The organism is Yersinia sp. Marseille-Q3913, assembly GCF_963892745.1.
Taxonomy (GTDB): Bacteria; Pseudomonadota; Gammaproteobacteria; order Enterobacterales; family Enterobacteriaceae; genus Yersinia; species Yersinia bercovieri.
Map to the genome: position 1 here is coordinate 57,672 of NZ_CAWQAF010000008.1, position 40,826 is coordinate 98,497.

The following is a 40,826-nucleotide window of genomic DNA, read 5'->3' on the forward strand; positions in this document are numbered from 1 at the left end:
ACCCTTGCAGCACACGGGCAAATGTCAGGGTTAATAGCGAGTCTGACAGCGCGCAAAATAGCGAAGTGACACTGAAGACCAATAAGCCGGCCTGATATACCCGACGATAACCAATGATGTCGCCCAGAGAGGCCATCGACAGTAGTGAAATCGTGATGGCTAACTGGTAAGCATTGACTACCCAGATAGATGTTGCCGGGCTGGCGCTGAGATCTCGGGCGATAGTCGGCAATGCCACGTTAGCGATAGTGCCATCCAGTACCGCGATGGTAATACCCAGGGCGATAACCAATATTGCGGCATAGCGCTGAGGAACGGGTAAGCCATCGGCGACAGGTTGGGTCATAGGTATTTATCTATAAAATAGTCAGATGTGAAGTATTCACATGCTAACGAGTATTGCTGATGAATGCATCTCTGTAAGTGGCGCTAATTGTAAATATCAATGCGATATCTCAGGGAGTGTGGCAAATTAACAGCCTGATAACACCAGTAATTTGTGGCAATCAGTAAAAACAGAACTGCGATCACGGAAAAATGAAACATCGTTTCTATAATGTGAGATAGTATTAGCCGAACAGGTTAGCCTGCGGGCAAAATTTTAATTCTCTGACGATTTAAGGACTTTCCGGATGGCCAAAGGTAAACAGATCCCCCTGACATTTCATACTTATCAGGACGCCTCTACCGGTGCACAAGTAACACGTCTGACTCCACCTGATGTCACTTGCCACCGTAACTATTTCTATCAAAAATGTTTCACCCGTGATGGCAGTAAGTTGTTGTTCGGCGGCGCTTTTGATGGTCCGTGGAACTACTACTTGCTGGATCTAAACACGCAGGTGGCAACCCAGCTGACAGAAGGGCGTGGCGACAATACCTTTGGTGGTTTCCTGTCGCCAGAAGATGATGCGCTCTTTTATGTTAAAGAGGGGCGCAACCTGATGCGCGTCTCTCTTGATACTCTGGAAGAGAGTGTGGTCTATCAGGTGCCGGAAGAGTGGGTGGGCTACGGCACTTGGGTGGCTAACTCTGATTGCACGAAATTAGTGGGCATTGAAATTAAGCGGGAAGACTGGCAGCCACTGACCGACTGGAAGAAATTCCACGAATTCTATTTCACTAAACCTTGCTGTCGCTTGATGCGTGTTGATTTGCAAACGGGCGAATCTGCCGTGATTCTTCAGGAAAATCAGTGGTTAGGCCATCCAATTTATCGTCCTTATGATGATAACACCGTGGCGTTTTGCCACGAAGGGCCGCACGACCTGGTTGACGCCCGCATGTGGCTAATCAATGAAGATGGCAGCAACATGCGGAAAGTGAAAACTCACGCGGAAGGCGAAAGCTGTACTCACGAATTCTGGGTGCCAGATGGTTCCGCTTTGGTGTATGTCTCTTACCTGAAAAGCAGTCCCGACCGCTTTATCTACAGCGCAGACCCAGAGACGCTGGAAAACCGCCAATTGACTAAGATGCCAGCGTGCTCTCATTTGATGAGTAACTATGACGGCTCATTGCTGGTCGGTGATGGCTCTGATGCGCCAGTTGATGTGCAAGATGACAGCGGGTATAAGATTGAAAACGATCCTTTCTTGTATGTTTTCAATCTGAAAAATGGCACTCAACATCGTGTTGCTCGCCATGACACCTCATGGAAGGTGTTTGAGGGCGATCGCCAGGTCACACATCCACACCCCTCCTTTACCCCTGATGATAAACAAATTCTGTTTACCTCCGATGTGCACGGCAAACCGGCCTTATATTTGGTCACTTTGCCTGAATCCGTCTGGCAATAGCTGAATTATGCGCTAGCCTCTTTCATGGAAGGAGGCTAATTTGCTGTCTGCAATGCTTTTATCCGATTATTCACATTGGTTTATTGCACAGTCTCGTGACTTCCCTTTATAATAAAACCACTGTTCTATTTTTTTTAAAACATATTGTTTTATGAAACACAGAAAACTGAGTAGGGTAACCAAAAAATGGCTATTGCAGATCTAGATAAACAGCCCGACTCTGTTTCGTCGGTTCTGAAGGTTTTCGGCATCTTACAAGCCTTGGGTGAGGAGCGGGAAATTGGTATTACCGAACTTTCTCAGCGTGTAATGATGCCTAAGAGCACAGTTTACCGCTTCCTTCAGACCATGAAGTCCCTGGGGTATGTGGCACAGGAAGGCGAATCAGAGAAGTACTCCCTCACACTGAAGTTGTTTGAGTTGGGGGCTAAAGCGCTACAAAATGTTGATTTGATTCGTAGCGCTGATATACAAATGCGTGAGTTATCCAATGAAACGCGCGAAACCATTCACTTGGGCGCATTGGATGAAGACAGCATTGTTTATATTCATAAAATTGATTCTATGTACAACCTGCGGATGCACTCCCGCATTGGTCGCCGTAACCCACTGCACAGTACCGCCATTGGTAAAGTGCTTTTGGCGTGGCGTGACCGTGGTGAAGTAGAAGAGATCTTATCGCATATCGAATTCACCCGCAGTACTAAATATACGCTGGATAGCGCGGCTGCACTGCTGCCGGTGTTAGATCAGGTGCGTGAGCAGGGCTTTGGTGAAGATATCGAAGAACAAGAAGAGGGTCTGCGTTGTATCGCTGTTCCTGTTTTTGACCGTTTTGGCGTTGTTATTGCGGGGTTAAGTATTTCATACCCAACGTTGCGTTTCTCTGAAGAGAACAAGAGTGAGATCGTTAAATCACTGCATCGTGCCGCACGCAATATTTCAGAACAGATGGGTTATCGCGAATACCCTTTCTGAGTAAATCGATAAGCAGGGTAAATACTGTATAATTATTGGATATTTTTAATCAGCTGTTAATTATAACTATTTATTTCTTTCTTGCATAGCGAACGGCTCCTCTGATCAGGAGCCTTTTTTTTGCTTACTAACTATTGTTTAAATATACCGTTTACTGTTTATTTAATTCTCTTGGGTCACTATGACCATGCTTAATCATATTAGGGAGAGAGATGATGAGGACGCTATTAAGCATAAGAGCAGTAGTAAGTGTAGGGTTGTTACTACTGTTGGCGGGTTGTAGTAGCACACAAAGTAATAAGCCGCACAAATTGATCGACCGTGGTGAATATAAGATAGATACCAATAATCCCTCTGTAGCACAAAATGATCGGGTGCGCTTTTTAGTACTTCACTATACCGCCACAGATGATGCAGAGTCATTGAGATTACTGACGCAGGGAAATGTCAGCGCGCATTATTTGGTGAAGACACATCCTGATACCGTCGGGGGGAAACCTGTTGTTCTGCAACTGGTTCCGGAGGAACAAAGAGCCTGGCATGCAGGTGTCAGTGATTGGCAAGGGCGCAATAATCTCAATGATAGCTCGATAGGTATCGAAATCGTCAATAAGGGCTTCACTGAGAAGATGTTGGGCCGTACCTGGTACCCTTACAATGAATCACAGATTAAATTGATTGAGCGCCTGACCAAAGATATTGTCGAACGTTATCATATTGATCCAACGGATGTTGTCGCCCACAGTGATATTGCTCCCCTCAGAAAGTCTGACCCTGGCCCCCTATTCCCCTGGAAGCGGCTGGCAGAACAAGGCATTGGTGCCTGGCCAGATGACGCGACAGTCACCAAGTATATTAATGGGCGAGAAATATACGACATAGCATCAGTCGCCATTATTCAACAGGCACTGGCCCGCTATGGTTACAAAATCCCACAGAGCGGCACATTGGATGATGAAACCCGTCAGGTTATCACGGCATTCCAAATGCATTTCAGAGCGCAGGATTTCAGCGGTATACCGGATGTAGAAACAGAAGCCATTGCCTTGGCACTGATCGAGAAGTATCGCTCTTAATATCAATCTGCAAAAAAGCCAGTCACATAATGACTGGCTCAGACTGATGACAAACCTTGATGACTCGATCTAAAACGGTGAGGGCAGGTGGAGGAGTAAAGCGTCCGCGCCAGGGAGGGCGCGGCTCGAGCCTCCAGGGACGGATTGACGGCGTCTTTACGATCTACCTGTTCTCTCCGCCACTGGCACTTTGTCAATAACCTCAAAAGCCAGTCACATAATGACTGGCTTTAGTTAATTATAACCGCGTTTATTGATGGGCTAAATCGCCATCATCCTCACTGTTCAAAATATCTTTATTTGTTTGCGTCATCAATTGGCTGGTAATAGTACCAGCAGTCATTGAACCACTGACGTTCAATGCGGTACGGCCCATATCAATCAATGGTTCTACCGAGATCAGTAAGGCAACCAATGTGACCGGTAAGCCCAATGCAGGCAGCACAATCAGTGCGGCGAAGGTTGCGCCACCACCAACACCGGCAACACCGGCAGAGCTGATGGTCACGATCCCGACCAGTGTGGCAATCCATACTGGGTCCAGCGGGTTAATGCCGACGGTGGGTGCAACCATCACGGCCAGCATGGCCGGGTAGAGGCCGGCACAGCCATTTTGACCAATGGTTGCACCAAAGGATGCGGAGAAGCTGGCGATGGACTCAGGGATACCCAGACGGCGAGTTTGTGCTTCCACATTCAATGGGATACTGGCGGCGCTTGAACGGCTGGTAAAGGAAAATGTCAGTACCGGCCAGACTTTACGGAAGAATTTCAGCGGATTGATGCCGGTGAAAGAGAGCAGCAGGCCGTGGACCACAAACATAATCGCCAGCCCCAGATAGGAGGCAACAACAAAGCTACCCAGCTTAATAATGTCTTGGATGTTCGAACCCGCCACCACTTTGGTCATTAATGCTAATACGCCGTAGGGGGTCAGTTTCATGACCAGACGCACCAGTTTCATCACCCAGGCTTGCAGTGTATCGATAGCCACCATCACGCGTTGGCCTTTCGCCACATCGTCTTTCATCAGTTGCAGTGATGCAATACCGAGGAAGGTGGCGAAAATAACTACACTGATGATTGAAGTTGGGCTAGCGCCAGTCAAATCAGCAAATGGGTTTTTCGGAATAAAGGAGAGGATCAACTGTGGTACGGTCAAGTCGGTCACTTTACCCAAATAGTTGCTTTCGATGGCACTCAAACGCGCAGTCTCTTGTGTGCCTTGAATTAAGCCATCGGCTGTTAAGCCAAACAGATTGGTGACGAACACCCCAACGAGCGCAGCAATCAGTGTCGTGAAGAGCAAGGTGCCGATGGTCAGGATACTGATTTTGCCCAGTGAAGCGGCATTATGTAGTTTAGCCACGGCACTCAAAATTGAGGCAAATACCAATGGCATAACAATCATTTGCAGTAATTGTACATAGCCATTACCGACAATGTTAAACCAGGTGATGGACTCTTTAAGTACTGGGTTATCTGCGCCGTAGATCCATTGTAAGCCGAGGCCAAACAGCACACCCAGTGCCAAACCAACCAAGACTTTCTTGGCCAGACTCCATTGTTTGTGGCGGGTTTGTGCCAATAGTAATAGCAGTGCTACAAATACCAGCACGTTAATCACAAGCGGTAGGTTCATCCCCAAATCTCCAGATTATTATTTTGAATACTGGCGACGTATTCTATTTCTACTTTTCTATAGGATCGCGCCAGGCACAATCAATTGTGCAATTAGCTGCATATGGTAGCAGCCCGATAAAGGCTCACTTATATCCAAAAAGAATTTTATATAAGTTTTTACCCTGATTTGTATGGAATATATTCAGATTGATTATTTTTCGCACATCAAAGTGTGATCACAATCGAAAATTTTTCAATTGCTCCATATAGGATAGCAGCGGAATAGTGGTGTCAGTTTGCCAATAGACGGAAAAACAAACTAATAGAACACATAACACTCGTTCTAATTGATTGCCTTTTTGCGGGCGTAATAGCGGAATACAAAATCGCCAACGGCAAGGCCATAGCAGCGGCACGCCAGCAGGGGTGATCATATCGGCCAGCAGATGGCTGAAATAGCCAATAATCATGGCGTGGAATGCATCCGCAGGAATAATCCAATCGCGTGAAATATCCATTTGGAATAGGGCAATACCGCCGATCACGGCCAGCAGGCTATGGGTAAATCCGCGATGACCAAATGCACGGGCAATGGGGGTTGAGATCCACTTTAGCCGCTGGCCAAGGATTGACTTGGGGTGGTCAATATCGGGCAGCAGGGAAGTTAGCAGGGCGCCCGGTATAATGTGCCACCAATCGCCATGTGCCAGTTCCGGTGTGAGACCGACTTTTTTGGCAAAAATAGCGCAGGCGACAGAAAAAATAAGGTGTCCTTCCCCTGTCATACTTGAATTCCGAATCTGTAGCTGTTGATTTATCCAGTATATGAGATTTATCCTGATATGAATAGCCGTGACGCTGTAACTAAATGTCTCATTTTTCTGTTTGAAGGAGGGGAGTTTAGCCTAGGTATTGAGGAGTGGGATATTGGGCGATGGACTCGAATAAGGGAATCTAAGTAAAAAAAGGGAAAAGCGACCGGGAGTCACTTTTCCCCAAAGTAATACGGGTATGGGCATAATTAACAAATAATGATGAGGGTACTCATAACGATATAACTATTTACACGATCAATTAGAAGCTGTACTGCACACCGACACGATAGCGAGTTTGGCGCTCATCAGTGGTTTTGCTGCCCGCTACGTTGCCGATAGCAACATATGGCTTCCAGTTTTTATCCCATTTGTAAGCAACTTTCAGATCATGACTCCATTCGTCTTTGTTTTTGTTGGACAGAATTTCGTCTTCAGATTTCTTGTAGTTCAATTCATACTCAGCAGAGTAGTTTTTCAAGAAATTGTAAGCAAACAGCATGGTGAACTCATGGCCTTTCTCATCGGATTTGGTCTGAGAAGGTTGGTTACGCTTGTAATATGGGCGATAACGCAGTGATGTTGAGAAGTCATCAGTGAAGCCCACTTTACCGCGCAGATAAGGGCGGTAGTTGTTTGAGTCAGATGATGACTCTAATGAGAAACCAGGCTCAAGTGAAAACGTTTTATTGAACGCATAAACATAGCTGGCAACCACTTCGGTGCCGTTACTGACTTGCTCATTGAAAGGTTTATTTGGCGTAGTATCAGAGCTGTGCTGGCCCCATTTCCCTTCCAAAGAGAGACCAAAACCATTGGCAAAGCGGTTGGAGAGCAGTAAACGGTCTTTATGATCAGATTTACTGGTGTCTTTCATTTCATGCCGATAGTCAATTGTTGTAGCAACAGAACTAAAACTGATAACAGATGCCACTGCTAGAGTAATTAATTTAAATTTCATTTTTTTATATAATCCCAGGGTTATGGTTATTTAAAACAACAATCATTAACAATTTTATAAAATTCAACATACGACTGGAAAACAATTCCACAATCAAAGAAACGATGTTTCACTTATTGTGGATATACATTCTATTTATATTTGTAATTAATTGTGTGATCCAGATCTTTGTTGGCGATTAATTTTTTAATCAGGTATTAATTTGTGATGGTGATCTAATTGGCTATTATTTTTATGATTTATAAAACAAAACAACCCCGCCAAATTAATGGCAGGGCTTAATAATAACTTAAGTTAAATAAGTTTAATGATTATCTCATTGCACGTTTTAGAATGCGGTCACCTTGCTTATTAAAGTATTCTGCAGATTCTTCAACTGACTTTTGGCCGTAATCGATATATTGAATTGCGTCACGGAACAGAGAAACGATCTGCGGGTCATCAAAGTACGGTGACGTTTTCATTTCATGTGGCAATTCCAGCGCCATATTTAAGCCGGCAACTGATGGATCTTCATCTTTAATCACACCACTGGCACGCAGTTGAGTCACTGCTGCTGCACTCAGTGGTACACCACGTTCCAGACCCATGGCATCAATACCTTCTTTGCTGTTTAGCAAGAAGTTAATCAAGATGGCACTCTCTTCTGGATGTTTAGTGGATTTACCAATTGAAAGCATCTGAGCTGGTTTAAAGAACAGCCCCGCATCTTTCGCATCTGGCAACATTGGATAAGGGCCAAGTATCAATTTTGCTGGTTTGGTCAGGTTATCAGAATATTTAGTGATGGTGGAGTTCCACATATAAGTGCCACCCCATTCACCATTAATCCATGGCTTCATTTCGTACATATTACTCTTGCCGAATGATGCATAGTATTTAGTGGATGGCATGACATGGCTATCAACCATTTTCTTATACATAGTAAAGAACTCAACCCACTGTTCTGGTGTATAAGCAAATTTCTTATTGGCTTCGTCGATCGTTGGTGTGTTGTATTTTTGTGTCATATAAGAGCGAATTAATGCCAGAGTATCCTGGTGCTCTAATACGACAGGGTAGTATTGCTCACCCAATTTTTCCTGGAATACTTTACCGGCGTTAAGTAATTCATCCCACGTTTTTGGATACACTAAACCCGATTTAGCCCATGTCGCGTCATTGAAATAGAAAATACGGGCAGTAACTGAAATTGGAATACCATTCAATTTGCCATTAACAGTGGTTTGTTGCAGCTCTTTTGGATCAAACTGAGTCAAATCTAACTGTTTAGATACTTTATTCAAATCAAAGAAGCCAGTGCCATCTTTGGAGAAGATAGGCAGCCAGTTCCAGTTAGTTTGCATAACATCGGGTTCAGTCCCACCGGCGATTTGGGTAGTCAGACGGGAAAGATGGCCATCCCAACCGGTGTATTCAGCTTTAACATTAATATTCGGGTGCTGTTTGTGGAACTCTTCCAGAGCTTTAAGCGTCATCTGATGACGACCATTGCCCCCCCACCATGACATACGCAGGTTAACTTCATCCTGTGCAAAAGCCTGATGTGATAATAAAGCCAGAGTGGATGCTATTAGCGTGTGTAGGATCGCTTTTTTCATTGGGTACTGCTCCTGTTAAAGAGAGATATTTTTTTCTGTTTTTGCATCAAAGATATGGCATTTATCCATATCAAACTGGAAGTACACGGTGCGATGCAGGCCATTTTCAATAATTGGCCGTGCTTCATCAGACGGTAGGCGACAAGTCAATTCAAAGTCGTCAACCTTGATGTACATAAAGAATTCATGACCCATGTTCTCCATACGAACCAATTCACCTTGCGAATGGTTATTGGCCATCGGTTGTGTTGACATGCGAATAAATTCTGGGCGGACACCAAAGAACACTTTTTCACCGGCAAAGGCGGCGACTTTAGCTTGTTGCTTCTCATTAAGTACCAAGGTGTATTGGCCGACGGTCAGACCAATTTGGCCCTCTTTTTCTACCAGGGTGCTCGGTTTGATATTCATTTCCGGCGCGCCGATAAAACCGGCAACAAACATATTGGTTGGGAAGTGGTAAAGATTATCTGGGGTATCAACTTGCATGATATGGCCCAGTTTCATGACACAGATCCGATCGCCCATGGTCATGGCTTCAGTCTGGTCATGGGTCACATAAACAGTGGTTGCTGCTTTCCCGCTTTTTTTCAATTGCTTATGTAAATCTGAGATGCGGATACGCATGGAAGCACGCAGTTTGGCATCCAGGTTTGATAAGGGTTCATCAAACAAGAACACATCCGGTTTTTTCACGATCGCACGGCCTACTGCCACACGCTGCGCTTGACCACCAGACAACTGACGTGGCAGGCGATCCAACAAATCTTCCAGCTCCAGAATTTTTGCCGCTTCTGCAACTTGTGCTTCGATTTGGTCTTTTGGCAGTTTACTCAGCTTCAGACCAAAGGCCAGGTTCTCTTTTACCGTCATATGCGGATATAGCGCATAGTTCTGGAACACCATAGCGATACCGCGTGATTTAGGTGCCAGATTATTGACGACCCGATCACCAATTCGAACTTCGCCATCACTGATGGTTTCCAGACCTGCCAACATGCGCAGGGTGGTGGATTTAGCACAGCCTGATGGACCAACAATCACCATAAACTCGCCATCATGGATCTTCAGATCAATGCCATGAACCGCGCGGAAACCGTTGGAGTAAACTTTGCCTAATTTATTGAAAATGACTTCAGCCATGATAAATCCTCTATTAACCTTTAATTCCGCTGCTGGTTACGCCTTGCACGAAGTAGCGTTGAGCCAGGAAGAAAACAATGATGGACGGCAGAATGGAGATGCTTGCCATTGCCAGAATTTCGTTCCACGGTGCGCCTTCGGTGACGTCAATTGACATCTTCAGAGCCAGCGCTATCGGGTACTTATCGACGCTGTAGACATAAATCAGTGGGCCGATAAAGTCGTTCATTGACCACATAAACTGGAACAGTGCGACAGAGATAATGGCCGGTTTCAAAATTGGCACCACCACATACCACAGCACCTGTAGGGAGTTACAACCGTCGATTTGTGCGGCTTCTTCCATATCACGCGGTACACCACGCAGGAATTGAATCAACATGAAGACGAAGAACCCTTGCGTGGCGAAGGCTGTCGGTAAATAAAGTGGCAAGTAGCTATTTAACATGCCCATTTCACGGAACATGATGTATTGCGGGATCAATAACACAGTACTTGGCAGCAACATGGTGGTAATTAATGTTGCGAACCAGAACTTCTTCCATGGGATCTCGAAGCGAGCAAAACCATATGCCACGATAGTGGAAGAGATAATGGTCAAAATGACTTTCGGGATAACAAACTTAAAGGTGTTAAGCATGTAATGACCGAAGTTATATTCAGTACCGGTTTTCCAGCCATTAACAAAACCATCGCGGGTTGGGTGTTCTGGCCATAATCCTAATGTGGTGAAGATCTCATTATTAGGCTTAAATGCAGCAGAGAACATCCACAGCAGTGGATAAAGCATCATCAGGCCGACAATAATCAAAATGATATAGCGGAAAGCTGCACTGACTTTTGCTTTACGTAGCGTACGGTTAATTTCCGCATCAGCAAGTTCCTGCGCCAGAGCTAATTTTTTCTGGTTGGAAGTGTGTTGTACGTCAGTCATTTTTTCCTCCTTTATCGGCGGAGTAGAAGACCCAATATTTAGATGATTTAAATGCAATTGAGGCGAAGAGGGCGACTACCAGGAATAATATCCAGGCCAGCGCAGCACCGTATCCCATATCAAAGTATTTAAACGCGGTATCATAGATATAGAGCGAGAATAAATAGGTGTAGTGGGTCGGTCCGCCGTCAGTAATAACGTACGGCGCAGTAAACTCTTGGAATGCCTGCGTGGTTTGCATAATAAAGTTAAAGAAAATAACCGGCGTGATCAGTGGCACGGTCACTTTCATAAACATTTGCCATTTAGAGGCACCATCAATCATGGCGGCTTCATACTGTGATTGCGGCACGTTCTGCAATGCGGCCAGGAAGATAACCATGGCAGAACCGAACTGCCAAACACGCAGTAATGTGACGGATGTCAGCGCCAGCGCTGGTTCTCCCAACCAGTTGATGGCGTCAAATCCGAGCACACCGATAAAACTGTTTAACAGGCCATCGATGGCAAAGAGAGCACGCCATAACACGGCAATTGCAACGCTGCTGCCGAGGATAGATGGAATATAGAAAGCAGTACGGAACAGGCCGATACCACGTAATTTAAAGTTCAGTACAAAAGCGATCCCCAGGGCAAATGCCAGTTTTAAAGGAATAGTCAGAAATACATAAGCGAATGTTACGCCCATGGATTTCCAGAATAAATCATCTTCAAGCAGCATATGACGATAATTCTCGATCCCGTTAAATACGGGAGGGTTCATTAAGTCATACTCAGTAAAACTGAGAAAGAAAGATGATACAAAGGGGAAAGCCGTAAATATTATCAACCCGAGTATATAAGGTGATAAATAGGCTAACCCCAGCATTCTGTTTTCATTCATAATGCTTACCTATTTTTAATAACATGAAAGATAAATAAAACTACTGATTCAAAAGCGTCGGATAAATAAAGTCGATATCATACAAAGTGCGGCTTTCCCCGTTCACTCGATAATCTCCATGGATGTAACCACCATTGGTAATAAATTGAGGTATCGCTGCCAATTTATTCTGTTTGGCGGCAATTAAGGTCAATATTGCTAATGCAATCGGATTGTCGAGGCGGAAATAGCGGTGTTGCGCCGATTCAACAAATAGACCACGGTGGTAATGTTGCGTAAATAGGTCGTCACCCACTTGCCAGGCTAATTCAAATAGTTGAGTACATTGGCAATGTTCCGCTAGTTCAGTTAAGGCCAGCAGCAGATAGGGTGTTGCTTTAGGTTTTTGACCGGTCATCAGCGCAGCCTGGTGTTTTGGCTTATTTAATTCAGCCAACTGCCAGCGGTGTAGTAATACGCCAATCAAATCCAGCAGTTCTTCATCTTCACTCAAGCGCCAGGCGCGGACCAGCGGCAGCAGGTAATCAACGTCTAATGGGAAGGGCGAGATAACACTCCCTTTTGCGCCATAGTAGCCATCACGTTGCAAAATATAACCGCTCATGTCCTGACCATCGTTCCATAACGGGCGCAATGTATTGCTCTCAACGTCATAAGCGAAACGATAGTAATTTTTTAAACCGTCAATCACCCATTGCAGCACTTCAGCATCAGGTTGTTGGCGCAAGATATCCAGCATTGCCAATGGGTTATCAATCAGCAGTGGGCGCATGTCGCGGAACAGGACATTGGCTTCACGGGCTATTTCACCAAATTCAGGGCCAAACTGGCGCTTGGCACGATCGCCATACCAAGATTGGGTCTGGTTGTCATCTGCCGGTACTGGGCGGCGCTGTTGTGGTGAGCTGAACTGATAAACCGGCAAACCTGTTTCAGGATTGCGGGCTAAAACATATTGGCGGTACAGGTGCTTGCCCCATGCCGCGGCGGCAATATCACCGGTGTACTCGGCATACTTATAGGCAGCGTAAATCAAATCGGTGCCAGCATTCACAAAGGTCAAGCCCTTGGTCTCTGGCAGGCGCGGTAGGTCCGCAGGATTAACCACATCGTGACGTGCATGAGTGAACACATGCGGGTCGCGCTGCTTGTCATAGCTACCATGACGGCCCAAATCCAGTGTTTGCCAATCTTCAACATGGGCGTGCCAAAATCCCTGCAAGAAATTCAGTGTTTTTTCCCGATCAATAGCAATCAGCAAATTGTAATAGGGCAGATGATGCTTCAGCTCATGGACTTGCGCTTTCGATTCAGGCCCTTCAGTTATCAACGAGTCCAGATTCAGGAAACGGTGTCCACCCCAATAAAATAATCCGCTCTGGTCATGCACGCCGTGCTGCATAAAATAGCTGCTTTGCACCCGAGCTTGCTGATGGTATTGCGGGTCCTGAGTCACCAGACTTAGCGCATCTAATGTCCGTAGCCAGTTTTGCTGACTGGCAAAATTAGATATTGGGGTATTGTGACCATCTGGGAATTCCCATACGACAGGTTGATGAGTCAGCACATCAAAACCATCAGCCATTAGTGGGGTTGGGTTTTGATTGCTGTGGCCAACAGATTGGACTAAATCAACATAGCTGCGAATAGCGCTGAGCCAGTTAATCATGGTTGCGTCACTGTTTTTAATGTTGCCGACAAACTCCATCACCTTAACCCCATCATCGAAACGTTAGGACGGAACCGGTTTAAGGTTCCTTATAAATAGAAACATCGTTTCAATCTATTATATTTGTATTTACAGGCGAGTCATTGAGCGAATGACAAAAGTGTGATCGAAGTCGGAACGTTGTTTTGAATTTTTTATTTTTGCACTTTTGGCACGAGTTTTTTGATGATCTTATTTGTTAACTATTTGATAAACAAGTAATAAAAAAGGCACAACCGAAGTTGTGCCTTTAAACAATTTTGAGTCGAATTCTGCTGAAAAACCTAAAGAAATAGAACTTAACTCAAATTGGTCATGATTCTCGCCTTAGCGCGCTAACCAGCCGCCATCAACAGCGATGGTGTAACCGCTGATATAGTCGGATGCTTTGGAGGCCAGGAAGACCACTGGGCCTTTCAGATCATCAGGCAAGCCCCAACGACCCGCCGGGATACGGTCAAGGATCTCTTTGCTGCGCTCTTCATCTTTACGCAACTGCTGAGTGTTGTTGGTCGCCATATAACCAGGTGCTACCGCGTTCACATTGATGCCGTGTTTTGCCCACTCGTTAGCTAACAGACGGGTGACACCCATCACTGCGCTTTTCGATGCGGTGTAAGATGGCACACGGATGCCACCTTGATAAGAGAGCATTGAGGCAACGTTAATGATTTTGCCGCCATGACCCTGTTTGATGAATTGTTTGGCAACCGCCTGAGACATAAAGAACACGGTTTTGATGTTCACGTTCATCACATCATCCCAGTCTTTTTCGCTGAAGTTGATCGCATCTTCACGACGGATGATACCGGCGTTATTGACCAGAATATCGATTTGGCCAAATTCAGCGACAGCACGCTCTAACAGGGCTGGAATGCCATCAATTTTGCTCAGATCTGCAGTCAGGCTCAAGAAGCGGCGACCTAATGCAGTCACTTTTTCAATCGTCTCTTTTGGCTCAACAATGTTGATACCCACGATATCGCAACCTGCTTCGGCTAAACCGATCGCCATGCCTTGGCCCAAACCGGTATCACAGCCAGTAACCAGTGCAATTTTACCTTTCAATTCAAAGGAATCTAAAATCATAGCTAACATCTCTCTCAAGGCGGTCAAAGATTGCCGCGATTTCAATATTGGGGAGAAAACCGCCAAAAGGGCGGCTTTGGTTGGTAGAGCCTATCTTTCAGAACATCATCTTGAATGGGCATCACCCAAGTCAGATAGCACGGCAAAAGTAGAGAGTGCGCATGATGCCGAAAATGGTGCCTTACAACCTGCGCGGGTCTGACTTCTGACCGAGTGTTTCTTTTGATTCGCTGATGATAGTGTTTGCGGGAAGTTAATTCAATAAAAATGAAATGATGTTTTATTATTTTTTGAGGAGTGTCATGATTTTTGGATTAATTATGGTCAAACTGTGGAGATTACCCGTAGAATGAGCCAAAACCCGCGTAAAACAGTGACGAGGGTACCGCTAAATCTATTCTGCATAATAATGAGGAGAAACAATGAAGATGTTTTTTATTAATGATGAAACGCCATGGGAAGAGCTAGGCAATGGTATTAAGCGCAAAGTTATGACTTGGAGCGATGAGCTGATGATGGTCTGCGTTCACTTTGACAAAGGGGCGATTGGCGTCGCACATAAGCATGATATCCATGACCAAATTGCTTATGTTGCCGCAGGTAGCTTTGAAGTGGAAATTGAGGGGCAGAAGCGCATATTGAAAGCTGGCGATGCGTATCGTGCGGTGAAAAATGAGATGCATGGCGCGGTATCGTTGGAGGATAACAGTATTTTGATCGACACCTTTACCCCTAAGCGGGATGATTTCCTTTAAAATCTATTGGGCGGTTGAGTCATCGACTTTAACCGCCTCTTATTACCAGAATACTCATTTCTCTTTAGCTACGAATTCTCTTCAGCTACGAAATATCTTCCTTGCGCAATTGCTCGAGTGACGCCAACTGAATATCTGCCAATGCCCAGCGTGGGTCCGCGCGGTACTCCTGTGATGGAATAACAATAGAGCGCATACGTGCAGCTTTAGTCGCAATCATACCGTTGACTGAATCTTCCAGCGTGACACATTGTAGTGGGTCAATACCCAGATCAGCCGCCGCATTCAGATAGACCTCCGGGTGCGGTTTGCTGTAGGGCAGGTACTCCGCTGACACCAGACAGTCGAAATAGTGTTCAACGCCGAGCATGGCGAGCACGCGTTTTTGCATATGTAGCGGTGAGGCGGAGGCCAGGCCAATTTTCAGCCCTTGTTGGCGGCAAAGGTCCAGCGCATATTCGACGCCGGGTAACACCGGGCGCGTCTCCTCCACCAGTTCTATTGCGCGGGCAATAATACGTTTGCACACCTCCGCCTGACTCGGCCCCTGCCATGGCCGGGTTTGATACCAAAGTTTCACCACCAAATCGATACGCAGACCAAGGGTATCGGGCAGTGAGTCTCGCGAGGAGGTGTCCAGCCCGAGTGAGGTGAAAATATCAAGTTCAGCCTGTAGCCATAAAGGTTCTGAGTCAATCAGCAGGCCGTCCATATCAAAGATTGCGGCCTTAATCGGATGAGGGGTCGCCATTAATCATCACTCCTGTTGGTTTTTAGCTATAAGCTGAATACATTAGCATTAACTTAATCATCTTGCGTCAACAGAACCTATGGTGAATTTGAGTTAACCATGGGGATCACAACAAAAATTTTGCACAAAAAGTGAATGTAGCAGGTAAACTAAGTCTACATAAGTTGTGGTATTTACAAGGAGAAGTCATGACCTATCAACAGGCTGGGCGCGTCGCTGTTATCAAACGGATCGCAGGATGGCTCGTTTTTATTCCAGCACTGCTGTCAACATTGATTTCAATTATCAATTTTGCCTATCAATATAGTCAAAAGAGTACCGGGATTAATGCGGTGATGCTGGATTTTATCCATGTCATGACCGATATGATCCGCTTTAATACCACTTTCCTGGATATCTTCTGGTTCAACTCACCCGTGCCCGATTTTGAGCAGGGTTTATCTGCCGCTAACATTATGTTCTTTATCATTTATATGTTGATTTTCGTCGGTCTGTCGTTGCAGGCGTCAGGGGCGCGGATGTCGCGGCAAGTGCGGCATATTCGTGAGGGCATTGAAGATCAGCTGATTTTAGAGCAGGCCAAAGGCAGTGAAGGGCGCAGCCGTGAACAGCTGGAAGAGAAGATAGTCTTACCGCACCACACTATTTTCTTGCAGTTTTTTACCCTCTATATCCTGCCGCTGGTGATTGGTGTGGTGGCCTATTTTGTCATTAAGCTATTGGGATTGATGGCACAGGGATAAGCTGTTTTCAGAGAACAAAACCGGAACAGTGCTAAATTGGCCCATAACTGGGCCTTTTTATTACCTATTATATTGATGTAAAAATAAATTAATCTCTTGAAAGACTTTTTCGTGGATCACCATACGATACCCCTCTTGCTCTCACACTATTCCCACTGCGATTGTCTTATGCTGTAAATCTCTTTCCTCGGTATATCAGTAAAGTAATGAACGTTTTTATCTCTAAGAAAATGCGTAATTTTATTGTGTTAGCCCAAACCAACAGCATGGCAAAGGCCGCAGAAAAATTGCACATGACCGCCTCCCCATTCGGCAAAAGTATTACCGCGCTGGAGGAGCTGGTGGGTTATTCACTGTTTACCCGCAATGAGAAGAGTATCAGCCTCAATAAGGCGGGGCAGGAGCTTTATCAAGAGCTATTTCCGATTTACCAACGGTTGTCGGCAATCGACAATAATATTGTGTCAATGTCCCAGCGGCAGAAGAGTATCGTGGTGGGCATTGATAACACTTACCCTACCATTATTTTTGATCAGCTGTTCAGCCTCAGTGATAAATATGACGGGATCACCGCCCAGCCTTTTGAGTTCAATGAAAACAGTGTTATAGATGATCTACTCGACCGCCGTGTCGATTTTATTATCTCCCCGCAGCAAGCCTCGCAACGAGTGACACATATCGACAGTATGCAAGCCACTGAGCTTCCATCTTTGCGGCTCGGTTTTTTAGTCTCGCGCCGTTTTGAGAATATGCAGGCACTGGAATTATTAAATACGCTGCCGTGGCTACAAATGCGCTTTCAAAATCGGGCTAATTTTGAGTCCTTATTAGATGCCCATTTTCGCTCCATTGGGATTAACCCCACGATTATCTATCGACCCTACAGTTTTATGGCGAAAATAAGCGCGGTGGAGCAGGGGCAATTCCTGACCGTTGTGCCGCAGTTTGCTTATCGGTTAGTGAATCCGGCCAAGCTGAAATACTTTGATGCGCCGAATCAGCCCATGTACATGCGCGAATATCTCTATTCACTTAAGAATAATCACCATATTGAGCAAGTCATGGGCTACATCAATGCCGACCGTAACGGTGATTAAGGTGCCAGCATCGCGCCAAATTCAAACAGATTTCGGTGGAGCTGAAATGCCTGCGCCAGATTGTGATGCAAATGCCCACCTTTAGATTGCGCCAAATATTGATGCAGGTAATCACGGTACATCGGATGTGCGCAGTTATCGATAATGGCGGCGGCCCGTTGCAGGGGGGATAACCCGCGCAAGTCGGCAACACCTTGTTCGGTCACGATAACCTTTACGCTATGTTCGCTGTGATCAACATGGGTACACATCGGGACAATGGTGGAGACTTTGCCGCCTTTGACAATCGATGGGGCCATGAAGATAGACAGATAAGCATTGCGCTCAAAGTCTGCGCTGCCGCCAATGCCGTTGAGCAACTCGGTGCCCGCCACATGGGTGGAGTTAGCGTGGCCGTAGATATCAAACTCCAGCCCGACGTTAAGGGCGATGACCCCCAGGCGGCGAATGATCTCTGGGTTGTTGGAGATCTCCTGTGGGCGCAAGACGATGCGGCTTGAGAAGAAGTCCATGTTGTCATAGATCTTTTTCAGCGATGTGAGCGAAATGGTTAAGCTGGAAGCACTGACCCCGATGACTTTTTCGTTTTCTAACAGCTGGACGACCGACTCCTGCAACACCTCCGAATACATCATAAAAGGGGGGATATGCTGGCTTTCACCCAGTCGTTTCATTACGGCATTATTGATGTTACCTACGCCACTTTGCAGAGGGAGAAACTCAGGCGGAATGCGGCCTAAGCGCAGCTCATTCAGCAGGAAGTTGACCACATTATCCGCAATTTGGTCACATAAAGGATTAGCCCGATCCAGGTTGTTACTGGCATCCGGTAATTCAGTCTCGACGATGCCAACTATTTTGCTGGGGTCTACCTGCACATAGGATTGCCCCACTCTATCCAGCGTGTGAAATATAGGTAGCGTATTGCGCCGTGGTGGCGCGCCGAGGGTGATGATATCGGCGAATTCAGCCACCCGTGGGCTGTGGTAATGATTCAGTTCGATGATGATTTTTTTGGCTTTATGCAAAAATACCGGGGCATTGCCAATGCCGCTGGTGAGGTACACCTTGCCATCAGCGGTGATCGCCGAGGCTTCAATCACGGCGACATCAATATCACCAAAGAAACCATAGTTGACCATCTGCGCAACTTCACTCAGGTGCAGGTCAACGAAACTGACCGCCCCCTGATTGATCTTTTCACGCAGCAGCGAGGCAGTTTGGTAAGGGGCGCGCCAGGATAGGGCGTCGGCAGCGGCCAACTCATCATCCGCCTGGGCGCTGATAGATGCCCCGGTCAGTAAGCGAATTTGAAACTCTTGTTGTTGTTGATGAGATGCCATGGCACGTCGGGCAATGGCCGCCGGCAGCACTTTAGGTGCTCCCGCTGGGGTGAAGCCGCTGAACACCACCATATTTCCATGCTCAATGCATTCGGCAGCTTCATCTGCGCTCATTATGCAATATGACCTTTTCATAAAGAGATCCTTTGGTCGCGCAGGGTTAGCGCCCCAGAAAGTTAGGTTTACGTTTTTCCATAAATGCGCTCATGCCTTCCAGGTAGTCAGCGCTATCGTACACTGCGCGCCGCATACCCTGGATGCGCTCAAATTCATCTGAATTCATGGTGTGGGCTTCACCTAAAACGCGAAGTTCTTCTTTAATAACGGCAATGGCAAGCGGCGCTTTTTCCGAAATGACGTGCGCCAGTTTGAGGGTGAAATCCTCCAAATCATCGGGTTCCACCACATGATTGAGGATGCCCACAGAGAGTGCACGTTGGGCGGTTATCGGCGCGGCGGTAAAAATTAACTCTTTGACGATGTGGAAACCGGCATCACGAATCAGGTTGTGGATCCCCACTAAATTGTAGGGCACCCCCAGATTCACTGGCGTCATCGAGAAGGTAGAATTGCTACAGGCGATAATGATGTCTGAGCTCATAATCATTTCGAATGCGCCACCCCAGACACTGCCCTCGACCATGGAGATAATCGGCTTCGGGTATTTTTGGATCACTCGAGTTATCTGGCGCAATGGGTCGTCATAGGAGAGGGGGTCACGGCGGCCCGTAGGGAGTTCGTGGATGTCATGGCCCGCTGAGAACACTTTTGCACCTTCCGCCGCGCGTAAAATAATGCAGCGAATATCCGTCTTATTGAGGTCATGCAGCGCTTGCATCAAATCATCAATAAAAACCTTACTTAATGCATTGAGTTTGCGCCCATGGTTGAACTCAATAATGCCCACACGGTTGGCAATCAACACTTTTACATACTGATAAGACATAGTCGTCACTCCATTAATTGATGATTTTTTGCGTAATAAAATCAGTGACGTCATTAATCCCCGCCCGTGGCGAGATGTGGTTTTGACGTAGCAGATCTTCAATTTGTTGGTAGTGCTGGCGCAGGTCAGGGCGAGCAAACTTGCCGCTATCAATCATGATGGCTGCTGATGAGCTGTAGAACATCGCGCACGCTGACTAACATTGGCGTCCCTGGCCCATAAATGGCGGCAACCCCGCGTTCGCGTAAGAATGCATAGTCTTGCGGCGGAATGACGCCACCGGCGACCACACAGATATCCTGTCGCGCGTAGTGGCGCAGCGCCTCAACCAATTCTGGGATCAAAGTTTTGTGTCCCGCCGCCAGTGACGAAGCACCGATGACGTGCACATCGTTTTCAACCGCCAGACGGGCTATCTCTTCGGGAGTGGAGAACATTGGGCTTAAATCGACATCAAAACCGAGATCGGAATAGGCGCTGGCAATCACCTTCGCGCCACGGTCATGACCATCCTGCCCCATTTTGGCAATCAAAATTCTCGGGCGGCGGCCATTTTCACTGAGAAAATGCTGAGTTTGGGCCAGTATCTGATCAAACTCCTGCGCCTCTTTCTCACTCTGGTGGTAGCTGCGCGCAATGACGCCAGTGACACACTCACTTGGCACCAGATAACGATCGAATGCCACTTCCATCGCGTCCGAGATCTCCCCCAATGTCGCCCGTAAACGCGCGGCTTGAATGGCGGCTGCCAGTAAGTTTTCTTGATGCCCTGCGGCATGGCGCAGATGGGCCAATGCCTGTTGGACTGCATCGTTATCCCGCTCGGCGCGGATACGTTTCAGTTGGGCAATCTGTTCATTGCGCACTTTAACGTTGTCTATCTCCAGCACCTCGGTGTCAGTTTCTTTGGCTAATTTGTACTTATTCACGCCGACAATGACGCGTTTACCCTGGTCGATAAGAGATTGTTGATCCGCCGACGCCTCTTCAATCATGCGTTTCGGTAGCCCAACCTCAATGGCTTTGGCCATCCCCCCGACATCATCAATCTGCTTGATAATGGTGCGGGCTTGTTTGACCACTTGATCGGTGAGTGACTCGACAAAATAGGAACCGGCCAGTGGGTCGATGGTGCGGCAAATCGCCGACTCCTCCTGAATGATGATCTGGGTGTTACGGGCAATGCGTGCGGAGAAATCGGTTGGCAGGCCGAGTGCTTCGTCAAAGGCGTTGGTATGCAGAGATTGAGTGCCGCCCAGTGTGGCCCCCAGAGCTTCGATGGTGGTGCGGATAATATTGTTGTAGGGGTCTTGCTCGGTCAGGCTCCAGCCAGAGGTTTGGCTGTGGGTGCGCAGGGCCAGTGATTTGGGGTCAGTGGCACCAAACTGGCTCACCGCCTCACTCCAGAGATAGCGCGCGGCCCGTAGCATGGCGATGTTCATAAACAAGTCCATGCCAATGCCAAAGAAGAAGGAGAGACGGGGGGCAAAATCATCAATATTTAACCCCGCGTGCACCGCTGCTTTGATGTATTCAATGCCATCGGCGATAGTAAAGGCCACTTGCTGCACACAGTTCGCACCCGCTTCGCCCATGTGGTAACCACTAATACTGATAGTGTTAAAGCGCGGCATATTCTGGGAGCTCCAGGCGATGATGTCCGAAATAATGCGCATGGAGGGTTTCGGCGGATAAATATAGGTGTTGCGGCACAGGTACTCTTTCAGAATGTCATTCTGGATAGTGCCGGTGAGTAGTGCGGGGGCCACGCCTTGCTCTTCGGCGGCAACAATATAAAACGCCAGAATGGGCAGCACCGCGCCATTCATGGTCATCGAGACCGACATCTTATCCAGCGGGATTTGGTCGAACAGGACTTTCATATCCTCGACGGTATCAATCGCCACCCCAGCTTTGCCTACATCACCGGAAACGCGCGGGTTATCTGAGTCATAACCGCGATGGGTAGCCAGATCAAAGGCGACCGATAGCCCTTTTTGCCCTGCCGCCAGATTTCTACGATAAAAGGCATTTGACTCTTTCGCGGTGGAGAAGCCGGCATATTGGCGAATTGTCCAGGGCTGAGCGGCATACATGGTGGCCCGTGGCCCTCTGACATAAGGGGCGATTCCGGGGAGTGACCCTGTCACCTCCAGTCCATCCAGATCACTGGCGGTATAGAGCGGTTTGACCACGATGCCTTCAGCCGTGTTACTGACTAAATCCTCAATATGGATGCCGCGCCGATTTAGCTCTTTATTAGCCAGGTTTTCCCACTCACGAATATCGATCATTTATCTGACTCCCAATTCTGACAATAGAATTCCCATCGAGGAGAGTGAAACTTCCTCAATAAAGGTTTTTGATTTTATTTAAGTAAGCGCTTTTTGACCGGGATTGTCGCTGGCAAAAAAGAGCAGGGTTGAGTGTCATTATTAGACGGTAGCCATGGGGCTAATTTGTGGTTTTGCTCATGCTTTTTTTATAAAAAATCATTTTCATGGTGAGTGCTAGGCATAAAAAAACACCCTAACTGGTTGAGTTTCCAACTTTTGGGGTGCTGTTTTTTTATGTGCTGAGGGCTAGAAACGTTCGGGATGCAGCAATTGGTCAACGGCTTTTTGTGCATTAAGCCAGTGTTGGCCGCCAAATAAGTTACTGCGATTTAATAAGTAATAAAGTTGATAAATTGGCTGCCGCTCAATAAAGTCGCTGGGGAGTGGCCAAACACTCTGATAACCATCGTAAATTTGTGCGGGTAAAGTGGGGTAGAGGGGCAGCATGGAGAGATCACACTCCCGATCACCCCAATAGCAGGCGGGATCAAAAATCACCGGCCCATTGGCGCTGGCTGCACAGTTAGCGGGCCATAAATCGCCATGTAGCAAAGAGGGTTGTGGCTGGTGGCTCTGTAAACGGTCCTGAACAAGGTCGGTTATCTGGTCAATATCACCGAACGACATGCCTTTTTCGGCCGCTAATTGTAGTTGCCAGCCAATACGCTGTTCAGCAAAAAACTGCGCCCAACGGCGTTGCCAGCTATTGGGTTGCGGGGTCGTGGTCAGGTCATTATCGAAATCCAACCCAAATTGCAGTTGCTCACTCCATTGATGTAGATGCGCCAATTGTTGGCCTAAGCAGTAGGCATTGTGGGCATCGAGGGGCTTAAGAGGGATATATTCGAGCAGCAGGAAGCTGTAATCACGATCACTGCCCACACCATAAACTTCCGGCACCTGGACTGTTTTACTGCGGGCTAATAAGGAGAGCTGATCGGCTTCAGCGGTAAATATCGGCAGCATCTCACGGGCGTCACATTTTACGAAAACCTCGGTTTCACCATAACTGAGACGCCAGGCTTCATGGATATCTCCACCCGGTAGTTCAGTTCGTTCCCGAATTTCAGCCGGGCCAAGGTATTCACCTAACAGACGATTCACAGCTTGCCACATGACTCACCCCCTATCAGCTTGCCAGTTATATCCTTTGAACTGAGTCGCAAGGCTGTTAGCGACCTTCACTTGCCGCTGACCTGCAACGCTTATGACTTTGGGTAGATATCATTAGGTTAGCTTCTTTGCTGTGTAAAAAACAAGCGCTAGCGCACAGGGATACCCACGAGGGATCAAACAAAAGACTGATTCTGCTGCCAAATAGTGACATATTATTTTTCGTGCTGAAGACCGCCACCATGACTATAAAAAGTCACGGCAGAACCAGAGCAGATGCATAGCTAACAATAGTGAATAAGCCGTAAACATTACGGCTTATTAATAAGGACTCTACTGATTATAGCAGATTACTTTTTGGCGCGTTTTTAGCACTATCGGCGTTGGTCAGCGCGGTTTTGATCTGCGGTGTTATCTGGCGGCCTTGCACGGGTTTCACATGGCTGTAGATGAGGGCTAACACAAAGAATAGTGCCTGAATGATTACGATACAGGGGCCGGTAGCACCATCAATATGGAAGCTTATTAGCGTACCTAACACGCAAGCGACGACGGACACCAGGGTGGCAACAATCAACATCCGATCGAAGCTGCGGCAGAGCATAAAGGCGATGATGCCGGGTGCTATTAGCATGGCGATAACCAAAATAACCCCCACCGCCTGCAATGATGCCACAATAGTCAAAGCCAGCAGGCAAAGCAGACCATAGTGCAAAAGCTTGACCGGCAGCCCAATCACGCGCGCATGGTTGGGATCAAAGCAGTAGAGCATGAAGTCCTTACGTTTGAGCAGCACCACTAGCAGGGTGAAGCCGGCGATCCACAAGGTTTGTTTCAGTTCCGCCAGTGAAATACCCAGCATATTACCGAATAAAATGTGGCTGAGGTGTTGGTCAGTATCTATGCGGGAGAACATTACTAAACCAAACGCAAACATGCCGGAGAACACAATCCCCATCACGGTATCTTCTTTGACCCGGCTATGCTCTTTTAAATAGCCGGTGGCGACAGCACAGAATATCCCTGAGACAAAAGCGCCGATGACCAAAGGTATACCGAGCCAAAAGGCCAGCACTATCCCCGGTAACACGGCATGAGAGATGGCATCCCCCATCAATGACCAGCCTTTTAACACCAGGTAGCAAGATAGCACTGCGCAGACCACGCCGGTAATGATAGCCGCAACGATTGCCCGCTGCATAAAGGGGTAGGCGAAGGGTTCGCTGATCAGCGTGAACAAGGTATTCATACACGATCCTCCGGCAACTGCGGCAGCGGATGGCGACGCTTTTGGCGCGAACGATAACGAGTGGCCAACAATCCGTGTTTAGGCGCAAAGACAAAGGCCAGCAGGAATACCACTGTTTGCAAGGTCACAATCACGCCGCCGGTTGCGCCATCCAGATAGAAGCTGAGATAGGCACCAAAGGCACTGGTAAAAGCGCCAATGGCGATGGCGATGATCAGTAAACGGCCAAAACGGTCGGTAAGTAGGTAGGCGGTCGCCCCCGGAGTCACCACCATGGCAATCACTAAAATTGCGCCCACGGTCTGCAAGGCCGCGACGGTGCAGGCACTGAGCAGGGTGAAAAACAGAATTTTCAAGCGCAGCGGTGATAAGCCTATCGACATGGCGTGGCTTTCATCGAAAAACACAGCCAGTAAATCTTTCCAGATCAGGCATAAAATCATCAAGGAGACCAAAATAATGATCTCTACCTGCAACACATCTTCATCGGCTATCCCCAAAATATTGCCGAAAATGATCGACTGCACATTGACGGAGGTGGGGTTGAGCGAAACAATTAATAGCCCCACGGCAAAAAAGGTGGAGAAGATAAAACCGATGATGGCATCTTCACGCAGGCGAGTGATATGGCGGACTAACGTCATGGCCAGCGCTGCCAGCATACCGGTAAAGAATGCACCTGCGGCATAGGGCAGCCCAAGGGCATAAGCCCCGGCAACACCGGGGACCACGGAGTGCGATAGCGCATCACCCATCAGCGACCAGCCTTTCAGCATCAGATAAGCCGATAGAAATGCGCAGACAGCGCCGACAATCGCGCTGACCCAGATAGCCTTCACCATGTAATTGTAGTTAAAGGGTTGCAGCAGGAGTTCCAGCATCAGGGATTATCCTCCTTCGACTGGCTCTGCGCCGGCGGGTCATTTTTGGTGTGACCATAGAACACCGCCGGGCGCTCATCATCGGTGATAACGGTGACCGTGCGGGGATCATTATCGTCATGCAGTGCACTACCCGACAGGTTGATATGGCGCAAAACACCGCCAAAGGTCATTTCCAGATTTTTCTGGGTAAAGGTGGTTTCGGTGGGGCCGGCGGCCAGCACGGTCTGATTAATCAGAATCACATGGTCACAAAACTCCGGCACACTGCCGAGATTATGGGTTGAAACCAGAATCAGGTGGCCCTCATCGCGCAGCGCCCGTAGCAAATCAATGATTGCGTTTTCCGTTTTGACGTCAACACCAGTGAAAGGCTCATCCAGCAGCAATACCGAACCTTGCTGGGCCAGGGCGCGGGCCAAAAAGACCCGTTTTTTCTGCCCACCAGAGAGTTCGCCAATTTGCCGTGACCGTAACTCGGTTAAGCCGACTCGTTCAATGGCTTTATCAACAATGGTTTTATCTTCGCGGCTGGGGATGCGCAGAAAGTTCATTTTCCCGTAACGACCCATCATTACCACGTCTTCGACTAAGACGGGGAAGTTCCAGTCGACATCTTCAGTTTGTGGCACGTAGGCGATGGTATTTTGCTTCAAGGCGTGGCTGACCGGTTTGTTGCTAAGTTCCACTTTTCCGACGCTGGGTTTGACTAGCCCCATGATGCTTTTAAATAGGGTTGATTTGCCACTGCCATTGACCCCGACCAGCGCACAGATAGTCCCGCCAGTGAGCGAAAAACTGGCGTCATAAATAGCGGTATGCCCATTGTTATAGGTGACAGTGACATTATCCACCATCAGTTCAGGGCGGACAAAAACAGCATTGCTCATTGACCAAATCCTTTCGCGATAGTTTGCACTGTGGTGTTAATTAGGTCGATATAGGTCGGGACCGGGCCTTTTTCATTTGACAGCGAGTCAACATATAACACCCCGCCATATTGCGCGCCAGTCTCTTTGCTCACTTGTTTCGCAGGCTTATCGGAAATGGTGCTCTCACTGAATATCACCGGAATTTTATTGGCGCGCATGGTGTCAATGACACGGCGCACTTGCTGTGGCGTGCCTTGTTCATCGGCATTGATTGGCCATAAATAGACCTCTTTAAAGCCATAATCTTTTGCCAAATAGCTAAACGCCCCTTCACTGGTGACCAACCAACGCTGCTCCGCTGGAATGCGCGACAGGCGCTCCCGTAGCGGGGCATCCAGAGCGGCGATTTTCTCGGCGTAGGCTTTGGCATTGCGATTGTAGGTTTCAGCATGGGCTGGATCGTGTTCCACCAGCGCCTTGCGGATATTCTCTATATAAATAAGTGCATTAGATGGCGACATCCAGGCATGTGGATTAGCGATGCCTTCATATGGCCCTTCACGGATAGGTAAGGGGGTGATGCCATTGGTCACCACCGCGGAAGGAACATCTTTAATATTTTCGAAAAAACGCTCAAACCAGCGCTCCAGATTCATGCCATTCCATAGAATCAAGTCCGCAGATTGTGCCTTGACGATATCCCGTGGCGTGGGTTGATAGTCGTGAATTTCTGCGCCAGGTTTGGTTATCGACTCGACCACGGCAGCATCACCGGCGACATTTTGCGCGATATTCTGAATGATTGTGAAGGTCGTCACAACTTTGAATTTTTTTTCAGAGTCGTTGGGCTTATTTTCAGCCAACGCCGAGGTGCCAGTCAGTGATGTAAATGCAACAAAGGTCAACAAGGTGATAACACGTAAAAAGCGTGGTGTAGCGCGGCTAATGGGGGACAGGTAGGGTATTTTTTGCTTACTAAACATGGCGATGTTCCCTTTTCTTAAATGAAAATGATTATCAATATCATTGGCGACCAAGTCAAGCCTTGCCATACAATAAACTAAAACTTACGGATAGTTACCGAATATAGCCTGATCATTATGTTGATAATGGTCAAACTAGGCCAAAAAATCTATTTGGGTGAGGTGACAACTTGTATATGCTACAAAACGGCCTATCAGCACGGGGAATACTGTGAATCCAAAAGTCGGTTGCCTAATGGCAATTTTATTGCTGGCGGGGTGTGCTAAACAAACTCCGCCACCGCAAGCGAATAACGGTTGGCTGAAGAAAGCGCCACCGGGTGGTTTTCTTAACGCACCGAAAAGCAGCGCAGGTTCAAGTACTGTCGCTTATAGCGATGTTATTAAACAAGCTGCCAGCCATTACGGCGTTGATGAAACTTTGATTAAAGCGATTATCCAAGTGGAGTCTGGTTACAATCCCGATGTGGTGAGCACCTCGAATGCAGTGGGTTTGATGCAGATTAAAGCCTCTACTGCGGGCCGTGATGCGTACCGGATGAAAGGGCGCAATGGTCAACCAAGTTCAGGCGAGTTAAAAGATCCGGTGAAGAATATTGATATTGGTACTGCTTATATCAATATTTTGCAGAACCAACAGTTAGCGGGGATCAGTGATCCGCAAACCTTGCGTTATGCCACTATCGTCTCTTATGCCAATGGCGCGGGTGCCATGCTGCGGACCTTCTCATCAGATAAGCGTCTGGCAGTGAATAAGATTAATAGTCTTAGCCCGAACGAGTTTTATCAGCATATACAAAAGAAGCATCCGGCCGCGCAAGCACCACGTTATTTGTGGAAAGTGGATACCGCTTACCGGGCGATGACAGAATAATATTAAAACGCTAACCGATGTCGTTTATAGGCGCGGTACTTTATTACCGTAGCAATATCTGGTCGTATCAACATCGGCTAGCGTTTCTCTCTTCAATCTTACAATTTGTTTATGCAATGGCGGGCTGGTAGGTAGTGATAATATCCAGCACGCCATTGATAATAAATTGTACCCCCATACACACCAGTAAGAATCCCATCAGGCGCGAAATAGCTTCAATGCCACTTTTTCCGACCCAGCGCATGATGGCCCCGGAACTGAGTAGTGAACCCCATAGAATGAGTGAGACAGAAAGAAAAATCAGCACCGGTGCGACAGTGACCACCCATGGGCTGAACATAGAGTGCCCTTTCATTGAGGCGGCTGAGCTGATGATCATGGCGATAGTCCCCGGCCCCGCAGTACTCGGCATGGCCAGCGGCACAAAGGCAATATTGATAGATTTCCGTTTCTTCAAATCCTGCGATTTAGCTTCTAATTGCGTATCTTCGGCAGATTGTTGTGGGAAAAGCATACGAAAGCCGATAAATGCCACAATCAATCCACCGGCAATTCGCAGACCGGGAATAGAAATACCAAAGGTATTCATGACGACCTGACCGGCGTAGTAAGCAATAGTCATAATAAAGAAGACATAAATTGATGCCATCTTCGACTGCTGATTTCGCTCTTCACTGGTCATATTGCCGGATAGCCCGAGCAAGAGGGCCACGGTTGTCAATGGGTTTGCCAATGGCAGCAGCAATACCAGGCCTAAGCCAATGGCCTTAAATAATTCGAAAATACTCTGCATCACTCTTGCTCCGAAAATAGCATCAAACGCGCCCGATGAAAGTAAAGCTTATCAGGCAATTATGCGCGCATCAGGTAACTAACTCACCACGCGGTATTATTACTTACCTAGCCACTCTACGCGATAGGTTGTGTAAAAGGCTATACCGGATTGACTGAGTGCAGACAACACCGTAGCGGCTTCAAGTAAGCAGGGTATTACCCAAAATAATTGGAGTTGCAGCCAGGCGGCCAGCGAAAGAGTCCCGATGAGCTGACTCAAGTCAGTGATTCGGGTGACTGAGTGCAGACAACACCGCTGCAGCTTCAAGTAAGCAGGGTATTTGTGATACAGATCAAATACCCTGCCGCCAACAGTTGGTTCAATGCCACAGATCTAGAATAATCACCTCAGTATCAGTTTTGGCAAGGAGTCGGGTTTTGTGCATTTGTGATATTAGCGTTGAAGATGAATATACTCGCCAGCCCTTATCGGCTTCTGCGGCATGGGTGCTAGATACACAAGCGGCCCGTGCTCGTGGTCGTTTGCGTTTTTTAAAGCCTAAACGTGAAGCGCGCCCGCGTTGGCGTTTAGCTCCGTTGAAAGATACCTACGAAATTCGCTTTTACCCACACCGATTGCCTGAATTATGGTTTTTTAGCGCGGAAAGTGCGGCCAGAAAACGGCTCTAATGGCATTCCGTTGGGCTAATTAGCGGTTTTGTTTGACGCAACTTATCTTAATCGGAGAGTCGGATGGCATTTACTGCTAATGAACGTAATTTGTTGTTGGCCGTCAAAGGTGTCGGGCCGACGGTAGTGACTCGCCTGGAGCAACTCGGCTTCACCTCGCTGGGCCAGCTCAGTCAGGCCACTATGAGCGAGATTGTTAGTAGTGCGGCAGCGATGATGGGTTCCACCTGTTGGAAAAATAGCCCCCAGGCGCGTTCAGCTATTCAGGCTGCTATAGATATGGCTAAAACGCACTCATCCTCGTGAATACGTTTTAACCGTTATCGCCGCAGATTTATCTTCCCACGATAGGTGTGCGGGCATCTGCTTGCGCCACTTATCTCTTCTCCTGTGGCCTGGCTGGATAAGGTTGCAGCAAGTCATCCAGAATTTTCATCCTTTCATCTACCGAAATATAGAGCCAGCGGGTAAACCAAGGCATTTTTGCCATGCATTGCTTATCTGTTTGGCGGAAGTAGCGTTCGAGCTCTGACAGGTCGCCTGCAATCTTTTGCATCATATTTCTCCCTTTGTTGACTACTGAACAAATCATAGACAATAAAATGCGGAAGAAAAACGGATAAAAAATATTTTATTGTTCAGTATTTATGTGGGGTGTTTTGATTTTTTATGTGAAAAGCCGTGGGAAGCGCGTAGAGCGGTGGTTTGACGTAAGTAACGCGGGGTAACGGCCAAATAAAACGCCCCGATTGCGTAAACAATCGGGGCGGCGTTCCAGTAACCATTGCTACACGGAAACGGAAATTGATTATGAGCACATCCTGTAGAAATAGCAATACACCTAGCGCATCTCAAAAGCAATAGATCATAATGTAAATCATTGTTGATGATGATAAACATCTTTACACCGCGATGTAGGCTACTGCTGCAGGGTTATCGTAAGGTACATATTACCGAACTCTGTGCTTTAGATAATAACGGAACACTGTTTCGTGCTTCACAGATGGCACGGCTTTGGAGTAACATTTCACACTAAAGAGTTAAGGATATCGGCTATGGCCCCTCTCTATCTCACGCTTGGAGTCACCCTCAGTCAGCGGTTTGTTTTTAGCTATTATTGAAATTCCTAATTCTAAAACAGACATAATTTCATCAGCAAAACGCGTTTTAGCGGTTAGGAGCAGGGGATGATTGGCCCGTTTATTAACAGCGCAGGTATTATTCTGGGCGGCATTGTCGGTGTATTGCTGGCCCGTCATGTCCCAAAACGGTTGCAAGAAGGGTTACCCTCAACTTTTGCTTTGGCTTCTATCTCCATCGGTATTGTGATGGTGGTGAAAGTCCATTTTATGCCGGCAGTCATTTTGGCATTAATTATTGGCACGGCAGTCGGCGAGTTATTATCTCTGGAGCAGGGAGTAAAGTGGGGTGCTAATAAAACACGTGGCTTGCTGGAGCGGGTTATCCCATCACGCAGTACCTTGCCGCCGCAGGAGTTTGCACAGAGTTTCACGGCAATGATTGTGCTGTTTTGTGCCAGCGGGCTGGGGGTAGTCGGCTCTTTGACCGAAGGGATAACCGGTGATTTTCAGTTGCTATTTGTCAAAGCGCTGATGGATTTCTTCACGGCGTTGATATTCTCTATCTCACTCGGCATCGCACTGGTCGCCATTGCCATTCCGCAATTACTGATTCAAATCGCACTAGTTTTATTAGCAAAACTCATCATGCCGTATATGGATGATATCGCCTTTGCTGATTTTTCGGCCTGCGGTGGGATTATTATGATTGCTGTAGGGCTACGCATCGCGCAAATTAAAATATTCGCGGTGGTCAATCTCTTACCGGCTTTGCTGTTCGTGGTGCCGATATCCTATTTATGGCGCTATTTCATGGCTTAAAAACGAGAAAGGTAGAGCAGTAAGTTTCTGAAACGGTAGGCTTCTTTGCTCATATTTATCATCGAAGCGACCGTTTCAGCATAATTTGATTATTTTTTTAATTGATTATTTTTTATTTAGCCAATTTTACGGCACAAAAATTTGCCTTTTATCACGCCATCAAAAAAACGACCTTTCGAAACCACAGACATAAAATTCTGATGAACGCGTTCAGGGACCCCCAAATACTGATAAATCCCTTGTTCACGGAACTGTATCTCCAGCATGCGATTTTCAGGATCATAACCAATCGACAAAATTCTGGAAGATGTAACAGGTTGTCGCTGCAATAGTTGACCCTCAGTTGTACGGTGTTGATATGCGGTGATCGTAGTGCAGTTTAAGTATGATAACTTTGTCGTCGATCATTATCACTGTTTGACTGGCGTATTAATAGATTATTCGCTAGGTATATTGTCATTGCATTAAGTGATGATAAGATGAATCCCCTTTGTGGCATGATCTACGTCACAAACTAAACTGTTTACACAGTTGCGGATCAATATAACAAACGTGGGTTAAATTGATGCTGCAACTTTTTGAAATTAAACAATAATTACGTCTTGCATGTGATCTGTCGTGTGGGTCACCACTGTAGATAAGGAATTAGAATGCCTGTTATTACCCTTCCTGACGGCAGTCAGCGTCATTATGATCACGCAGTTTCTGCACTTGATGTTGCCTTAGATATCGGCCCTGGCCTGGCGAAAGCCTGTATCGCTGGCCGTGTTAATGGCGAACTGGTAGATGCCAGCGACCTGATCGAATCTGATGCTCAACTGGCCATTATCACCACCAAAGATGCTGAAGGGCTGGAAATTCTCCGCCACTCTTGTGCGCACTTATTAGGGCACGCAATCAAGCAACTTTGGCCAGATACCAAAATGGCAATCGGCCCAGTTATCGACAATGGTTTCTATTACGATGTTGATATTGACCGTACCCTGACGCAGGAAGACCTGGATCTGCTGGAGAAGCGGATGCATGAACTTGCCGATAAAGATTACGACGTTATTAAGAAAAAGGTCAGTTGGCAAGAAGCCCGCGACACTTTTGCTGCTCGTGGTGAAGATTATAAAGTGGCGATCCTCGATGAGAACATCAGCCGCGATGACCGTCCTGGTTTATATCACCATGAAGAGTACGTTGATATGTGCCGTGGTCCGCACGTACCGAATATGCGTTTCTGCCATCATTTTAAATTGCAGAAAACTTCCGGCGCTTACTGGCGTGGCGACAGCAAAAATAAGATGCTGCAACGTATTTACGGCACGGCTTGGGGTGATAAGAAGCAACTGAATGCTTATCTGCAACGTCTGGAAGAGGCGGCCAAACGCGACCATCGTAAGATTGGTAAGCAACTAGACCTCTACCACATGCAGGAAGAAGCACCTGGTATGGTGTTTTGGCATAACGACGGCTGGACTATCTTCCGTGAACTGGAAACTTTTGTGCGTATGAAGCTCAAAGAGTATCAGTATCAGGAAGTGAAAGGGCCGTTTATGATGGACCGCGTACTGTGGGAAAAAACCGGGCATTGGGAGAACTATGCTGAGCATATGTTCACCACATCGTCGGAAAACCGCGAGTACTGCATCAAGCCGATGAACTGCCCAGGACACGTGCAGATTTTCAACCAAGGGTTGAAGTCATACCGTGACCTGCCATTGCGTATGGCCGAGTTCGGTAGCTGCCACCGTAACGAACCATCAGGTGCACTCCATGGCTTAATGCGCGTCCGTGGCTTTACTCAGGACGATGCACATATTTTCTGTACCGAAGAGCAGGTTCGCGACGAAGTGAACAGCTGCATCAAAATGGTGTACGACATGTACAGCACTTTTGGCTTCGAGAAAATTGTGGTCAAGCTCTCTACTCGCCCTGAAAAACGTATTGGTAGCGATGAGCAGTGGACCCGTGCCGAATCCGATTTAGCATCTGCGCTGACTGAAAACGGTATTCCGTTTGATTATCAGCCGGGTGAAGGGGCGTTCTACGGTCCGAAAATTGAATTTACCTTGCATGATTGTTTGGATCGTGCGTGGCAGTGTGGTACCGTACAGCTCGATTTCTCATTACCGGGCCGCTTAAGTGCGTCTTACATCGGCGAAAATAATGATCGCCAGGTGCCGGTAATGATTCACCGGGCCATTTTGGGATCAATAGAGCGCTTCATCGGTATTTTAACCGAAGAGTATGCGGGCTTCTTCCCAACCTGGTTAGCTCCGGTACAAGTCGTGGTGATGAATATCACCGATAGCCAGTCTGATTATGTCCAACAAGTGACCAAAAAACTGCAAGATGCAGGAATTAGGGCAAAAGCGGACTTGAGAAATGAGAAGATTGGCTTTAAAATTCGTGAACATACGTTGCGTCGAGTTCCATATATGTTGGTCTGTGGCGATAAAGAGGTCGAATCAGGCAAGATTGCCGTTCGTACCCGCCGCGGTAAAGACTTGGGAAGCTTAGATGTCAACGTGGTCGTAGACCAGCTGCTAGCAGAAGTTCGCAGCCGTAGTCTTCATCAACTGGAGGAATAAAGTATTAAAGGCGGAAAACGAGTTCAACCGGCGCGTCCTAATCGCATCAACAAAGAGATTCGCGCCACAGAAGTTCGCTTAACAGGCGTCGATGGTGAGCAGATTGGCATTGTCAGTCTGAATGAAGCTCTTGAAAAAGCTGAGGAAGCTGGTGTTGATTTAGTAGAAATCAGTCCGAATGCCGAGCCGCCGGTTTGCCGTATCATGGATTACGGCAAATTCCTCTATGAGAAGAGCAAGTCGACAAAAGAACAGAAGAAGAAGCAAAAAGTCATTCAGGTTAAGGAGATCAAATTCCGGCCTGGTACCGATGATGGCGACTATCAGGTCAAACTACGCAACCTGATTCGCTTTCTGGAAGATGGCGATAAAGCCAAAATCACCCTGCGGTTCCGTGGGCGTGAAATGGCGCACCAGCAGATCGGCATGGAAGTTCTTAACCGTGTCAAAAAAGATCTGACTGAGGATTCTGATTTGGCCGTTGTGGAGTCTTTCCCGACTCGTATCGAAGGCCGTCAGATGATCATGGTGCTCGCACCTAAGAAGAGACAGTAAGGCATTCAAGTAACAGATCTCCCTGCGCTTGCGCAGCAAGAGGTCTGTTCGCCTAGCTAGCTCGTTGTAATTAACAATGCGAAGTGGATATATTCAATGCCAAAAATTAAGACAGTACGCGGCGCCGCTAAGCGCTTCAAAAAAACCGGTGCCGGTGGTTTTAAGCGTAAGCATGCCAACCTGCGTCATATTTTGACCAAAAAAGCTACTAAGCGTAAACGTCATTTACGTCCAAAAGGCATGGTATCTAAGAACGATCTAGGTTTGGTCGTAGCATGTCTGCCATACGCATAAGTAATTTTGGTTTGAATTAAGACGATAGGAGAAGTACATGGCTCGCGTAAAACGTGGTGTGGTAGCTCGTGCACGTCACAAAAAGATTTTAAAGCAGGCGAAAGGTTACTATGGTGCCCGTTCGCGCGTTTATCGTGTTGCATTCCAGGCAGTAATCAAGGCAGGCCAATACGCCTACCGTGACCGCCGTCAACGGAAGCGTCAATTCCGCCAACTGTGGATTGCACGTATTAACGCAGCTGCTCGTCAGAATGGCTTGTCTTATAGCCGTTTCATCAATGGTCTGAAAAAGGCTTCTGTTGAAATCGACCGTAAGATCTTGGCTGACATCGCAGTATTCGATAAAGTGGCATTCTCTGCACTGGTCGAAAAAGCGAAAGCAGCTCTGGCGTAAGTCAGAATTGAAGAGGGAGCTTGTCTCCCTCTTTTAATCTTTAGCTTTTTAAGCAATAAGGTCATCGTTATGATGCATACCGTTACTTTTCGCTTCTCTTTTTACTTTAGCGCCTGATTTCAGGAGGCTGGTGCGTAAGAATTGAAACGAAAAATAACGCCAAAGCCTCCCATCGTGGAGGCTTTTTTGTTTGTGCTTCAAGGTATTATCCAGACTTGGGAGCCAGTATTATTCTTTATGAACATGAATTTCTACGACACTAATTTAGATCACTTAAATTTAGATCACTACAAGCGGCCCATACCGGCCAGAGGAAGAGGAAACAATGCCACATCTCGCAGAGCTGGTTGCCAAAGCCAAAGCAGCCATAGAAGATGCCCAAGATGTTGCCGCGTTGGATTTGGTACGCGTCGAATATCTAGGCAAGAAAGGCCATTTAACCCTTCAGATGACATCGTTGCGTGAACTGCCAGCGGAAGAGCGCCCAGCAGCAGGTGCTGTGATTAATCAGGCCAAACAGGAAGTACAAGAAGCTCTTAATGTCCGCAAAGAGACACTGGAGTCAGCGGTCATGAATACCCGATTGGCAGCTGAAACCATCGATGTCTCTTTACCGGGGCGTCGTATGGAAAATGGTGGCCTGCATCCAGTTACCCGAACAATCGATCGTATCGAAACTTTTTTTGGTGAGCTGGGCTTTTCTGTTGAGTCTGGTCCAGAAATCGAAGATGACTATCATAATTTCGATGCATTAAATATTCCGGCGCATCACCCGGCTCGTGCTGATCATGATACTTTCTGGTTTGACGCTACCCGCCTGCTGCGCACACAGACCTCAGGTGTGCAGATCCGTACCATGCAAGGCCAGCAACCACCGATTCGGATTATCGTGCCAGGCCGGGTTTATCGTAATGATTATGACCAAACACACACACCGATGTTCCATCAGATGGAGGGGTTGATTGTTGATCGCGATATCAGCTTCACCAATTTAAAAGGCACTTTGCATGATTTCTTGCGTAATTTCTTCGAAGAAGACCTGCAAATTCGCTTCCGTCCCTCTTATTTCCCGTTTACCGAACCCTCGGCTGAAGTGGATGTGATGGGTAAGAATGGCAAGTGGCTTGAAGTGTTAGGTTGCGGCATGGTGCATCCAAATGTATTAAGAAACGTCGGTATTGATCCTGAGATCTATTCAGGCTTCGCATTTGGTATGGGGATGGAGCGCTTAACAATGCTGCGTTACGGCGTCACCGATCTGCGTGCCTTCTTCGAAAATGATCTGCGTTTCCTCAAACAGTTTAAGTAAGGCGGGAATATCTCATGAAACTCAGTGAACTTTGGTTGCGCGAATGGGTAAACCCAGCCATTAGCAGTGATGCATTAGCCCATCAAATTACGATGGCTGGCTTAGAAGTTGATGGCGTAGAGCCGGTCGCCGGCGAATTTAATGGTGTCGTGGTCGGCCACGTGGTGGAGTGCGCTCAGCATCCTAACGCAGATAAGTTGCGAGTGACCAAAATTGATGTGGGCGGCGCTCGCTTGCTGGACATCGTTTGTGGTGCACCGAATTGCCGACAGGGCCTGAAAGTTGCAGTTGCGACTGTGGGTGCCGTGCTGCCGGGTGATTTCAAGATTAAAGCCACCAAACTGCGTGGCGAGCTATCAGAAGGGATGCTGTGCTCTTTCTCTGAGCTGGCAATTTCCGAAGATCACGATGGTATTATCGAGCTACCTGCTGATGCGCCCATTGGTGTTGATGTGCGGGAATACCTGAAGCTGGATGATAAAACCATTGAAATCAGTGTCACCCCAAACCGCGCCGACTGCCTGGGCATTATCGGTGTTGCACGCGATGTGGCGGTGGTTAACCAACTGCCATTAACCGAGCCGGATATGAGTCCGGTTGCAGCATCAATCAATGACACCCTCCCGATCCGCGTAGATGCGCCGCAAGCTTGCCCGCGCTATTTGGGCCGTGTGGTGAAGGGTATCAATGTCAAAGCCACTACACCTTTGTGGATGCGTGAGAAATTGCGCCGTTGCGGTATTCGTTCGATTGACCCGGTGGTTGACGTCACTAACTTCGTGTTGCTGGAGTTAGGCCAACCGATGCATGCGTTTGACCTGGATCGCATTGATGGCGGGATTGTTGTTCGTCTGGCGGCCGAAGGTGAAGAGCTGACTCTCTTGGACGGCACAAAAGCCAAACTGAATGCTGACACTTTGGTGATTGCCGACCAGCAGAAGCCGCTAGCGATGGCGGGCATCTTTGGTGGTGAGCACTCTGGTGTTAACGAAGAGACCCGCAACGTGTTGCTGGAGTCTGCATTCTTCAATCCGCTGTCAATTACTGGCCGTGCGCGTCGCCATGGCTTGCATACCGATGCTTCTCATCGTTATGAGCGCGGTGTTGATCCTGCGTTGCAGCATAAAGCGATTGAGCGCGCAACTCGCCTATTGATTGATATCTGTGGCGGTGAAGCTGGCCCAGTTATTGATGTGACGGCAGCCGAAGAGTTGCCTAAACGCGCGACTATCACGCTGCGTCGCGAGAAGCTAGACCGCTTAATCGGCCATCAAGTGCCTTCTGAGCAGGTGAGTGACATTCTGCGTCGTCTTGGTTGTCAGGTGACTGAACTTGGCACAGACTGGCTGGCAGTGGCACCAAGCTGGCGTTTCGATATGGAGATCGAAGAAGATTTGGTGGAAGAAGTTGCCCGTATTTACGGCTATAACAACATCCCTGATGTGCCAGTTAAAGCTGATCTGGTGATGACAAAACACCGCGAAGCTGACTTACCCCTGAAGCGGGTAAAAACAGCATTAGTGGATCGCGGCTATCAAGAAGCAATTACTTACAGTTTTGTTGACCCTAAAGTGCAGGCGCTACTGCATCCACAACAAGAAGCATTAATCTTACCAAGCCCGATCTCTGTTGATATGTCTGCAATGCGCTTGTCATTGTTGACCGGTTTACTGTCAGCGGTGGTTTATAACCAGAATCGCCAACAATCTCGCTTACGCTTATTTGAAAGTGGTTTACGCTTTGTGCCTGATACTAAAGCAGATCTTGGTGTTCGACAGGATGTAATGCTAGCTGGAGTCATTGCGGGACACCGTTACGAAGAACATTGGGATCTGGTGCGTCAGCCGATCGATTTCTATGATTTGAAGGGTGATCTGGAAGCAATTCTGGAGCTTACCGGCAAATTATCCGATGTTCAGTTCCGTGCTGAATCACATCCTGCACTGCATCCTGGGCAGAGCGCAGCAATTTATTTATCAGGGGAACACATTGGTTTCATTGGTGTAGTTCATCCTGAACTGGAACGTAAGCTGGATCTGAATGGTCGAACTGTGGTGTTCGAAGTGCAGTGGAACAAGCTCGCAGACCGCGCTGTGCCTCAGGCCAGAGAGATTTCCCGCTTCCCGGCAAACCGTCGCGATATCGCTGTTGTAGTGGCTGAAAACGTTCCCGCAGAAGATATTTTGGCGGAGTGTAAGAAAGTTGGCGCAAATCAGGTAGTTGGCGTAAACTTGTTTGATGTGTACCGTGGCAAGGGCGTAGCAGAAGGTTATAAGAGTCTGGCTATTAGTCTGGTGTTGCAGGATACCGCCCGTACACTGGAAGAAGAGGAGATCGCCGCTACCGTTGCAAGATGTGTAGAGGCGTTAAAACAGCGATTCCAAGCATCCTTGAGGGATTGAACCTATGGCGCTTACTAAAGCTGAAATGTCAGAACATCTATTTGAAAAGCTAGGGCTTAGCAAACGAGATGCCAAAGATCTGGTTGAGTTATTCTTTGAGGAAGTACGTCGTGCTCTCGAGAATGGCGAACAGGTCAAACTGTCTGGCTTTGGCAATTTTGATCTGCGAGACAAGAACCAACGTCCGGGCCGTAATCCGAAGACGGGTGAGGACATTCCTATTACGGCGCGCCGTGTGGTGACTTTCCGTCCAGGGCAAAAGCTAAAAAGCCGGGTAGAGGGTGCCACTCCAAAAGAGTGAGTGTTTCTCGAAACAAAAGGCCGCGCAAGCGGCCTTTTTCTTTCCTGTAATTTGTTGAATTATAATAATTTTATTTTAATGGTGTCCACATTCTGGCCGCAACTTAAGCTCTTGTTGCTCTTGTTGCTCTTGTTGCTCTTGTTGCTCTTGTTGCTCTTGTTGCTCTTTTACTATGTTCTAATAGTGAGCGAGCATTGATCCAGGCAAGAAAAAACCCCGCCCATTACTGGGGATCCCTCAGCGCATTGCGGGGTTCATACATGTGGGGCTAGAACCCATTACCTAATTTCTGTTAACCGTATTTTCGGGCAAACTCTTCATCTGAATTGCAAAGATAAATAATAAATTCAATGAAGGCGATAATTGATGGAATGAATGTCCAGCAAAAAATGAGATATAAAAATCCCTGTCCAATCTTACCTAAATAAAATTTGTGCGCGCCGAATCCGCCAATAAAAAATGCCAGAAGAGCCGCAACCATACGATTTCTCTCACCCGTGACTTTTTGAGTTGCACCGCAACTTGGGCAAGCTCTTGCTGATTCATGTATTTCTTTACCGCACCCACGGCAAAAAACCATGTTTGACATAATGTGTAATCCTTCTAAATTTCAAAGACAATCATAATCAGCGCACTGAATTTGCTGAGAGGTTTCAGCAAGGCACATCATTGTGTGGCCTCACAAGTCGTACTGATTTCATTTCGTTTTTAATATGCTAACTTCAGCTCAGTGGTTTTAACACTTAACTGATTGTAATGATTAATAGGTTAGCAATCCATTAGAAGAGATCCTGAGTCAAACAAAAAAGCCTGTACGCGGCAGGCTGTTTGAAAATTGTTGAGTATCAGAATGCTAAATCAAATTGGTCGTCACCCAGATGCCCTGGCAGAAACAGATCGCGGGGTAGGGTACGGGTGACGGCACCACATTGTGGGCATGACATCATGATAATAGCGCCAACCTAGCCTCAAATATCATGAGTTTTAATGCGGTCAAAAAAACGGCAGTTTACACCTGAGCACAATACCGTATTATCGGATGAGTCAATAAGCAAAGGGAGATAAAGAAATGGATGC

41 protein-coding genes, 1 pseudogene and 1 other annotated feature (1 of these 43 only partly in view) are annotated in these 40,826 nt (G+C 47.3%); of the genes and pseudogenes, 18 read left to right on the top strand and 24 right to left on the bottom strand.

What is annotated here, in order from left to right; all coding sequences use genetic code 11:
* Nucleotides 1-346: the start of an MFS transporter gene (locus AACW11_RS04140; protein WP_212586078.1), read on the bottom strand. It extends 1,022 nt beyond the left edge of the window; only the first 346 of its 1,368 coding nucleotides appear in the window; its start codon is at nucleotides 344-346; its stop codon lies off the left edge, out of view.
* Between the two features lie 286 nt (nucleotides 347-632).
* On the opposite strand from AACW11_RS04140, the gene ogl reads away from it, so the two are divergent.
* The 4 genes and pseudogenes from ogl to AACW11_RS20795 all read left to right on the top strand — a co-directional run.
* Entirely contained in the window at nucleotides 633-1,799 is a 1,167-nt protein-coding gene (gene ogl / locus AACW11_RS04145) for an oligogalacturonate lyase (RefSeq protein WP_212586079.1), read from the top strand.
* Between the two features lie 186 nt (nucleotides 1,800-1,985).
* On the top strand, nucleotides 1,986-2,777 hold the full coding sequence (gene kdgR / locus AACW11_RS04150) for a DNA-binding transcriptional regulator KdgR (protein ID WP_004875953.1): 792 nt from the start codon (nucleotides 1,986-1,988) through the stop codon (nucleotides 2,775-2,777).
* A 212-nt stretch (nucleotides 2,778-2,989) separates the two neighbouring features.
* A complete protein-coding gene (locus tag AACW11_RS04155) occupies nucleotides 2,990-3,853 on the top strand; it encodes an N-acetylmuramoyl-L-alanine amidase (RefSeq protein WP_249192875.1) in 864 nt (287 codons plus the stop codon).
* A 144-nt stretch (nucleotides 3,854-3,997) separates the two neighbouring features.
* Nucleotides 3,998-4,069: pseudogene (locus AACW11_RS20795) on the top strand (gluconate 5-dehydrogenase); the annotation flags it as partial.
* A gap of 34 nt (nucleotides 4,070-4,103) precedes the next feature.
* Here AACW11_RS20795 and AACW11_RS04160 read toward each other — a convergent pair.
* The 9 genes from AACW11_RS04160 to kduD all read right to left on the bottom strand — a co-directional run bounded on the left by AACW11_RS04160 (nucleotide 4,104) and on the right by kduD (nucleotide 14,607).
* Entirely contained in the window at nucleotides 4,104-5,495 is a 1,392-nt protein-coding gene (locus tag AACW11_RS04160) for an L-cystine transporter (RefSeq protein WP_212586080.1), read from the bottom strand.
* A gap of 217 nt (nucleotides 5,496-5,712) precedes the next feature.
* Nucleotides 5,713-6,261, bottom strand: coding sequence for a metal-dependent hydrolase (locus AACW11_RS04165; RefSeq protein ID WP_212586081.1), 549 nt, complete (start codon nucleotides 6,259-6,261; stop codon nucleotides 5,713-5,715).
* 289 nt (nucleotides 6,262-6,550) lie between these two features.
* Nucleotides 6,551-7,249: an oligogalacturonate-specific porin KdgM family protein gene (locus AACW11_RS04170; RefSeq protein ID WP_005272382.1), complete on the bottom strand. Its 699-nt coding sequence runs from the start codon at nucleotides 7,247-7,249 to the stop codon at nucleotides 6,551-6,553.
* Between the two features lie 311 nt (nucleotides 7,250-7,560).
* Nucleotides 7,561-8,850, bottom strand: a complete 1,290-nt coding sequence (locus AACW11_RS04175) for an ABC transporter substrate-binding protein (protein WP_212586082.1) — start codon at nucleotides 8,848-8,850, stop codon at nucleotides 7,561-7,563.
* 15 nt (nucleotides 8,851-8,865) lie between these two features.
* On the bottom strand, nucleotides 8,866-9,993 hold the full coding sequence (locus tag AACW11_RS04180) for an ABC transporter ATP-binding protein (RefSeq protein ID WP_212586083.1): 1,128 nt from the start codon (nucleotides 9,991-9,993) through the stop codon (nucleotides 8,866-8,868).
* A gap of 13 nt (nucleotides 9,994-10,006) precedes the next feature.
* The gene (locus tag AACW11_RS04185) at nucleotides 10,007-10,927 is read right to left on the bottom strand and encodes a carbohydrate ABC transporter permease (RefSeq protein ID WP_212586084.1); all 921 of its coding nucleotides are present in this window, start codon (nucleotides 10,925-10,927) and stop codon (nucleotides 10,007-10,009) included.
* On the bottom strand, nucleotides 10,920-11,810 hold the full coding sequence (locus tag AACW11_RS04190) for a carbohydrate ABC transporter permease (RefSeq protein ID WP_004875265.1): 891 nt from the start codon (nucleotides 11,808-11,810) through the stop codon (nucleotides 10,920-10,922). The genes AACW11_RS04185 and AACW11_RS04190 overlap by 8 nt, the downstream gene beginning before the upstream one ends.
* 40 nt (nucleotides 11,811-11,850) lie before the next feature.
* Nucleotides 11,851-13,518 carry a pectate lyase gene (locus AACW11_RS04195; protein WP_212586104.1) on the bottom strand — a complete coding sequence of 556 codons (1,668 nt, stop codon included), beginning with the start codon at nucleotides 13,516-13,518 and terminating at the stop codon, nucleotides 11,851-11,853.
* A 327-nt stretch (nucleotides 13,519-13,845) separates the two neighbouring features.
* Nucleotides 13,846-14,607, bottom strand: a complete 762-nt coding sequence (gene kduD / locus AACW11_RS04200; RefSeq protein ID WP_004875262.1) for a 2-dehydro-3-deoxy-D-gluconate 5-dehydrogenase KduD — start codon at nucleotides 14,605-14,607, stop codon at nucleotides 13,846-13,848.
* Between the two features lie 422 nt (nucleotides 14,608-15,029).
* Between kduD and AACW11_RS04205 the strand changes: the two genes are divergently transcribed.
* Nucleotides 15,030-15,362 carry a cupin domain-containing protein gene (locus tag AACW11_RS04205; protein WP_032814453.1) on the top strand — a complete coding sequence of 111 codons (333 nt, stop codon included), beginning with the start codon at nucleotides 15,030-15,032 and terminating at the stop codon, nucleotides 15,360-15,362.
* An 85-nt stretch (nucleotides 15,363-15,447) separates the two neighbouring features.
* On the opposite strand, the gene hxpB is transcribed toward AACW11_RS04205, so the two are convergent.
* Complete coding sequence (hxpB, locus tag AACW11_RS04210; protein ID WP_212586085.1) at nucleotides 15,448-16,113, bottom strand: hexitol phosphatase HxpB; 666 nt, start codon at nucleotides 16,111-16,113, stop codon at nucleotides 15,448-15,450.
* Between the two features lie 188 nt (nucleotides 16,114-16,301).
* Here hxpB and AACW11_RS04215 point away from each other — a divergent pair, with 188 nt between their 5' ends.
* A complete protein-coding gene (locus AACW11_RS04215; protein WP_212586086.1) occupies nucleotides 16,302-16,856 on the top strand; it encodes a YniB family protein in 555 nt (184 codons plus the stop codon).
* A gap of 206 nt (nucleotides 16,857-17,062) precedes the next feature.
* Complete coding sequence (gene srsR, locus AACW11_RS04220; protein ID WP_212586087.1) at nucleotides 17,063-17,953, top strand: LysR family transcriptional regulator SrsR; 891 nt, start codon at nucleotides 17,063-17,065, stop codon at nucleotides 17,951-17,953.
* On the opposite strand, the gene AACW11_RS04225 is transcribed toward srsR, so the two are convergent.
* From AACW11_RS04225 to yfeA, 9 genes are all read right to left on the bottom strand, one after another.
* On the bottom strand, nucleotides 17,950-19,431 hold the full coding sequence (locus AACW11_RS04225) for a succinate CoA transferase (protein ID WP_212586088.1): 1,482 nt from the start codon (nucleotides 19,429-19,431) through the stop codon (nucleotides 17,950-17,952). The genes srsR and AACW11_RS04225 overlap by 4 nt on opposite strands.
* Before the next feature lie 25 nt (nucleotides 19,432-19,456).
* The gene (gene scpB, locus AACW11_RS04230; RefSeq protein ID WP_212586089.1) at nucleotides 19,457-20,242 is read right to left on the bottom strand and encodes a methylmalonyl-CoA decarboxylase; all 786 of its coding nucleotides are present in this window, start codon (nucleotides 20,240-20,242) and stop codon (nucleotides 19,457-19,459) included.
* A gap of 13 nt (nucleotides 20,243-20,255) precedes the next feature.
* A complete protein-coding gene (locus tag AACW11_RS04235) occupies nucleotides 20,256-20,399 on the bottom strand; it encodes a hypothetical protein (RefSeq protein WP_249192876.1) in 144 nt (47 codons plus the stop codon).
* Entirely contained in the window at nucleotides 20,392-22,536 is a 2,145-nt protein-coding gene (scpA, locus tag AACW11_RS04240) for a methylmalonyl-CoA mutase (protein ID WP_212586090.1), read from the bottom strand. Before scpA ends, AACW11_RS04235 begins: the two co-directional genes overlap by 8 nt.
* 288 nt (nucleotides 22,537-22,824) lie before the next feature.
* Nucleotides 22,825-23,694, bottom strand: a complete 870-nt coding sequence (locus tag AACW11_RS04245) for a fructosamine kinase family protein (protein ID WP_212586091.1) — start codon at nucleotides 23,692-23,694, stop codon at nucleotides 22,825-22,827.
* A 337-nt stretch (nucleotides 23,695-24,031) separates the two neighbouring features.
* Nucleotides 24,032-24,940: an iron/manganese ABC transporter permease subunit YfeD gene (gene yfeD / locus AACW11_RS04250; RefSeq protein WP_212586092.1), complete on the bottom strand. Its 909-nt coding sequence runs from the start codon at nucleotides 24,938-24,940 to the stop codon at nucleotides 24,032-24,034.
* A complete protein-coding gene (yfeC, locus tag AACW11_RS04255) occupies nucleotides 24,937-25,821 on the bottom strand; it encodes an iron/manganese ABC transporter permease subunit YfeC (RefSeq protein ID WP_212586093.1) in 885 nt (294 codons plus the stop codon). The genes yfeD and yfeC overlap by 4 nt, the downstream gene beginning before the upstream one ends.
* Entirely contained in the window at nucleotides 25,821-26,711 is an 891-nt protein-coding gene (yfeB, locus tag AACW11_RS04260; protein WP_212586094.1) for an iron/manganese ABC transporter ATP-binding protein YfeB, read from the bottom strand. Before yfeB ends, yfeC begins: the two co-directional genes overlap by 1 nt.
* A complete protein-coding gene (gene yfeA, locus AACW11_RS04265; RefSeq protein ID WP_212586095.1) occupies nucleotides 26,708-27,676 on the bottom strand; it encodes an iron/manganese ABC transporter substrate-binding protein YfeA in 969 nt (322 codons plus the stop codon). The genes yfeB and yfeA overlap by 4 nt, the downstream gene beginning before the upstream one ends.
* 211 nt (nucleotides 27,677-27,887) lie before the next feature.
* Between yfeA and AACW11_RS04270 the strand changes: the two genes are divergently transcribed.
* Nucleotides 27,888-28,550 (top strand): transglycosylase SLT domain-containing protein, encoded by a 663-nt coding sequence (locus tag AACW11_RS04270; RefSeq protein ID WP_050125256.1) that lies wholly within the window; start codon nucleotides 27,888-27,890, stop codon nucleotides 28,548-28,550.
* Between the two features lie 109 nt (nucleotides 28,551-28,659).
* Here AACW11_RS04270 and AACW11_RS04275 read toward each other — a convergent pair whose 3' ends face one another.
* Nucleotides 28,660-29,343 carry a MarC family NAAT transporter gene (locus AACW11_RS04275; RefSeq protein WP_249192877.1) on the bottom strand — a complete coding sequence of 228 codons (684 nt, stop codon included), beginning with the start codon at nucleotides 29,341-29,343 and terminating at the stop codon, nucleotides 28,660-28,662.
* 419 nt (nucleotides 29,344-29,762) lie between these two features.
* Here AACW11_RS04275 and AACW11_RS04280 point away from each other — a divergent pair, with 419 nt between their 5' ends.
* Both AACW11_RS04280 and AACW11_RS04285 read left to right on the top strand, forming a co-directional pair.
* Nucleotides 29,763-30,014 (top strand): hypothetical protein, encoded by a 252-nt coding sequence (locus AACW11_RS04280; protein WP_004875248.1) that lies wholly within the window; start codon nucleotides 29,763-29,765, stop codon nucleotides 30,012-30,014.
* Between the two features lie 63 nt (nucleotides 30,015-30,077).
* Entirely contained in the window at nucleotides 30,078-30,320 is a 243-nt protein-coding gene (locus AACW11_RS04285; protein ID WP_212586096.1) for a helix-hairpin-helix domain-containing protein, read from the top strand.
* 70 nt (nucleotides 30,321-30,390) lie between these two features.
* On the opposite strand, the gene AACW11_RS04290 is transcribed toward AACW11_RS04285, so the two are convergent.
* The gene (locus AACW11_RS04290) at nucleotides 30,391-30,573 is read right to left on the bottom strand and encodes a hypothetical protein (RefSeq protein ID WP_212586097.1); all 183 of its coding nucleotides are present in this window, start codon (nucleotides 30,571-30,573) and stop codon (nucleotides 30,391-30,393) included.
* A gap of 628 nt (nucleotides 30,574-31,201) precedes the next feature.
* Here AACW11_RS04290 and AACW11_RS04295 point away from each other — a divergent pair.
* Complete coding sequence (locus AACW11_RS04295; protein WP_005272323.1) at nucleotides 31,202-31,915, top strand: DUF554 domain-containing protein; 714 nt, start codon at nucleotides 31,202-31,204, stop codon at nucleotides 31,913-31,915.
* A 116-nt stretch (nucleotides 31,916-32,031) separates the two neighbouring features.
* Here AACW11_RS04295 and AACW11_RS04300 read toward each other — a convergent pair whose 3' ends face one another.
* Nucleotides 32,032-32,244 (bottom strand): KTSC domain-containing protein, encoded by a 213-nt coding sequence (locus tag AACW11_RS04300; protein ID WP_005161573.1) that lies wholly within the window; start codon nucleotides 32,242-32,244, stop codon nucleotides 32,032-32,034.
* A 321-nt stretch (nucleotides 32,245-32,565) separates the two neighbouring features.
* On the opposite strand from AACW11_RS04300, the gene thrS reads away from it, so the two are divergent.
* The 7 genes from thrS (at nucleotide 32,566) to ihfA (ending at nucleotide 39,749) form a co-directional block, all read left to right on the top strand.
* Entirely contained in the window at nucleotides 32,566-34,494 is a 1,929-nt protein-coding gene (thrS, locus tag AACW11_RS04305; protein WP_212586098.1) for a threonine--tRNA ligase, read from the top strand.
* 3 nt (nucleotides 34,495-34,497) lie between these two features.
* Complete coding sequence (gene infC, locus AACW11_RS04310) at nucleotides 34,498-35,049, top strand: translation initiation factor IF-3 (RefSeq protein WP_011816226.1); 552 nt, start codon at nucleotides 34,498-34,500, stop codon at nucleotides 35,047-35,049.
* Nucleotides 35,050-35,145: 96 nt separating this feature from the next.
* Entirely contained in the window at nucleotides 35,146-35,343 is a 198-nt protein-coding gene (rpmI, locus tag AACW11_RS04315) for a 50S ribosomal protein L35 (protein WP_004713020.1), read from the top strand.
* Between the two features lie 37 nt (nucleotides 35,344-35,380).
* Entirely contained in the window at nucleotides 35,381-35,737 is a 357-nt protein-coding gene (gene rplT / locus AACW11_RS04320) for a 50S ribosomal protein L20 (protein ID WP_004713019.1), read from the top strand.
* 68 nt (nucleotides 35,738-35,805) lie between these two features.
* Nucleotides 35,806-35,928, top strand: a sequence feature (Phe leader region).
* A 134-nt stretch (nucleotides 35,929-36,062) separates the two neighbouring features.
* Nucleotides 36,063-37,046, top strand: coding sequence for a phenylalanine--tRNA ligase subunit alpha (pheS, locus tag AACW11_RS04325; RefSeq protein ID WP_212586099.1), 984 nt, complete (start codon nucleotides 36,063-36,065; stop codon nucleotides 37,044-37,046).
* A gap of 14 nt (nucleotides 37,047-37,060) precedes the next feature.
* Nucleotides 37,061-39,448 (top strand): phenylalanine--tRNA ligase subunit beta, encoded by a 2,388-nt coding sequence (gene pheT / locus AACW11_RS04330; RefSeq protein ID WP_212586100.1) that lies wholly within the window; start codon nucleotides 37,061-37,063, stop codon nucleotides 39,446-39,448.
* Between the two features lie 4 nt (nucleotides 39,449-39,452).
* On the top strand, nucleotides 39,453-39,749 hold the full coding sequence (gene ihfA, locus AACW11_RS04335; protein ID WP_004875238.1) for an integration host factor subunit alpha: 297 nt from the start codon (nucleotides 39,453-39,455) through the stop codon (nucleotides 39,747-39,749).
* Between the two features lie 292 nt (nucleotides 39,750-40,041).
* Here ihfA and AACW11_RS04340 read toward each other — a convergent pair whose 3' ends face one another.
* A complete protein-coding gene (locus AACW11_RS04340; RefSeq protein ID WP_212586101.1) occupies nucleotides 40,042-40,338 on the bottom strand; it encodes a TM2 domain-containing protein in 297 nt (98 codons plus the stop codon).
* Between the last annotated feature and the right edge of the window lie 488 nt (nucleotides 40,339-40,826).

Coding starts and splice junctions, on each gene's coding strand:
- ogl (WP_212586079.1), top strand. CDS start 633: ATGGCCAAAGGTAAACAGATCCCCCTGACATTTCATACTTATCAGGAC.
- kdgR (WP_004875953.1), top strand. CDS start 1,986: ATGGCTATTGCAGATCTAGATAAACAGCCCGACTCTGTTTCGTCGGTT.
- AACW11_RS04155 (WP_249192875.1), top strand. CDS start 2,990: ATGATGAGGACGCTATTAAGCATAAGAGCAGTAGTAAGTGTAGGGTTG.
- AACW11_RS04160 (WP_212586080.1), bottom strand. CDS start 5,495: ATGAACCTACCGCTTGTGATTAACGTGCTGGTATTTGTAGCACTGCTA.
- AACW11_RS04165 (WP_212586081.1), bottom strand. CDS start 6,261: ATGACAGGGGAAGGACACCTTATTTTTTCTGTCGCCTGCGCTATTTTT.
- AACW11_RS04170 (WP_005272382.1), bottom strand. CDS start 7,249: ATGAAATTTAAATTAATTACTCTAGCAGTGGCATCTGTTATCAGTTTT.
- AACW11_RS04175 (WP_212586082.1), bottom strand. CDS start 8,850: ATGAAAAAAGCGATCCTACACACGCTAATAGCATCCACTCTGGCTTTA.
- AACW11_RS04180 (WP_212586083.1), bottom strand. CDS start 9,993: ATGGCTGAAGTCATTTTCAATAAATTAGGCAAAGTTTACTCCAACGGT.
- AACW11_RS04185 (WP_212586084.1), bottom strand. CDS start 10,927: ATGACTGACGTACAACACACTTCCAACCAGAAAAAATTAGCTCTGGCG.
- AACW11_RS04190 (WP_004875265.1), bottom strand. CDS start 11,810: ATGAATGAAAACAGAATGCTGGGGTTAGCCTATTTATCACCTTATATA.
- AACW11_RS04195 (WP_212586104.1), bottom strand. CDS start 13,518: ATGGAGTTTGTCGGCAACATTAAAAACAGTGACGCAACCATGATTAAC.
- kduD (WP_004875262.1), bottom strand. CDS start 14,607: ATGATTTTAGATTCCTTTGAATTGAAAGGTAAAATTGCACTGGTTACT.
- AACW11_RS04205 (WP_032814453.1), top strand. CDS start 15,030: ATGAAGATGTTTTTTATTAATGATGAAACGCCATGGGAAGAGCTAGGC.
- hxpB (WP_212586085.1), bottom strand. CDS start 16,113: ATGGCGACCCCTCATCCGATTAAGGCCGCAATCTTTGATATGGACGGC.
- AACW11_RS04215 (WP_212586086.1), top strand. CDS start 16,302: ATGACCTATCAACAGGCTGGGCGCGTCGCTGTTATCAAACGGATCGCA.
- srsR (WP_212586087.1), top strand. CDS start 17,063: ATGAACGTTTTTATCTCTAAGAAAATGCGTAATTTTATTGTGTTAGCC.
- AACW11_RS04225 (WP_212586088.1), bottom strand. CDS start 19,431: ATGAAAAGGTCATATTGCATAATGAGCGCAGATGAAGCTGCCGAATGC.
- scpB (WP_212586089.1), bottom strand. CDS start 20,242: ATGTCTTATCAGTATGTAAAAGTGTTGATTGCCAACCGTGTGGGCATT.
- AACW11_RS04235 (WP_249192876.1), bottom strand. CDS start 20,399: ATGATTGATAGCGGCAAGTTTGCTCGCCCTGACCTGCGCCAGCACTAC.
- scpA (WP_212586090.1), bottom strand. CDS start 22,536: ATGATCGATATTCGTGAGTGGGAAAACCTGGCTAATAAAGAGCTAAAT.
- AACW11_RS04245 (WP_212586091.1), bottom strand. CDS start 23,694: ATGTGGCAAGCTGTGAATCGTCTGTTAGGTGAATACCTTGGCCCGGCT.
- yfeD (WP_212586092.1), bottom strand. CDS start 24,940: ATGAATACCTTGTTCACGCTGATCAGCGAACCCTTCGCCTACCCCTTT.
- yfeC (WP_212586093.1), bottom strand. CDS start 25,821: ATGCTGGAACTCCTGCTGCAACCCTTTAACTACAATTACATGGTGAAG.
- yfeB (WP_212586094.1), bottom strand. CDS start 26,711: ATGAGCAATGCTGTTTTTGTCCGCCCTGAACTGATGGTGGATAATGTC.
- yfeA (WP_212586095.1), bottom strand. CDS start 27,676: ATGTTTAGTAAGCAAAAAATACCCTACCTGTCCCCCATTAGCCGCGCT.
- AACW11_RS04275 (WP_249192877.1), bottom strand. CDS start 29,343: ATGCAGAGTATTTTCGAATTATTTAAGGCCATTGGCTTAGGCCTGGTA.
- AACW11_RS04285 (WP_212586096.1), top strand. CDS start 30,078: ATGGCATTTACTGCTAATGAACGTAATTTGTTGTTGGCCGTCAAAGGT.
- AACW11_RS04290 (WP_212586097.1), bottom strand. CDS start 30,573: ATGATGCAAAAGATTGCAGGCGACCTGTCAGAGCTCGAACGCTACTTC.
- AACW11_RS04295 (WP_005272323.1), top strand. CDS start 31,202: ATGATTGGCCCGTTTATTAACAGCGCAGGTATTATTCTGGGCGGCATT.
- thrS (WP_212586098.1), top strand. CDS start 32,566: ATGCCTGTTATTACCCTTCCTGACGGCAGTCAGCGTCATTATGATCAC.
- rpmI (WP_004713020.1), top strand. CDS start 35,146: ATGCCAAAAATTAAGACAGTACGCGGCGCCGCTAAGCGCTTCAAAAAA.
- rplT (WP_004713019.1), top strand. CDS start 35,381: ATGGCTCGCGTAAAACGTGGTGTGGTAGCTCGTGCACGTCACAAAAAG.
- pheS (WP_212586099.1), top strand. CDS start 36,063: ATGCCACATCTCGCAGAGCTGGTTGCCAAAGCCAAAGCAGCCATAGAA.
- pheT (WP_212586100.1), top strand. CDS start 37,061: ATGAAACTCAGTGAACTTTGGTTGCGCGAATGGGTAAACCCAGCCATT.
- ihfA (WP_004875238.1), top strand. CDS start 39,453: ATGGCGCTTACTAAAGCTGAAATGTCAGAACATCTATTTGAAAAGCTA.
- AACW11_RS04340 (WP_212586101.1), bottom strand. CDS start 40,338: ATGTCAAACATGGTTTTTTGCCGTGGGTGCGGTAAAGAAATACATGAA.